Genomic DNA, 56,387 nt, shown 5'->3' with positions numbered 1-56,387 from the left:
ACGCGATGCACTCCGCGCTGCGGGTCGTGCGGCCGGACGGTTCGACGGTCGCCGAGCTGGACGACACCGAGGGCGGCACGAAGGAGCTCGGCCTGTCGGTGCTGGGCTTCGCCCCCGTGGCGGGTGACACCCGGCTGCTCGTCGGTCATCAGCGCCGCGGCCGCTGGGAGCCGATGATCTGGGATCCGGTGGCCGGGACGGAGACGGATCTCCCGGTCGATCTGCCCGGCGACGTGGGTGCCGAGTGGTATCCGGACGGATCCGCGCTGCTGATCGAGCACGGCTTCGAGGCGCGCAGCGAGCTGTGGAGGTACGAGCCGGGCGCGAAGGGCCCGGTCCGCGTCGAGACCCCCGCCGGCACGGTGTCGGGCGCCACGGCCCGCCCCGACGGCACGGTGGAGTATCTGTGGTCGTCGGCCGCGCAGCCGCCCGCCGTACGGGCCACGACGGGCGCGGTCGTCCTCGATCCGCCCGGCGCTAAGGCTCCGGCTTCCGTGCCCGTGCAGGACGCCTGGGTGGACGGGCCCGGAGGCCGCATCCATGCCCTGGTGCAGACGCCCGCCACCGGTGACGGACCGTTCCCCACCATCTTCGAGATACACGGCGGGCCCACCTGGCACGACAGCGACGCGTTCGCGTCCGGTCCGGCCGCCTGGGTGGACCACGGTTTCGCCGTCGTGCGGGTCAACTACCGCGGGTCGACCGGTTACGGGCGCGCCTGGACGGACGCGCTCAAACACCGGGTCGGACTGATCGAGCTGGAGGACATCGCGGCGGTCCGGGACTGGGCGGTGAAGTCTGGGCTCGCGGACCCGGCGCGGCTGGTCCTCGCCGGCGGCTCGTGGGGCGGCTATCTGACCCTGCTCGGGCTCGGCACGCAGCCGGACTCCTGGGCGCTGGGGCTGGCGGCGGTCCCGGTCGCCGACTACGTCACCGCGTACCACGACGAGATGGAGGCCCTGAAGGCGATGGACCGCACGCTGCTGGGCGGGACACCGGAGGAAGTACCGGAGCGTTTCGAGGCGTCGTCCCCGCTGACGTACGTGGATGCCGTGCGTGCGCCGGTCTACATCTCGGCGGGGGTCAACGACCCGCGCTGCCCGATCCGCCAGGTGGAGAACTACGTGGACCGCCTCGCCGCGCGCGGTGCCGTCCACGAGGTGTACCGGTACGACGCGGGGCACGGCTCGCTCGTCGTGGAGGAGCGGATCAAGCAGGTCCGGCTGGAGCTCGATTTCGCGCTGAGGCATCTGGGGCAGGCAGCCGGGACGGACAGCTGAAGCGAACGGGAGAGACGGGTATCGCAGACAGGCAACGCAGACGGGCAACGCGGACAGCCAACGCGGACAGTCCCCGCGGACAGTCAACCCGGCCGGTCAACCCGGACGGGCAGCTGAGACGGGCAGCCGGGTGGACGCCCGGGACGGGCAACTGGCCGGTCCGGCAGGGGTAAGGAGCGAATAAATGGGGCACCCCGCTCCGGGCGCCCGGAGCGGGGAACCGTACCGTGGAGGGGTGTACCGGTTCCTGCTGACCCCGCGATGGTGGGGGATCAACCTCTTCGTCGTGCTGGCCATCCCGTTCTGCGTGTTCATGGGCACCTGGCAGCTCGGCCGCTTCGAGGACCGCGTGCAGTCGCACGAGGAGGCCGAGAAGCAGCCCGATCCGGGCACCCGGACCGCGAAGCCGCTCGCCGAGCTGCTGCCCGTGGACCAGAAGACCTCCGGCCGGCCCGCCGTCACGACCGGGACGTACGCCGACCAGTTCCTGGTCCCCGGGCGCAAGCTCGACGACCGCGACGGCTTCTACGTGCTGAATCTGCTGCGTACCGACAGCGGCAAGGCCCTCCCGGTCGTACGGGGCTGGCTGCCCGGCACCGCGGGTCGCGCGGACGTGCCCGCGGCTCCGGCCGGTGAGGTCACCGTGACCGGCGATCTGCAGGCTTCCGAGAACACGGGCAGCGACGGCGTCAGCACCAGGGGCGGGCTCCCCGAGGGACAGCTCGGCATGATCAGCGCCGCGTCCCTGGTGAACCTCGTCCCGTACGACGTGTACGACGCCTGGGTGACCCTGACGGAGCCCGAGGCGGGTGGCTCGGGCGGTTCGATGAAGCCCGTGCCCGCCGCGGCTGCACAGGGCAGCGGGCTCGACCTGAAGGCCTTCCAGAACCTCGGCTACACCGGCGAGTGGTTCGTCTTCGGCGGCTTCGTCCTGTTCATGTGGTTCAGGCTGCTGCGCCGCGAGGCGGAGGCCGCACGCGACGTGGAGCTGGGACTCGCGGCCGACGCCGACTGAGGCGTACGGGCACAGGAGGTACGCGAGAGGCCGAAGCACGCGAGAGGCCCGCCGGATCCTGTCCGGCGGGCCTCTCGACGTACGTACCGTCGTTCCGTCGTGCGGGCCAGCTACGAGGCGTTCAGTACGCCCGTGCGGTAGATCGTGCCCGCGCAGGCGTGGGAGATCGTGGTCTCCGCCGTCGGCGCTCCCACCTCCGGGGTGTGCGTCACCGCGACACTGCCGTCCGCCGGGCCCTCGTCCGCACTGCCGAACTGCGGTGCCATGTCCGCCGTCGTCGTCCCCGCTCCGGCGGCACCACCGCCCCCGTCGCCCTCGGTGGGCGTCGGGCTGGGCGAACCGCCGGTGGTCGGGCAGGCCTCCGTCGGCACCCAGGCGAACTGCACCTCGTACGCCATCGTCGGCTTCAGCAGCACCGTGCCCGGCTCCAGCGACGGATCGGGCAGCCCGGCCGCCGGGTCACCCGCGGCGTGCTGCACGACGGCGATCCTCTGCGGGTCGGCGGCGCCCGCCACCTGGAAGCCGACCGTGCCGTTGCTGGTCACCGAACAGCCCTTGTCGGACGCGTTGGCGATCCTGAAGGTGCCGTACACCGTGCCGTCCGCGCCCGCCTCGCCCGACTGGGCGGAGGCGACGCGGAGCTGGCTGGGGTCGCAGGCCGGCAGGGCCGCCACCTCGGACTGCGGCAGGTCGTCGACGCCCGTCCCGCTGCCCTCGGTGTCCGAGCCCTCGTCCTGCGACGGCGCCGTGGAATTGCCCGCCTCGCCGTCGCTGCCCTCGATCTGCTGATCGGCTGGGTCGGCGTTCTGCCCGCTGTCGGCCTCGGCACCGGAATCATCACCGTTGCCGCCCTGGGTCTGCTCGCCGTGACCGGCGATGGCCGGGTTGGCACTGTTGGAGGCGTCCGAGTTCGCCACGTGGACGAACGCGGGCACCGCCGTACCGATCAGCAGCGCCGCAGCCGCCGCGCCCACCACGGCCTGACGCCGCTTGGCGCGCCGCGCGGGCACCGCACGGTGCAGACGGTCGAGCGTGCCGTCCGGGGGTTCGAGGGTCCGGACCGCGCCGTGGAGCATGCGGCGCAGCGCGGCCTCGTCCATGTCCGTACCGCCGCGGCCGCTCCCGAAGAGTTCGGTCAGCGTGCCGCCTCCGCCGGACGCACCGGCATCGGTCCCGCCGGCCTCTGCCGCAGCCTCGCCGGAGGTGCCGGCCCTGCCGGTGGTATCGGCTCCGTCCGAGGCGTCGGCCCCGTCCGTCGCGCCGGTCCCGCCGGAGGCGGCGACGCCCTCGCCCGCGGCCACGTTCTTGCCCTGCTCCCCCCGGCCGCCGTGCTCCGGCTCGGTGTTCGGGGTCTTCTCCGGCCCGTGGTTCACAATTCCGTTTCCAGTCCGGTCATCGTCGTGCCTGTGCTCGGGTCCGCTCATGCCTGCGCCTCCATCACGACGCGCAGTGCCGCAATTCCCCGGGAGCCGTACGCCTTCACCGAACCGAGCGATATACCCAGCGTCTCCGCGACCTGGGCCTCCGTCATGTCCGAGAAGTAGCGCAGCACCAGCACCTCGCGCTGGCGGCGCTGCAGCCCCTTCATCGCCTTGATCAGCGCATCGCGCTCCAGCTGGTCGTAAGCACCCTCCTCGGCGCTCGCCATGTCCGGCATCGGCTTGGACAGCAGCTTCAGCCCGAGGATGCGGCGGCGCAGCGCGGACCGGGAGAGGTTGACCACCGTCTGCCGGAGGTACGCGAGCGTCTTCTCCGGATCGCGCACACGGTTGCGCGCCGAGTGCACGCGGATGAACGCCTCCTGCACCACGTCCTCGCAGGACGCGGTGTCGTCCAGGAGGAGGGCCGCGAGGCCCAGCAGCGAACGGTAGTGGGCGCGATAGGTCTCGGTGAGATGGTCGACCGTGGTTCCTGCCGCCACCGTCTCGTCAGCGCCCTCGCGCTGCGACGGCAGCGCGGTGGGTCGCGCAGCGGGCATGGGCGCAATCACCGGCATACCGCCGGCTGCGCGGGGCCGCCGGAGCGGACGCACCGAAGCGCCGCGCAACGGGCCCACCACTGTGATGTCGAGAACCTCTGCCACGCCAGTTGGACACGCTTCCCCCCGTCAGGGTTGTACGCCAACGGCACCGCGTTCGATGCTGTGCGACATGCCCTCATTCGTACCTGCTCTTCCCCAAATGCCCCGAAAACGCATCCAGCCTCGCAAGAAGTGACGGCATAGACGCGCCGCATCCGGCTAGCGGTTGCAGGAGGCCAGGAGATCATCGTCGGATATGGCAACGCCCCAGCTCAAGAGGTTCAGACCAGCAAGTTGCTCACAGGGCGTACACAGATCCTACAAAACGGGTTCGATCAACCTCGAGGGAATTCCTTGGCCACGGCTTCGGCGATCTGAGCCACGTTGAGAGCCGCACCTTTTCGGAGGTTGTCTCCGCAGATGAACATCTCGACGGCCCGCGGATCGTCCATCGACTGCCGTACCCGCCCCACCCAGGTCGGGTCGGTGCCCACTACATCGGACGGCGTGGGGAAGTCGCCGGCCGCCGGACTGTCGAAGAGCACCACTCCGGGCGCCGTCGCCAGGATCTCGTGCGCCCGGTCCACCGCCACCTCGTTCTCGAAGCGTGCGTGGACGGACATGGAGTGCGTCGCGATGACGGGGACGTACACACAGGTCGCCGTGACCTTCAGTTCCGGCAGGCCCAGGACCTTGCGGCACTCCCGGCGGATCGCGAGCTCCTCGGACGACCAGCCGCCCCCGGCGTCGGCGCCCGCCCACGGCACCACGTTCAGCGCGACAGGAGCCGCGAAGGGGCTCTTCTCCCCGTCGCCCAGCGCCCGGCGTACGTCCCCGGGGCGGGTGCCCAGCTCCGTACCGGCCACCAGCGACAGCTGCTCGCGGAGCGCGGCGACGCCGTCGCGGCCCGCGCCGCTCACCGCCTGGTACGACGAGACGATCAGCTCCCGCAGCCCGAACTCGGCATGCAGGGCGCCGACCGCGACGATCAGCGACAGCGTCGTGCAGTTCGGGGACGCGACGATGCCGCGCGGCCTCAGCCGCGCGGCATGCGGGTTGATCTCGGGGACGACCATGGGCACGTCGTCGTCCAGACGGAAAGCCGCCGAGTCGTCGATGACCACAGCACCCTTCGACGCGGCGACCGGGCCCCACTGCGCGGCCACCTCGTCCGGCACCAGGAACAGGGCCACGTCCACGCCGTCGAACACGTCCTCGCCGAGCGCGAGGACCTCGGTCTCCTCACCGCGTACGACCAGCTTGCGGCCGGCCGAACGCGGAGAGGCGACCAGCTTCACCTCGCCCCAGACATCCGCGTGCTCGGAGAGGATCTGGAGCATGACGCCACCGATCGCCCCGGTCGCGCCTACGACCGCGAGCGAAGGGCGGCGCTGCGTCATCGGCCGGTGCCCCCGTACACGACAGCCTCGTCGGAGTCGCTGTCGAGACCGAAGGCGGTGTGCACGGCGCGCACGGCCTCGTTGACGTCGTCGACCCGGGTGACGACCGAGATACGGATCTCGGACGTCGAGATCAGCTCGATGTTCACGCCGACGTCGGACAGCGCCTCGAAGAAGAGCGCCGTGACACCCGGGTTGGTCTTCATACCGGCGCCGACCAGGGAGATCTTGGCGATCTGGTCGTCGTAGCGCAGCGACTCGAAGCCGATGCCCGCCCGGGCGCGCTCCAGGGCGTCGATGGCCTTGCGGCCCTCCGCCTTGGGCAGCGTGAAGGTGATGTCGGTCAGACCGGTCGACGCGGCGGAGACGTTCTGGACGACCATGTCCATGTTGATCTCGGCGTCCGCGATCGCGCGGAAGATCGCCGCGGCCTCACCGGGCTTGTCCGGCACGCCGACGACCGTGACCTTGGCCTCGGAGACGTCGTGGGCGACTCCGGAGATGATGGCGTGCTCCACCTGCTGGTCCCCTTGCGGCTCGTTGCTGACCCAGGTGCCGCGCAGTCCGGAGAAGGACGAGCGCACGTGGATCGGGATGTTGTAACGGCGTGCGTACTCGACGCAGCGGTGCAGCAGCACCTTGGAGCCGGACGCGGCCAGCTCCAGCATGTCCTCGAAGGAGATCCAGTCGATCTTCTGGGCCTTCTTCACGACCCGGGGGTCGGCGGTGAAGACACCGTCCACATCGGTGTAGATCTCACAGACCTCGGCGTCCAGCGCTGCGGCCAGCGCGACAGCGGTGGTGTCGGACCCGCCGCGGCCGAGGGTGGTGATGTTCTTGCCCTCCTGGCTCACACCCTGGAACCCGGCGACGATGGCGATGTTGCCCTCGTCGATCGAGGTCCTGATGCGGCCCGGCGTGACATCGATGATGCGCGCTTTGTTGTGGACCGAGTCGGTGATGACACCGGCCTGGCTGCCCGTGAACGACTGGGCCTCGTGGCCCAGGTTTTTGATCGCCATCGCCAGCAGGGCCATGGAGATCCGTTCTCCGGCGGTCAGCAGCATGTCGAACTCACGCCCGGCAGGCATCGGGGATACCTGCTCGGCGAGATCGATCAACTCGTCCGTCGTGTCGCCCATCGCGGACACCACGACAACCACCTGGTTGCCGTTCTTCTTGGCATCGACGACTCGCTTGGCGACGCGCTTGATGCCTTCGGCATCGGCTACGGAGGAGCCTCCGTACTTCTGCACGACAAGGCCCACGTGCGCTCCTCGCTCAATAATGTTCCGGTCGGCTCAGTTTAACGAGCAGTCCGGAATCGACCCGCCCTTACCAGATGGTGAGATGTCCCGCCCACCAGATGGTCCGGCGTGTCGACCCGAACTGCTCGTATCCGTCTGCTGCCCACTGCCTTGCCCCGCACGCCTGTTTGTGTCCCAGGCCACAGGAGTGGCCGGGTGTCACTTGACCGGCCGCAGCCCCAGTGGTCCCGCGATCTCCTCCGCCATCACACGGCCCGCCTCCTCGGCGAGGTCGTCCTCGCCCGGGTCCTGGTCCGTGTCCAGGCCGTCGAGCTCCTGGAGGGGCTGGTTCAGCCGGATGTGGGCGATCAGGGACTGGAGGGCGCGCAGGGTCGCCGACGCGGTGGAGCCCCAGTTGGAGAAGTACGAGAACTGCCACCACCACATGGCCTCGGCGGTACGGTCCGCCTCGTAGTGGGCCAGTCCGTGGCCGAGGTCCGTGACCAGGTCGGCCAGGTCGTCGGAGATGCGGTGCGGAACGGGCGATTTGCGGGGCTCGTACGGGTCGAAGACCTCGGAGTAGACGTCGATCGGCTCCAGGAGGGCCGCGAAGCGCTCACGCAGGCCGTCGGCGTCCGGTTCGGGGCCCAGATCCGGCTCGTAGCGCTCATCCGGGAGGATGTCCTCGTACGCGCCGAGCCTGCCCCCCGCCAGCAGGAGCTGGGAGACCTGGAGGAGCAGGACGGGTACGGCCTCCTCCGGCTCCTCGGCCTTGGACACCTCGGTGACCGCGACGATGAACGTCTTGATCTGGTCCGCGATCTGGACGGCGAAGTCGTCCGGGTCCTGCGTGACGGAGTTCAGCGTGGCGTCAGACATCGAGGAGACCTCCCGTGGGCACGGTCGCGAACGGTGGGTAGAACATAGCGTCGCCGTACGTAAAACCGCCGTCAGACATCGAGCAGCCGCCTCCCCTCGAACGCGCGGCCGAGGGTGACCTCGTCCGCGTACTCCAGGTCGCCGCCCACCGGCAGGCCGCTGGCCAGCCGCGTCACCCGCAGGCCCATCGGCTTGACCATCCGCGCCAGGTACGTCGCGGTGGCCTCGCCCTCCAGGTTGGGGTCCGTCGCGAGGATCAGCTCCGTGATGGAGCCGTCCGCGAGCCGGGCCAGCAGCTCACGGATGCGCAGATCGTCGGGGCCGACGCCCTCGATCGGGCTGATCGCGCCGCCGAGGACGTGGTAGCGGCCCCGGAACTCACGGGTCCGCTCGATCGCGACGACGTCCTTCGGCTCCTCGACCACGCAGATGACCGTGCGGTCGCGGCGCGCGTCCCGGCAGATCCCGCACTGCTCCTGCTGGGCGACGTTGCCGCAGATCTCGCAGAAGCGGACCTTGTCCTTGACCTCGAGGAGGGCATGGGCGAGACGGCGTACGTCGGTGGGCTCCGCCTGCAGGATGTGGAAGGCGATCCGCTGCGCGCTCTTGGGACCGACGCCGGGCAGCCTGCCCAGTTCGTCGATGAGCTCCTGAACCACGCCTTCGTACAACGGAAACGCCTTTCCCTATTCGTGCTCGTACCGTAGCCCGTACGCCCGGGTAGCCACAGGTCCCTGCGTGAAGGTCAGAAGGGGAGACCGGGCATGCCGCCCAGGCCCTGCGCCAGCGGGCCCAGCTTCTGCTGCTGGAGCTGCTGGGCGTTCTCGTTCGCCGCCTGCACCGCGGCCACCACCAGGTCGGCGAGCGTCTCCGTGTCCTCCGGGTCCACCGCCTTGGGGTCGATCACCAGGGCGCGGAGCTCACCGGACCCGGTCACGGTGGCCTTCACCAGACCGCCGCCGGCCTGACCCTCGACCTCGGTCCTCGCCAGCTCCTCCTGGGCCTCGGCAAGATCCTGCTGCATCTTCTGGGCCTGCTGGAGCAGCTGCTGCATATTGGGCTGGCCACCACCGGGAATCACTGTCACTCCTGGCATTTCGACGACGAATTGTTTCGGTACGCCGAGCCTACGTGCTCCCCGGACACAGCGCCCCACCCGCCGGGGACCAACTCTTTCGAGTGAGTTCCGGAAATGGCCTGCTGCACTCCTATACCTGACCAGAGGCCGTGTGCACGCGGGAATCCCGCGATTTCGACCCCATGCCCCACCATTCGGCGGTAGGAAGGGCATGCGTATCCGTACGCACACGCACACCACGGGTAACGCAGAGTTACATGGGCGAGGCCCCCGTCATATGCCGGAGACCGCCCCCGACCGTGTCCAGAACCGTGCCGATCCGCGTAGTCATGCGCCGATACGCGCCGAACGCAGAGTGCAGAGGAGTGCCCCGGTGAGTCAGCCGGAGATGCAGCCCGAGGGGCCGCACCGCAAGGAGTCCGGCGGATCCGGTGCAGATACCGGAATCGAGCCGTCCGGTTCGCGCTACGGTGCGGGTTCCCGGGACCTGACCGGCCGCGCCTTCCCCCTCGGCGACTGGGGCGAACCCGCGGAACGGCTCGACGAGCTCTACCGCTGGGTCGAGGCGGGCGCCCTGGACACCGCCGACTGGTATCTGCGCGACCGGATCCGCAAGCGGCGCACGGCCAGGCTCCTGCGCTTCGGCACGGCGGCAGGCGTGGTCGCGGGCGCCGCCCTCCCGCTGCTCGATCTGACCGGGGAGCTGACCGGGTCGGCCGGCTGGGGCTATCTGTCGCTGCTGCTGGGGGCCGCGTGCATGGCGTGCGACCGGTACTTCGGACTGACCTCGGGCTGGATAAGGAACCTCGCGACGGCACAGGCCGTGCAGCGGCGTCTGCAGGTGCTCCAGTTCGACTGGGCCTCGGAGTGCGTACGGGAGATGCTCGGGCCGACCGAGGGAACGGCCAGCGAGGCCGCGGAGCGCTGCCTGGGCGTCCTGCGACGGTTCTCGGAGGACGTCACCGAGCTGGTGCGCATGGAGACCGCGGACTGGATGGTGGAGTTCCGGGCGGGGCCCGCGCCCATGGGGATGCAGTCGCTGGTCTCGGGCGGGGCCGGCCCGCGACCGGATCAGGGGGCACCGCCGGGACGCCTCACCATGCCCTCGGTGACCCGGCCGAACATGCCGCGCCAGCGTCCGCCGGAGCCGCCCCGCTGAACCCGGCCTGCCCGGCGGCCGAGCCTCGCCCGCCGGGCGTCCGGAGCCGCTCCGCCGGACGCCCGGAGCGGCTCACGGTCGGCCGGTTCAGCCGGTTCAGCCGGTTCAGCCGGTTCAGCCGGTTCAGCCGGTTCAGCCGGTTCAGCCGGTTCAGCTGAAGATGATCATCGAGCCCTGCGCGAGGCTGCGGGTCGCCGCCGCGTGCAGGCCCAGCCAGACGTGCCGCTCGCGCGCGAACGGACTCTCGTCGTACGGAATCGGGCCGGCCGGCTCCTCCAGCGAGGTCGGGCCGGCGGGCGGAAGCGGTGCGGCCGGCGGATTCGCCGGGTCGATGCCGATGGACGGGCCGACAAACTCCAGTTCCCGCAGCAGCCCGTGCGAGGAGCCCAGCGGGCCACCGCCCTCCAGCAGCTGGTCGTCGGAGAGCGGAGCGGGGAAGTCGACCGGGACGTACGCCCCGGCGTGGTCGTAGTGCCAGACCAGGTGCGACTGCTGTGCGCTCTGCTCGAACATCTCCAGCAACTGCTCGTAGTCCCCGCCCAGTTCATCGACGGGAGTGACGGCGAGGCCGCTCAGCTGGAGGAGGTACGCGCGCCGCAGGAAGTGCAGTGCGTCGTAGTCGAAGCCCGCGACCGGGGCGACGTCCCCCGTGAGGCCGGGCATGTAGGCGTAGACGGGAACGGGGGGAAGCCCCGCCTCGCTCAGCGCCTTGTCGTAGATGGCGATCTCTTCGGCGAACGGATTGTCGGGGCTGTGGCACAGCACATCGACGAGGGGAACCAGCCACAGGTCACAGGCCACGAAGTCTCGCTCTCCAACGGGTTCTTGCGATGGTCGGAACAGCGTAATGCGGCCGGAACCCGACGCACAGTGCCCGGGTCAGCCCCGGCCGGGGTGCGGGGGGTTGTCCGCGGCCAGCCGGTCCGCCCACTTCAGCCCGTGCGCGTAGTAGCCGTCGAGGATCGCGCGTACCTCGTCGCCGTCCGCGGCGATGATCGCCTCCACCAGCACCTGGTGGCCGTTCCACAGCCAGTCCCGCACATCGGTGTCGCCCCGCAGGTACGGGACGGCGAAGACCCACGCCTGCACGCGCAGCCGGTGCAGGAAGTCGGTGATGTACGTGTTCCCGACGACCGCGCCCAGCTCCCGCCAGAACCGCAGGTCGTATCCGATGAGGATGTCGAGGTCACCGCAGCGCGCCGCCCGTGCGGCCTCCTCGGCCCGGCGGCGTACGGAGACCAGGGCGTCGCGGTGGGCGCCCAGGACCTCCGGCGCCGAGCCCGTACCGTCGAAGATCTTCCGGAACACCCCGTCTATGACGAGGGCGCGCGCCTCCACCATCGAGCGGTAGTCGGCGACGCTGAACTGGCGCACCCGGAAGCCCCGGTGCTGGTCCGATTCGAGGAGCCCCTGCGCGGAGAGGTCGAAGAGCGCCTCGCGGACGGGCGTCGCGGACACCCCGTACTGCTCGGCGATCTGCTTGACGGTGAACTCCAGCCCCGGCTGGAGACGCCCCGCAAGCACCTCGTCACGCAGCGCGTCGGTGATCTGCTGCCGCAGCGTACTGCGGGTCACACCTCCGCTCGCACACATGACGCCCCCTCCCGGTTCTCGGCTCCGGTCACCTTAAGCCAGGGCCCGTGCCCGGATCCGGGCACGGGGGCGGCATCCCCTTCGGTGTCGCCTACATGTGTGCGGCAGACGTGTGCGCCCGGTCAGACGGTGTGCTCGTCGGCGACCGCGAGGGCCGCGTCCAGGGCGGCGAGGCCTTCCTTCGCCTCGGCCTCGGTGACGTTGCAGGCGGGGACCGCGTGGGTGCGGTTCATGTTGATGAAGGGCCACAGGCCGTTCTTCTTGCAGGCCGCACCGAAGGCGGCCATGGGGGCGTTGGCCTCGCCCGTCGCGTTGTACGGGACCAGCGGTTCGCGTGTCTCCTTGTTGCGGACCAGTTCCAGCGCCCAGAAGGCACCGAGACCGCGGACCTCGCCGACCGACGGGTGGCGTTCGGCGAGCTCGCGCAGACCGGGGCCGAGGATGTGCTCACCCAGGTGTGCGGCGTTCTCGATGACCTTCTCGTCCTCCATGACCTTGATCGTCGCGACGGCTGCCGCACAGGCCAGGGGGTGACCGGAGTAGGTGAGTCCGCCGGGGTAGGGCCGCGTCTCGAAGGTGGCGGCGATCTCCGCGCTGATCGCGACGCCACCGAGCGGTACATAACCGGAGTTGACGCCCTTCGCGAACGTCATCAGGTCCGGCACGACGTCGTAGTGGTCGGCTGCGAACCACGCGCCGGTGCGCCCGAAGCCGGCCATCACCTCGTCGAGGACGAAGACGATCCCGTACCGGTCGCAGATCTCACGGACGCCCGCGAGGTAGCCGGGCGGCGGCGTCATGATGCCCGCCGTGCCGGGGATGGTCTCCAGGATGACCGCGGCGACGGTCGAGGGGCCCTCGAAGGCGAGGGTGTCCTCCAGGTGCTGCAGTGCGCGGGCGCACTCCTCGGCCTCGGTCTGCGCGTAGAAGGGCGAGCGGTAGAGGAACGGCGCCCAGAAGCGGACGACCCCAGCCGAGCCGTTGTCGGACGCCCAGCGGCGCGGGTCGCCGGTGAGGTTGATCGCGGTGGAGGTGGCGCCGTGGTACGAGCGGTAGGCGGAGAGCACCTTCGTACGGCCGGTGTGCAGCCGGGCCATGCGTACGGCGTTCTCGACGGCCTCGGCGCCGCCGTTGGTGAAGAAGATCTTGTCCAGGTCGCCGGGGGTGCGCTCGGCGATGAGGCGTGCGGCCTCGGAGCGCGACTCGACGGCGAACGCGGGGGCGAAGGTGGTGAGCTTGCCCGCCTGTTCCTGGATCGCGGCGACGACGGCGGGGTGCTGGTAGCCGATGTTGGTGAAGACGAGGCCGCTGGTGAAGTCCAGATAGCGGTTTCCGTCGTAGTCCCAGAAGTACGCCCCCTCGGCGCCGGCGACGGCGAGCGGGTCGATCAGGCCCTGGGCGGACCAGGAGTGGAACACGTGCGCGCGGTCGGCGGCCTTCACGGCCGCACCGGCGGCGGAGTCGACGTACGGGGCGCGAGAGGCATGAGGGGTCATACGGCGAGAGTAGGTCGGCTCGGGGCGGTGCTCCATGGCCACTGTGTATGGCGTGGAGCGCCCGGCTCGGCAGGATGTCGGGTCCCGGCCCGGACTCCGGAACCGATCTCCGAGAACGGACTCGCCCCGCGGCAATAATTGACAACATGCTGTCGTCATGACAGTCTTCTGTCATAAGAGTTCCACGAGGGTCCCACATCCCCTTTCGGAGGTCACCATGACCAGCACGAGCGTCCACCTGGCCGTCTACGACACCCTCGCCGACTGGGAGCCGGGCTTCGCCACGGCCCACCTCACCCAGAACGGCCACACCGTGCGCACCGTCGGAGCCACCACCGACCCGGTCACCACCATGGGCGGCATGCGCGTCCGGCCCGACCTCGCACTCGACGACCTGCGCCCCGAGGACAGCACCCTGCTGATCCTCAGCGGCGCCGCCCTCTGGGACACCGGCGACAGCCTCGCCCCCTTCGCGCGCACGGCCCGCGCCTTCCTGGACGCGGGGGTGCCCGTTGCGGCGATCTGCGGGGCGACGGCGGGACTGGCCCGCGAGGGGCTGCTCGACGACCGGGCCCACACGAGCGCCGTCTCCTTCTATCTGGCGGCGACCGGGTACGCGGGCGGCCCGCACTACATCGACGCCGACGCGGTGACGGATGCCGGCGGCGCCTCGCGCGGCGCGCTCGTCACGGCCGGGCCGACCGAGCCCGTGGCCTTCGCCCGCGAGATCTTCGGACTGCTCGGTGTGTACGAGCCGAAGAAGCTGGACGCCTGGTACCGGCTGTTCCACGACTCCGACGCGAGCGCGTACGAGGTGCTCCAGGGATGAGCAGCGAGAACCAGGACCGGTTCAGCCGGACAGCCATCGGGGTGTTCAGGCTCAACGGGCAGTTCCTGTCCGTGGCGGAGGAGCTGGCCAAGCCGTCCGGACTCACCGCGGCGTGGTGGCAGGTCCTCGGTGCCGTCCTCGGCGAGCCGCTCCCGGTGTCGGGGATCGCCCGGTCGATGGGGATCACCCGGCAGAGCGTGCAGCGGATCGCGGATCTGCTGGTGGCCAGGGGCCTCGCGGAGTACGTGCCGAACCCGGCCCACCGGCGGGCCAAACTCGTCCGGCCAACCGAGGAGGGGCGCGCGGCGGTGAGCCGGATCGGCCCCGCTCACGCGGAGTTCGCCGCGCGGCTGGCCGAGGAGCTGGGCGAGGAGGAGTTCGCGCAGACCGTACGGGTGCTGGAGCGGCTGTCGGAGGCGCTGGCTGCGGTCGACTCCGGGCCGGCCTCGCCCCCTCCGGAGGGCTGAGGCCGGAACGGGTGCTGGGCAAGGGGGTGGGGGGCGCAGCTATCCTCAAGCACGGTCTGCCACGACCGCACGGGGGAGGAAGCGCACCATGGAGAAGCTGGGCTCCGGCGATCCGCAACGCATCGGCGCCTACCGGCTGCTGGGACGCCTCGGCGCCGGCGGCATGGGACAGGTGTACCTGGCACGTTCCGAGCGGGGCCGTACCGTCGCCATCAAGCTGGTCCGGCCCGATCTCGCCGAGGTACAGCAGTTCCGCGACCGCTTCCGGCAGGAGGTGCAGGCAGGCCGCCGGGTCGGCGGCGCCTGGACGGCGCCGGTGCTGGACGCCGACATCGACGCGCCGGTCCCCTGGGTCGCCACCGGTTACGTCGCCGGCCCCTCGCTCCAGCGCACCGTCTCCGGAGTGCCGGGCACCCCGGTGACCGCGTCGGGTGCGTACGGTCCGCTCCCCGCGCGTACCGTCCGCATCCTGGGTGCCGGGCTCGCGAGCGCCCTCCAGGACATCCACCGCGCCGGGCTGATCCACCGCGACCTGAAGCCCTCCAACGTCCTGATCACGATCGACGGTCCGCGGGTCATCGACTTCGGCATAGCCCGGGCGCTGGACACCGTCACCGACGGTGGCCTGACCCGCACGGGCGCGCTGATCGGCTCACCCGGATTCATGGCGCCCGAGCAGGTACGGGGCGAGCGCGTGACCGCGGCGTGCGATGTGTTCTGCCTCGGCTCCGTGCTCGCGTACGCGTCCACCGGCAGGCTTCCGTTCGGCGGGGCGGACAGCGGGGTCCACGCCCTGATGTTCCGGATCGCGCAGGATGCCCCGGACCTCACCGGAGTCCCCGAGGACCTCGTCGAGCTCATCCAGGACTGCCTGGCCAAGGACCCGGCGGCACGGCCCTCCACCGACAGCGTCCTGGACCGGCTGGGCGGTCCCGAGACCGGGGAACCGTGGCTGCCCGGTGCGCTGATCGCCCAACTCGGCCGGCACGCGGTGGAGCTGCTCGATTCCGAGGACCCGGAAGAGGGCCCCGCACCGACCCCGGCCGGACCGGTGCCACCGGCACCCCCGGCCACCTCGCCCCCGTCCCGACTGCCGCCCGGCCAGGCGCCTCAGCAGCCGCCCGGCCAGGTACAGGCGCCCCGGCCGACGCCCGGTCAGCCACCTCAGCTGCCACCCGGCCAGGTACAGCAGCCGACACCCGGCCCCGCACAGGCACCCCACGTGCCGCCCAACCGACCCGTGCACACGCTGCCCACCATGGTCGGCCCGCCCGCACTGCCGCCGCAGACACCCGTGCCCCCGGCCTACGGCTACCCGCAGCAGCCCGCCCCGGGCTACGGCCATCCGCAGCCGCCCGCCCAGGGATACGGACCCACGCCCGCGTACGGCGCGACTCCCCCGTACGGCCCGCCCCACTACCTCGCGCCCCCTCCTGCTCCCGAACCGGAGCGCCGACGGTCCGCGGCTTCGACCGTGCTGCTGGTGGCGGTCGCCCTGCTCGTCGCGGTCGGAGTGGGCTGGTCGGTGTACGCGTTCATGAAGGACGGCGACGGGCACACCACGAGCTCCCCGGACCCCACGCCCACGCCCACCTCGTCCCGGTCCGTCTCCCCGTCGCCCTCGGCCCCGGAACCCGGACCCTCGACGGACGAGAAGAACAGCGAGGGCGCCGTCCCCACCGGCTACCTGGGCACCTGGTCGGGCACCATCGACAGCGCCTCGGGACAGTCCACCCGCCAACTCGTCATCCAGCAGGGCGAGGTGGGCGACACCGTGCTGTCCCTCACCGCCGAGGGGCCGCTCGACACCGGAGGCTCGTACCACTGCGTCTTCCAGGCGCCCCTCCAGGGCGAACCCTCCTCCGGCTCCCCGGTCAGCATCGGTCCGTCCACGGTCACCGTCGGCGAACCGATGACGTCGTGCACCCCGGGCAAGCCCACTGTCCTGACGCTGCTGCCCGACGGCACCCTGCGCCGCGAGATCACGGACACCGGCGAGAGCCTCACGTACACGAGGACGGGCTGATCACGGGCCGGACCCGGCACCGGTCCGGTCCGGCTCACCCACCGTCAGGTCCGCGGCCCTGAACGCCAGCCACAGGTCGTGGCGCGCGCTCGGGGTCTGGAGCAGTGAGCGGCGGAGCACGGCTTCGAGCCGGGTCAGGCGCTTGCGGGCGCCGGGTACGGAGATGCCCAGCTCCGCCGCGGCCGGGCCGAGTTGGGCCTCGCACCGCAGCCAGGTACGCAGGGTCTCCTCGGCCATGGGTCCGGCCGGGTCGAGGAGGCGCAGTTGCTGGGACGCCCAGTCCTGGACGCCGGGGCCGCGCAGGATCTCGTCGAGGTTCCCGGCCGCCCCGGGAGGTCGCTCACCCGGGCGCCCGGGCCGGACGATCGCGGGGGTCGCTCTGATGCTGAGCGCCAGGTCGAGGGCCGCCTGGTCCGCGACCCGGTGCAGGTCCAGGCCGAGCAGCTCGCCGATCAGCCTGAGCCGGGCGGCGAGGGTGTTGCGGTGGATCTTCAGGTGCTGGGTGGCGTGCGAGGAGAACGCCAGCCAGGAAGCGAGGGTCGCCGCCAGTTCCTGGCTCCCTGGGTCCTGCGAGCGGCGCGGCAGATAGGCGAGCAGCGGCGCGAGCAGCGCGTCGGCCCACTGCGCTCCCGCACTGCCCACGACCAGGGCGGGTTCCGGCGAGGAGCCGAACCGGGCGTGCCGGCCGGGGAGTCCGCGGGCCACGGCCAGGGCGTGGAAGGCCTGCCGGTAGCCCGTCGCCGTGTCGGACAGCTGCACCTCCTCGCTGACGCCCACGACGCAGTCGTCCACCAGCTCGGCGACGGTCCGGTCCAGTGCGGCACCGTTCTTCGGCGTCCCGCCGTCCGGTGCCGCCTCCGTTTCCGGGACCGCCGGCATGACGAGGATCAGATGACGCGCGTACACCGGGCACCGGACGATCCACGTCCTGCCGCCGGAGGCGTCGGCGCAGATGCGCGCCACCTCGTCGCGCTGTCCGCCCGAACACTCCACGACGCAGACCCGCACGGGGTCGGGGAGCTTCGGCCGCAGTGCCCCTGCCACCTGGTGGGCGATGGACAGCTGACCGGTCATGAGCAGGTGCAGAACCGCCTCGCGGCCCCGGGACTCCGCGAGGTCGACCCGGCGCCGTCTGCGTTCGAGGGTCTCCGCCGCCCAGGCCAGCGTCAGGGGCATCATCGCGTCGGCGAGCAGCACGGACAGCCCGCCGGGCAGCGGCCGGGGGGCGGCTACGGCGAGAACCGGGGCGCGGTCCTCCGGCTGTCCGTCGAGGGGGAGCACCAGCACGGTGCAGCGGTCGGCGTCGAGCGAATAGGCCCGCGCATCCCGGGACTTCAGTTCCTGGGCGGCCTCGGCGGCGAGGGTGGCGGCCTCCTGGCCGGGTAGTCCGGAGGTCCCGGCGGCGGCCTGGAGCACCGTGCCGTCACCGTCGAGCAGTCCGGCCCAGCCCTCGGCGCGGTGTGCCAGCCAGCGCAGGAGTTCCGGCGATCCGCCCGTCCGGGCGAGCCGGTACATCCGCAGTACGTCGTCGGCCCGTTCCCACCCGCGCACACATCCCCCGCCCGTTCCCGAAAACCGGAGTGCAGAGTACCGGTTCGGCTGTGCGGTCTGATACCCCCGCGAGACCCTCACCGTGCGAAATGAAGCTCCCGGCCAACCGCCCCGCCCGCCTAGAGTCCGAGGGGTGTTCCGGGACGTCCGGGGGACGTCGGGGGACGTCAAGGCGTCCCGGATCCGGGGGACGCCGGCAGGCGTGGCGGCAGCGGCCCACGGGGGTGGTCGCTGTCGTCTCCACCGGTGATTGTCAGTGGCGGCGCCTACCGTGTTTTCTCGACCGTGTCGTACACCGGACGAGAGGCCCCTGCCATGGAGTTCAGCATCGAGCGCGGCGCACTCGCCGATGCCGTGACCTGGGCGGCCCGCGTGCTGCCGACCCGGTCTCCCGTGCCCGTTCTGGGCGGCCTGCTCCTCGAGGTGTCCGACGGCCGGCTGAGTGTCTGCGGGCTGGACTTCGAGGCCTCCGCGCGCATCGAGGTGGAGGCCCGGACCGTACGGACCGGGAAGGTGCTGGTCATGGGCCGGCGGCTGCTCGACATCTGCAAGGTGCTCCCCGACGGACCTGTGGAGTGCGCGGTGGAGGGCTCGCGGTTCACGGTGACGGGGGACGGCGCCCGGTTCGGGCTCTCGTTGCTGCCGCTCGACGACTACCCCGCGCTGCCTCCGCTGCCCGAGGTCCGTGGCGCTGTGGACGCCGCCGCGTTCGCCGCGGCCGTCGCCCAGGTGACGGTGGCCGCGGGGCGGGACGACACCCTGCCGACGCTCACCGGGATCCGGCTCGGGCTCGACGGCTCCACGATGACCCTGGCGGCCACCGACCGGTACCGCTTCGCGGTGCGCACCCTGCCCTGGAAGGCGACGGCGCCCGATGTCGCCGCCGATGTCGTGGTGTCGGCCCGCAGACTGACCGAGATCGCCCGGTCGATGGGCCGGTCGGGTCTGGTCAGCGTCGCCGTGGACGCGGGTTCGGTCGGCTTCGAGCACGCCGGGATGCGTACGACGGTGCGCCTGCTGGACGGCCGTCTGCCGCGCCACGACAAGCTGTTCGCGCTGGCGGACCCCGCGCTCGCGGTGACGGACCGCGTCCGGCTGGTGGAGGCGGTGAAGCGCGTCTCCGTCGTGGCGGACGGCGGCAGCCCGCTGCAGATGACCTTCTCGGCACCGGACGGTTCGGTGCTGCTGCAGGCGGGTTACGAGGACGATGTGGCCTCGCAGCGGCTGCCGGCCACGCTGGAGGGCGCCGAGGAGATGACGGTCGCGTTCAACCCCGCGTACCTCCTGGACGCCCTGTCCTCCTTGGAGGAGCCGACGGTCCGGATGCGCCTGATGGGGCCCGGCCAGCGCGCGATGATCACGGGCGGCGAGGACACGCGGCAGCACCAGCACCTGCTGATGTCCGTGAAACCGGCGCTGCTCTGACTCCGCCCGCCCCCTACGCGGGCAGCGTCGCGGTGTCGCCGACGGCGGCGAGCAGCCAGATGGGGAATTCGGGATCGGCCTGACCCACGGTCAGGCCCAGCCACCGCCCGCCCTGCCGCTCACCGTCCCGCTCCCCCGGCGGAAGGCGCCAGACCTGCATGCTGCCCGCCAGATTGCAGAGCTGTCCCATCGGTTCCGGGGCCGGTCCGCCCATGTCCAGGTAGGGCCACAGGTCGACGGTGTCCGGCTCGCCCCACCGCTCCGTCAACGCGGTGGCGACAGCGCTGAATTCGGCTTCGATCTCCTGCTCGGCCGGTTCGACGAGATCGGGGGAACGGTCGTCCCAGAAGTCCTGGCTCGCCCGCAGGATCAGGAGGTGGTGGCCGGGGCCGCTGCTGCGTACGCCGCTGTCCTCGCTCTCCTCCCCCGCGGGGAAGGGCAGGGCGAGGACGCTGTCGATCAGGGCGAGCCGGGCCCCGGTGCTCGCGGGCGGTGTCGTGCTGTCCGGTGTCATGGTGCGTGATCCTGCCAACCGCCTGCCCCGGAAACCGAATCGGGGGGCGCACCCGGCCGTGGCCGGGCACGCCCCCCGTCCGGGTGGGGGCAACGGACGTCAGCAGCTCAGGTTGCCGCCGGGGGTCGTGCCGAGGATCTGGACGAACGCCTGGTACTTGTTGATGCGGCTCTGCACCTGGGCGGGGTTGCCGCCGTTGCACTCGATGCTGCCGTTGATCGAGCGGATCGTCTCGCCGAATCCGGCGCCGTTGACGATGGCGTTGTGGGGCGTCATCGTGCCGGGGCCGCTCTGGGTGTTCCAGTACCAGAGACCGGTCTTCCAGGCGATGGAGGCGTTCTGCTCCACCTGCCACGGGTTGCCGAGCAGGTCGATGCCGAGCGCGTCACCGGCGGCCTTGTAGTTGAAGTTCCAGCTGAGCTGGATCGGGCCGCGGCCGTAGTAGGCGGCCTGGCCTGCGGGGCAGCCGTAGGACTGGCTGGTGTCGCAGTAGTGGGGGTAGTTGGCCGTGTTCTGCTCCACGATGTGGACCAGTCCGCCGGTCTCGTGGCTGACGTTGGCGAGGAACGCCGCCGCCTCCTGCTTCTTGACGGTGTCGCTGCCCGTGTTGGCGAAGCCCGGGTAGGCGCTCAGTGCCGCCGTCAGGCCGCTGTAGGTGTAGAACGAGTTCCGGCCCGGGAACATCTGGTTGAACTGGGCCTCGCTGACGACGAATCCGGAGGGGTTCGGCTCACCCGGGTCCGTACCGCCGCCGCAGCTGCCCTGGTCGGCCCAGACGTCGACGGTGCCGGGCCGCTCGTTCTGGGTCCACCACTTCGCGAGCCAGTTGTGCCCGTTGTACGAGGCCGTTCCGCCGCCCCAGTACACGGACGAGGAGTTCCAGGCCGGGGCGCACGCCGCAGCCGAGGCAGTGGCGGCGGGGAGAAAGACGAGGGCCGCGACGACCGCACACAAGGCGGTCAGCAGGCTCATGACACGTTTGACCACGTGATCACTCCTTCGGCGCGGCGCCGGCGATGAGCATGCGCCGCCATGGGGGTGACCGACACTCAACCGTCGATGGTCTGGACCTGTCAAGGTCTAGACCAGGATTCCCGGCCCGGAACCACCCGCGCCAACTGGCCCCGAACCCGGTCAGGTTGAACGCGAGACGAACTTCAACGAAAGGAATCCGGCCACCCGCCCACCGGCCTGCCCCGGACCGTACGGTGACGCGAACCGGCACACCGCACCCACGAGGGAGCGCAGGCAACCATGGCGTGGTTCGACCCCGAGAACGTCATCGCCGTCCTCACCGCCGCAGTGGGCGTGGCGACCTCCGCGGGCGTGCTCTGGTACGAACGCCGTGTTCCGCGCCGCAAACGCATCGGCTACCGCGTCCAGATGGACACCCCGATAGGCAGCGGTGTCAGCCAGGGCCGGGCCAACGTACGGCTCGGACTCTTCAGCGAGACCCCGGACATGGCCGACGCCACCCTCGTACTGCTCCGCGTCGAGAACGACGGCTCGCAGTCGATCGCCAACGACGACTACACCGGGCGGGGCGAGCAGCTCCACGGCCTCACGGCCGAGTTCACCGGCCGTACCGTCCGCGGCGTCGCCGTGACCCACTCCCCGGGCGCCGACCACCTGATGGACCACTTCACACCGGCGGCCGGGCTGCGGCACACCGGGTCCCTCATCCGGCTGCCGCGCGTCCCGCTCAACCGCAACGAGCACTTCAAGCTCCTGGTCCTGCTCACCGGCTCCCACGTGGGCAGCCCGATCAGGGTCACCGGCGGCATCCGGGACGGCGAGGTGACCCCGAACCAGGCACTCCGGCCGGACGAGAAGCCCCCCGTGTTCAGCCGCTCGGCACGCATCATCACGGTGGCCCTGACGGTCTGCGTCGTCACACTCGCCGCGATCATCCTCGTACGGAACGCCCCGCCGCCGCCGATCGAGTGCGCCCCGGGCAGCCTGACGGTCACCGGCTCCACGGCGTTCGGTCCGGTTCTGGACGCGGTGGCGGAGCAGCTCGAGAAGAAGTGCGACGGCGTCCGTATCGAGGTGAAGGCACGCGGCAGCGCCGAGGGCCTGCGCCGGCTCGCCGGCGAGGCGAAGTCCCGGCCCGACAACGCGGTCGTCGCGTTCTCCGACGGCGTGAAGCCGTCGGCGTACACGGAGCTGAGCGAGACCCCCGTCGGCGTCTCGCTCTTCCACCTCGTCGTCAACGACCACGTCCGGGTGCGGAACCTGAGCCTCGACACCGTCCGGAGGATCTACCGCGGCGAGATCACCAACTGGAACGAGGCGGGCGGCCCCGATCTGACGATCAAGCTGATCAGCAGGGACGCCGACTCAGGCACGCGCGAGGTGTTCGGGCGCCGGGTGCTGGGGGGCGGCGAACCCACCTTCTCCTCCCGCGACTGCACCACCAAGGACGACCCGTCGGTCCCCTACATCCGCTGCGAGCTCAACGGCACCCAGGAGGTCCTTGACCAGGTCGCCTCGATCGAGGGCGCGATCGGCTACAGCGAACTGCGCAAGGGCGAGGACCTGAAGGGGCTGCACCAGCTGGCCATCGACGGCACCACCCCGTCCATCGACGACATCGACACCTCCACGTACCCGTTCCGCGAGATCGAGTACGCCTACACCTACGGCCGCCCGCCCGCCGGATCGCCCGCCGCCGGCTTCCTCGACTATCTGAGCCGCGGCGGCGGCCAGGGGATCATGCTCAACCACGGCCACCTGCCGTGCGCCATGCCCCAGGGGATGCGGGTGTGCGCCGAAGGCTGAACCCTCCGTGCCCCGGGCGGGAACGCGTGACGGCGGCCGCCCCTGCCGAGGCAGGGGCGGCCGCCGTCACGGCGACTCCCGGAGGACTCCTACAGGAAGGAGTTGATCTCGATCGTCTCGGTGCGGCCGGGGCCGACACCGATCGCGGAGATCGGAGCGCCGGACATCTCCTCCAGCGCCTTCACGTAGTCCCGCGCGTTCTTCGGCAGGTCGTCGAAGGTCTTGGCCTTGGTGATGTCCTCGGACCAGCCCGGCAGCATCTCGTAGATCGGCTTCGCGTGGTGGAAGTCGCTCTGGTTGTACGGGAGCTCCTCGACGCGCTTGCCGTCGATCTCGTACGCCACACACACCGGGATCTGCTCCCAGCCGGTCAGCACGTCCAGCTTGGTGAGGAAGAAGTCCGTGAGGCCGTTGACCCGGGTCGCGTACCGCGCGATCGGGGCGTCGAACCAGCCGCAGCGGCGGTCACGGCCGGTGGTGACACCGCGTTCGCCGCCGATACGGCGCAGCGCCTCGCCGTCCTCGTCGAGAAGTTCGGTCGGGAAGGGTCCGGCACCGACGCGCGTGGTGTACGCCTTGAGGATGCCGATGACCCGGCTGATCTTCGTCGGGCCCACGCCGGAACCGGTGCAGGCGCCGCCCGCGGTCGGGTTCGACGAGGTGACGAAGGGATACGTGCCGTGGTCGACGTCCAGCAGAGTGCCCTGGCCGCCCTCGAAGAGGACGACCTTGCCCTCGTCGATGGCGTTGTTCAGGATCAGCGTCGTGTCGGCGACGTACGGCTTGATCTGCTCCGCGTAGGTGAGCAGCTCCTCCACGATCTTGCCGGCTTCGATCGCACGCCGGTTGTAGAGCTTGGCGAGGATCTGGTTCTTGAAGTCGAGAGCGGCTTCGACCTTCTGGACGAGGATCGACTCGTCGTAGAGGTCCTGGACCCGGATACCGACGCGGTTGATCTTGTCCGCGTACGTGGGTCCGATTCCGCGACCGGTGGTACCGATCTTGCGGGAGCCGAGGAAGCGTTCCGTGACCTTGTCGACCGTGGTGTGGTACGAGGTGATCAAATGAGCATTGCCGCTGATCAGAAGCTTGGACGTGTCGACGCCTCGCTCGTTCAGACCGCTCAGCTCGGAGAGCAGGACCGCCGGGTCGATCACGACACCGTTACCGATCACCGGCGTACAGCTCGGCGACAGGATTCCGGAGGGGAGGAGATGCAGTGCGTACTTCTGGTCGCCAACGACGACCGTGTGGCCGGCATTGTTGCCGCCTTGGTAGCGCACCACATAGTCCACGGATCCACCGAGGAGGTCGGTGGCCTTCCCCTTGCCCTCGTCACCCCACTGAGCACCGAGCAGCACAAGTGCGGGCACAGGCGTACACCCCTTCCGGGCGGGGCATGTCCAAGGTCAGGGGGCGTACGTAAAGGTCGTACCTGCCGCACGACGATGTGCGGCAAAGCCTGAGCCGTCGAACCGGGTGCCCCGGAATAGACGAAGCCCCTGGCGCAATAGCGCAAGGGGCTCTTGCACCAAGATGCTACCCGAGGAAGGACCGAGGTGTCGGCTGCAGAGCCCCCCGGCGACGGCGACCACCAGCTACTGGTACTCATCGACCCCCTGGCCCGCCGGTTCGACGGCGAGTCCGTGCGTATCGCGAAGGACGTGCTGAGCGCGGGTTCGCACGCCAAGATCTGCCTTCCGGACAGTCCGGACGAGTTCGCCCGGGCCTTGTCCCGGCGGGGCGGACGGCGGCCCGTGGTCGTCGGCGACGACCACACGCTGCTGCGCGCCGTGGCCCAGCTCCACCGGGAACGGGAGCTGGCCGACAGCGCGCTCTCCCTGATCCCGGTCGGCGCGCCGCACGCGCTGGAACTGGCCCATGCCCTCGGCGTGCCCCGGGGCGCCGTGGCAGCCGCCCGCGCGGCGCTGGAGGGCGCCGCCCGTCGGCTGGACCTCCTGGTCGACGACAGCGACGGCGTCGTGCTGGGCGATCTGCGCATCCCCGCGCTGAGCCCGGCGCCGGGCCCCGAGGCACCCCACACGGGCGTCACGGCGGTCTGGGACACCTGCCGGAGCCTGATGGCGGCCCTGGTCCGCCCGTCCCCGCCCTCGTCCCCACCGCGCGCACACCGGCTGCGGGTCGAGGCGGACGGGGTCCTGCTGAACGACCTGGACCGGCCGGTCGAGGGCGTCTCGGTGACCACACAGGGCGACGGGGGCCTCGCGGACGTGGTGATCCACACGACGTCCGGCGAAACGGTCACGGTGGAGGCCAAGGCGGTCACGGTCTCCGGCCCGGACTTCCGCTACCGCGCGGACATACAGGTCGCGGGCCCTGTCCGGACCCGGACGTGGACGGTGCGGGCGGGGGCGTGGGGGCTGATACTTCCGCCGTGACGGGCCGGGAAGCCGGCCGTTCCCCGGGCGGTCAGGTCACGCCCGGGGACCCTTCCCGGGCGGTCAGTTCCCGCCCGCCGCCCCGCGGCTCTCGCGCCACCGGTCCATCACGCCGACCAGCTCCGTCTGCAGGAACTCGAAGAACTCCGCGGTCTCGGCGATCCGCGCGCCGGCCGGTGTGTCCTCGCCCAGGGAGCGCGCACCGTCCCTGAGGGTGCGCTCCCAGCGCGTCAGCACCTGGTCACGGCTCGCGAAGGTGGCGTACCAGATCTCGTTGTGCAGCCGGTAGCGGTCGCGGCGCGATCCCGGGTCGCGCTCCCGGCCGACCATGCTGACCTGGGTGAGGTAGTTGATCGCCCCCGAGACCGCGGCTGGACTGATCTGCAGCTGCGCGCCGAGCTCGGCCGAGGTCATGGAGGCGTCGTCGTCCGCGAGGAGCGCCGCGAAGACCCGTGAGGCCATCCGCTGCATACCCGCCTCCGTCATCTCGGCCGCGAAGCGCTCGACGAACCGCGACACCGCCTCCTCGTCACGCTCGGCGCCTTCCCCTGCCCGGCTGGTCATCGCTCTGTCGCCTCCCCTGCCCCGATCGTTGACCCAACTTTATACGCTTCCTTAACTTCACAACTTTGTGAAACTAGCGTACGTTCAAAACCATGACGAAGGCAATCACCGTCGCCGGACTGCACAAGTCGTTCGGCCGGACACACGCACTGGACGGCCTCGACCTGGACGTCGAAACGGGCGAGGTCCATGGCTTCCTCGGGCCCAACGGCGCCGGAAAGTCCACCACCATCCGGGTCCTGCTGGGGCTCCTGCGCGCCGACTCGGGCGCGGCACAGCTGCTCGGCAAGGACCCGTGGAACGACGCCGTCGAACTGCACCGGCGCCTGGCCTACGTGCCCGGCGACGTCGAACTGTGGCCCAACCTCACCGGTGGCGAGGCCATCGACCTGCTCTCGCGGCTGCGCGGCGCGAGCAACCCGAAGCGCCGTGACGAGCTCGTCGAGCGCTTCGACCTCGACCCGACGAAGAAGGGCCGGGCCTACTCCAAGGGCAACCGGCAGAAGGTCGCGATCGTCGCCGCGCTCGCATCCGACGCGGAGCTGCTGCTGCTCGACGAACCGACCGCCGGACTCGACCCCCTGATGGAGGTCGTCTTCCAGGACGTGATCCTGCAGGCGAGGACCGCGGGAAAGACGGTGCTGCTCTCCAGCCACATCCTGGCCCAGGTCGAGAAGCTGGCCGACCGCGTCAGCATCATCCGGCTCGGCCGGATCGTGCAGTCCGGGTCGCTGAGCGAGATGCGTCATCTGACGCGTACGACGATCGAGGCCGAGACGTCCCGCCCGGCCACCGGGCTCGACGGACTGCCCGGCGTGCACGGGGTGCAGGTCCTCACCGAAGGCACCGAGGGCGCCGGACGGGTGCGGTTCGACGTCGACGGCGGCCACCTCGACGAGGTGGTCCGGCGGCTCGCCGAGTTCGGCGTCCGCAGCCTGACCAGCCACCCGCCGACCCTGGAGGAGCTCATGCTGCGCCACTACGGCGACGAGCTCTCGGTGGGCGGCCACCCGCACGGAGACGGCCGATGACCGCCACGACCACGACCCGGGCGCCCGCGGCCGACCGGTCCCTCGCGGGCGGCGGCGGCACCCTCGCCGGAACCCGCACCCTGATCAGGTTCAACCTGCGCAGGGACCGCGTCCGGCTCCCCGTGTGGATCCTCGCCCTGTTCGTCGGGACAGCCGCCACGGCGGACAAGTACGAGACGCTGTACGCCGATCCGGCCGACCGCGCCTCCGTCGTCACCACCATGGAGAGCCCCGCCGGGCTCGCCATGACCGGGCCCGCGCACTACCTCGACGACTACACCTTCGGCTCGATGATGGGCCACCAGATGCTCGGCTTCATGGCCGTCCTGGTCGGCCTCATGAGCATCCTGATCGTCACCCGGCACACCCGCAGCGAGGAGGAGACGAACCGGGCCGAGCTGGTCCGCTCCACCGTCGTCGGCCGGCACGCCCACCTGGCCGCCGCCCTGTCCGTCGCGGTGCTCGCCAACCTCGCACTCGCCACCCTGCTGGCCCTCGGCCTCGGCTCCATGGGCATCGACTCCATCGACGGTGGCGGCTCGCTCCTCTACGGGTTCGCCCACGCGGCCGTGGGCATCGTCTTCGCCTCCGTCGCGGCGGTCACCGCACAGATCACCGCGCACACCCGGGGCGCCTCCGGCATGGCCATGGCCGCCATCGGCCTCGCCTACGTCCTGCGGGCCGCCGGCGACCCGGGCGGCAGCGACGCACTGTCCTGGCTGTCCCCGATCGGCTGGGTGCAGCGCACCTACGTCTACGTGGACGACCGCTGGTGGCCGCTGCTGCTCTGCCTCGCACTGGCCGTGCTGTCGGCGGGCGCGGGATTCGTCCTGTCCACCCGGCGGGACGTGGGAGCCGGACTGCGTGCCGCACGGCTCGGCAGCCCGGTCGCGTCCCCGTCCCTGACCCGGCCGCTGGGCTTCGCGCTGCGGCTGCACCGTTCCGTGCTGGCCGGCTTCGGCGCCGGCCTGTTCCTGATGGGCGCCATGTACGGGTCGATCCTCGGCAGCGCGGACGACATGCTGAAGAACATCGACCAGCTCCACGAGGCGCTGGAGGACATCGGCGGCACGACCATGGCCGAGTCGTTCGCGTCGATGGTCATGGTGGTCCTCGCCGTCGTCGCCGCCGTGTACGTGGTGATGGCCGCCCTGCGTCCGAGGGCCGAGGAGAACGCGGGCCGGGTGGAGCCCCTCCTCGCGACCGGCCTGTCCCGCACCCGCTGGGCGGGCAGCCACCTCGTCGTCGCACTGGCCGGCGGCACGCTCCTGCTGCTCCTGGCCGGGCTCGGCATCGGTGTCGCGGGGGCGGCTTCGGCCGGGGACGCCGGGCTGTTCCCGAAGCTGGTGGGAGCCTCGCTGGCGTACGCACCGGCGCTCTGGGTCACCGTCGGCGTCGCCGCCGTCCTCTTCGGCTGGCTGCCCCGGGCGGCCTCGGCGGCCTGGGCCGTACCGGTGTACGCGTTCGTCGTCGGCTACCTGGGCAAGCTGCTGCGGTTCCCGCACTGGATGAACAACCTGTCGCCCTTCGGGCACGTACCCCAGCTGCCGGCCGCGGAGATGAGCTGGACACCGATGGCGGTACTCACCCTGATCGCGGCCGCCCTGCTGTGGCTGGGCCTCGAGGGCTTCCGCCGACGGGACCTGGAGACCAAGTAGCGGGACGGGGGCCCGGCTCTCCGGGCCCCCCTCCTCAGATCTCCACCCGTAGCTCCCGCAGCCCCCGGATCACGTACCCCGGCTTCCACTCCGGTTCCGCCGACAGCCGCATACCGGGCGCCCTGCGCAGCAACTCACCGAATGAAGCCGCCAGTTCGAGGCGGGCCAGCGGTGCGCCCAGGCAGTAGTGGATGCCCGCCCCGAACGCGATGTGCGGGTTGTCCTCACGGGACAGGTCCAGCGTCCCGGCCTCGGCGAAGCGCTCCGGATCCCTGTTCGCCGAGCCGAAGAGCAGCGCGACCTGTGAGCCGCGCGGGATGACGGTGCCGTCGATCTCGATGTCGTCCAGGACCCAGCGGGCGAACATGGGCACCGGGGTGTCGTACCGCAGGAGTTCCTCCACCGCGGTCGGCAGCAGACTGTGGTCGCCGCGCAGGGAGGCCAGCTTCTCGGGGTGCTGGAAGAGCGTCCACCAGCCGTTCGCGGTGGCGTTGACCGTCGCCTCGTGGCCCGCGTTGAGCAGCAGCACACAGGTGGAGATGATCTCCTGTTCGGTCAGCCGCTCCTCCTCGTCGTGGGCGGTGATGAGCGCGGTGATCAGATCCGTGCCGGGGTCCCCGCGCCGCTCCTCGATCAGCCCCCGCAGATACGCGGAGAACTCGACCGACGCCTGCACGGCGGCCCGGGCCCTCTCCTCCGGCGGGTTCAGCTCGAACATCCCGCAGATCGCCGCCGACCAGGGGCGCAGCAGCCCCCGGTCGGACTCCGGAATGCCGAGCATCTCGGCGATGACCGCCACGGGCAGCGGCTCGGCGACCGCGGTGAGCAGATCGCCGCCGCCCGCCGCGGTGAAGTCCTCGACGAGCCCGGCGGCCAGCCGCTCCACGGCCGGGGCGAGCATCTCGACCGTGCGGGGCGTGAAGGCCTTGCCGACCAGCCGTCTGATCCGGGTGTGGTCGGGGGCCTCCAGATCGAGGATCCCCTGCCCGTTGAGCGTGTGGAAGGGCTCGTGGGCGGCGGGCGGGGCTTCGAGGCCGAACTCGTCGTGGGTGAAGCGGTGCAGATACGTCCGGCCCAGCCGGCGGTCGCGCAGCAGCCCCGACACATCGGAGTAGTGCGGGATCAGCCACTGCCGGGTCGGCTCGAAGTAGTGCGCCCGGCCGGTGGCGCGCAGCGCGGCGTAGGCGGGGTACGGATCGGCGACGAACGCCGGCGACCAGGGGTCGAAGGACACATGCATGAGCCCGACGCTATCCGGGTGTGACCAGCCTCGCCTCGTACGCGAACACGGCCGCCTGGGTCCTGTCCCTGAGCCCCAGCTTCACCAGGATGCGGCTCACATGCGTCTTGATCGTGGACTCGGCGACCACCAGGTGCGAGGCGATCTCCAGATTCGACAGCCCCTGGGCGATCAGCACGAGCACCTCCGTCTCCCGCTCGGTGAGGTCACCGATCCTGGCCATGGCGGGCGGCCGGGGCGCTTCGGCGAGCTTCGAGAACTCCTTGATCAGCCGCCTGGTCACGGTCGGCGCGAGCAGTGCCTCACCCGACGCCACCACCCGTACTCCGTCGGCGAGCTGGCGGGCGGAGGCGTCCTTGAGCAGGAATCCCGAGGCTCCCGCGCGCAGGGCCTGGTACACGTACTCGTCCAGGTCGAACGTGGTCAGGACGAGCACCTTGGCGTCCGCGTCGGCGGCGACGATCTCGCGGGTGGCCTCGATGCCGTTGAGCTCCGGCATCCGGATGTCCATCAGCACCACGTCGGGGCGCAGGGCCGCGACCTGCGACACGGCCTGCCGGCCGTCGACGGCCTCGCCGACGACCTCGATGCCGGGCATCGCGTTGAGCAGCACGGAGAAGCCCTCGCGGACCATCATCTGGTCGTCGACGATCAACACCCGGATGGTGGAGTCGTTCACGCGTCCCCACCCTCCCCGGCAGTTGTCCGCTCGGCCGCCACGGGCAGGAACACGGCGACCTCGTAGCCGCCGTCCCCCGTGGCCTCGGCCGTCATCTCGCCGTTCAGCATCGCGACCCGCTCCCGCATCCCCGTGATTCCGTGCCCAGCCCCGGGCGAGGGCTTGACCAGCCCCGTCGCGGGCCCGTTGACGATCCGCAGCCCGAGCCCGCCGAGCACGTACCCGATCTCCACCTTGGCCGTGGCGCCGGGAGCGTGGCGGAGGGTGTTGCTCAGGGCCTCCTGGATGATCCGGTACGCCGACAGTTCGACGCCCGGCGGAAGCTCGCGCACCGCGCCGGTGACCGTCTTCTCCGTCTCCAGGCCCGCTTCCCGCACATTGGCCAGCAGCCGGTCGGTCTCGGCCAGGGTGGGCTGGGGGGCGTCCGGCGCCTCGTAGTCGTCTGCCCGTACGACACCGAGGACGCGGCGCAGCTCGGTGAGCGCGGCGACCGCGTTCTCCCGGATCGTGACGAAGGCCTGCTCCAGCTCGGGCGGCGGGTTCTCCACACGGTAGGGGGCGGCCTCGGCCTGGATCGCGACGACGGACATGTGGTGGGCGACGACGTCGTGCAGTTCACGGGCGATGGTGGTGCGCTCCTCCAGGAGCGTGCGCCGGTCGCGCTCCACGGCGGTGACGGTGCGCTGTACGGTCACCTCGCGCTCGGCGTCACGGCGTACCTGCACCACGGTGACGAGGAGCAGGGCGAAGGCGGAGGTGACTGCCATGGGCCCGGTGGTGGGGGAGTAACCGCTTCCGAAGTTCTCCAGGAACGACCCGGCGACCAGGGTGATCAGCCACATCCACGCCGCCGTACGCGGCCGGGTCCTCGCCGCGACGACGATCAGCACACCCAGGTGGCAGGCGAAGGCGTTCGGCCCCCACGGCCAGTCCCCGTGACCGACGACGGCCACCAGCGGGGTGGTCGCGAGCGACACCCAGAACGCGAGAACGGGGCGGACCAGCGTCATCATCAGGGCGGCGGACGGCACCACACCGGCGATGAGCGTCGCTATCCCGAACACCGAGTAGGTGTTCGCCTCGAACACTCCGGCCAGCATCGAGATCAGCGCGACCACGCCGACCACCGCGTGCGGCGTCCAGACCGCCCGTTTCCGGATCGCCCCGGGCAGCCTCCTGATCACCGGACCGCCGGTGCCCAGCGGGCCCAGCGGACGGTAGTCGAAAACGTCGTGGAAGAGGTCCTGCCGCAGGCCGTCTATCGCCCCTGCGGCCAGCCGGAGCTCGGGGCTTCTGGTCTTCGTCTCGGTCACGCTCCCCAAGGTAGGCGCCACCGCGGCCGGGGTCGTCAGCAGTGATGCGGATCCTGGGCCGTCCATCGCAAGTACTACCAGGCCAGCTGGGCGATCTCCTCCGCCACCACCGCGCACGCGTCGGCCGACGGGTCGATCAGCGGAAAGTGCCCGACCGCGTCCAGCAGCGTCAGCCCGACCATCTCCCCCGCCTTCGCCGCGGCGTCCACGAACGCCTCCGTGACCGCCTGCGGCACGGTGAGGTCGTCGACGCCCTGGACGACGGCCGTCGCGATCCCGGTCGGGAGCAGCTCGGCCGGATCGGCGTGCAACCTGCGTTCCTCGAAGTCCGCTTCCTTGCCGAGGAGTTGCTGCACGGCACCGGAGCAGACGTCAAGCTCGACGGCGCTCGTGAAGTCACCGATCGGCGCCAGCGCGACGACTCCGCGCAGCGGCGGCGGCGCGGGCAGACGCCACGGCGAACCGAGCGGAAGTACGTGCCGGGCTGCGGCCCACAGGGCCAGCTGTCCGCCCGCCGAGTGCCCGGTGACCACGGTCCGCCGTATGTCGGCCTGCGGCAGCTCCCGGGCGGCGAGCACCGGCAGGGCGTCCATAGCGGCGGCCACGTCGTCGAACGTCTCGGGCCAGCGCCCCGCGACCGGACCCGCCCCGCCCTGCTGCGGGATCTCGCTGCCGCGCCGGTACTCGACACTGGCGACGGCGAACCCGCGCCGCGCCAGGAAGTCCGCGAACGGCGACACATGGTGCCGGTCGTACGGGGCGCGCCAGGCCCCTCCGTGCAGGACGACCACGAGCGGAGCCCCGGTCCGGCCGTCGCGCGGAGCGAAGAAGTCGATCACCTGGTCGGGATGGCTGCCATAGGCCACGGACCGATCGGGGGCGACCACCGGATGCGCGAACGCCGACTCGGTCTCGGCGGCGTCACGATCACGCGCGGCAGAATCCGACATGCTGCTCCAACCGTCCTACGCATATGCCCAACTGGACTGACCTGCGGGGACGGTATCAGTACGGCGGGCCGCCTTCGGACCGGCGGCAGGCCCGTACGGGCCCGGTCCTCGAGGACCGGGCCCGTACGGAACACAAGGCCCTAGGCGGCCAGTACCTCCGCCAGGATCCGCGCGGCACGCTCGGCGTCCGCGAAGCCGACGTACAGCGGGGTGAAACCGAACCGCAGCACGTCCGGGCGGCGCAGGTCGCCGACCACACCGCGCTCGATGAGCGCGCGCATCACCGGCTCGGTGTCGTCCGCGTTCTCGCACCGCAGCGAGACCTGACTCCCGCGCCCGGCGTGGGAGACCGGGGTGACCGGGACGACCCGGCCCTCGGGGACGTACGCGGCGACGCACTCCAGGAAGAAGTCCGTCAGGGCGAGGGACTTGGCCCGTACGGCCTCGACCGTGACGCCCTCCCACACATCCAGCGCCGCTTCGAGCGCCAGCATCGAGAGGATGTCCGGGGTACCGACCCGGCCCCGCACGGAACCGTCCGCCGGGGTGTACTCGGGGGTCATCCCGAAGGGGTCGGCGTGCGAGGTCCAGCCGGGCAGGGGCGAGTCGAAGGCCGCCTGGTGGCGTTCGGCGACGTACAGGTAGGCGGGCGAACCGGGGCCGCCGTTCAGGTACTTGTACGTGCAGCCGACAGCCAGGTCCACCCCGTGTGCGTCGAGGCCGACCGGCAGGGCGCCCGCACTGTGGCACAGGTCCCAGACCGCGAGGGCACCCGCCGCGTGGACGGCGGCGGTGAGACCCGGCAGGTCGTGGAGCCTGCCCGTGCGGTAGTCGACGTGGTTGAGCAGGACGACCGCCGTACGGGGGCCGAGTGCGGCCGGCACGTCGGCCGGGACGACCGGGACGAGGCGGTGGCCCGTCATCCGGGCCGCGGACTCGGCGATGTACCCGTCCGTGGGGAACGTCGTGGCGTCGACCAGGATCTCGTCGCGGCCGTCGGCGGCCAGACGGCTCGCGGCGACCACCGCCTTGAAGACGTTCACACTGGTGGAGTCGCCGACCACGATCTGCCCGGCTGCGGCCCCGACCAGCGGGGCGATCCGGTCGCCGATCCGCTCGGGTGCCGTCCACCAGCCGCTCTCGTCCCAGGAGCGGATGCGCAGGGCGCCCCACTCCCGGGTGATGACGTCCTGCATGCGTGCGGCGACGTGGCTGGGCAGCGCGCCCAGCGAGTTCCCGTCGAGGTAGACGGTGTCGTCGAGGCTGAACAGCTCGCGTCGGCCGGCGAGCTCGTCGGCGGCGTCGAGCGCCTGTGCGCGCTCGTAGAGATCAGACATGGCTGCGCGCCGTCCACAGCTCGGGGAACACGTTCTTGGTGGCCCGCTTCTCCAGCCAGGCGACGCCGGCCGACCCTCCGGTGCCGGTCTTCGAACCCATCGCACGCCGGGTGGCGACCAGGTGGTCGTTGCGCCAGCGCCACACCAGCTCGCCGACGTCGGTCAGCACCTCGCCGAGCCGCACGAGCTCGTCGTTCTGGTCGGGACTGGCGTAGATCTCCGCCCAGATCGCCTCGACCACGGGGGACGGCTCGTACTTCTGCGCCAGGTCCCGGTCGAGCACCGACTGCGGCACCGCGTGACCGCGCCGGGCGAGCAGGGCGAGCGTCTCGTCGTACAGGCCCGGCTCGTGGAGCGCCTTCTCCAGCTCGGCGTGGACACGGGGAGCGCCCCGGTGCGGCACGAGCATGGACGCGGACTTGTCGCCCAGCAGGAACTCCATCCGCCGGTACATCGCCGACTGGAAACCGGAGCCCTCGCCGAGGGAGCCCCGGTAGGAGTTGAACTGGGCGGGAGTGAGGCCGGCCAGCGGCTTCCAGGAGGCGTTCAGTGCCTCGAGCTCCCGGAGCGAGCGCTTCAGGGCGTCGCGTGCGACGGGTATGCGGTCCTCGCGCAGGGCACGGGTCGCGGTCTCCCACTCATGGACGATGACCGTGAACCACAGCTCCATGACCTGGGTGGTGACCAGGAAGACCATCTCGCCGGGATCGTCCGAGCGGAGGTGCTGGAGATGGGTCAGGACATCCGCCTGGACATAGTCCTCGTACGGAGTCGTTCCCGCGAAGTCCAGGTGCGGGGTGTCCGCACCGGTGGCTTCGGGGTCGGGGTTGATCGTCGACATTTCTGTCTCCTCGACACGAGCTTCCGGGTAGCGGTCCGCCCCTTCCTCTGAGGTGGTGGAGCTCCGGTCCCCTGCTCGCATCCTAAACCGGAGCCGCGCGGGACGCGTGGGGCCCCGCAGGCGAGGGTGCTGCCTGCGGGGCCCTACGGGTGCGGAGAGGGCTCAGCCCAGGGTGTCGGCTGCGGTCTGCGAGGAGTCGCGGAGGAAGGACGAGCAGCGCTCGTACTCCTCCTGCTCGCCGATCGACTGCGCGGCGCGCGCGAGGGCGTGCAGGGCGCGCAGGAAGCCGCGGTTCGGCTCGTGCTCGAACGGGACGGGGCCGTGGCCCTTCCAGCCCGCCCGGCGCAGCGCGTCGAGACCACGGTGGTAGCCGGTACGGGCGTACGCGTACGACTCGATGACCCGGCCGCCCTCGTACGCCTCGTCGGCGAGCTGGGCCCAGGCCAGCGAGGACGTGGGGTACTTCGCCGCGACATCGGCGGGCGCGGCGCCGCCGGCGAGGAGCTCGCGCGGCTCCGGGTCGTCGGGCAGGTGGGTCGGGGCGGGGCCCCCGAGCAGGTTCTCGTGGATGGACATGGTTCAAGTGTGCCTGGCTCCGCCCGCATCGTGGACACCCGGGCGACTACGTTCCGCCCGCCCGTTCCGCGGTCTGCCGCTCCGGCTCCAGGGGCGGGGCCGTGACCCCGCAGTGCGTCGTGCATTCGGGCCTGCACCGGCGTGCCGCCTCCGGGGTCGTCCGTACCGTCCACCAGGCGATCACCGAGCCCGCCACCAGGAGCCCGGCGCACATCGGCATCGCCCGGCGGAACGTCGCGGCGAACTCCCCGGCATCGCGGTACGCCTCCGGGCCCATCCCGGCGAGGAGCGGCAGCGCGGCAACGGCGAGCAGTCCGGCCGCCCGCGCCGCCGCGTTGTTGATCCCGCTGGCGAGCCCGGCCCGCCCCGTGTCGACGGCGGCCAGGACGGTCGCGGTGAGCGGCGCCACCAGGATGACCATGCCGGTGCCCAGCACCAGGACGGCCGGCAGGACGTCCTGGACGTACGAGGAGAGCGAGGCACCCGGGCCGACCCGCAGCATCAGCAGCATCCCGGCCGCCGCCAGCAGGGGGCCGACCGTGAGCGGGATCCGTGGCCCGATGCGCCGGCCGAGGTCACCGGCGGACGCGGAGAAGAGCAGCATGAGCACGGTGGTCGGCAGGAGCGCCGTGCCCGCGCCGAGCGCCGAGTAGCCGGCGACGACCTGGAGCTGGATCGCGGAGAGGAAGAAGAATCCGCCGAGAGCCGCGTACACGCAGAACGTCACGATGTTGACGGCGGTGAACTGCCGGGACGCGAAGATCGACGGCGGCACCATGGGGTCGGCCCGGCTGCGTTCCACCTGGACGAACGCCACCCCGAGCAGTACGCCACCGATCGCCGCCCCGATCACCGTTACGGACGCGCCCTGCACCGGTACCTCGATCAGCGCGTAGGTGACCAGAGCGAGCGCCAGGGCCGCGAGCGCGGCTCCGAGCACGTCGAAACGGCCGTGGGCCTCCGGGTCCCGGGACTCCGGTACGTGGCGCAGGGCGACCGGCAGGCAGACGGCGGCGAGCGGGAGGTTGAGCAGGAACACCCAGCGCCAGCCGGGCCCGTCCACCAGCCAGCCCCCGACGAACGGCCCGACGGCGGCACCGACCCCGCCGAGCCCCGACCACAGCCCCACGGCGCGGGCCCGGTCGTCGGGATGGAAACTCGCCTGGATGAGCGCCAGCGAACCGGGGGTGAGCAGGGCGCCTCCGACGCCCTGGAGGGCGCGCGCCGCGATCAGGACGGCCGCGTTGGGCGCCAGACCGCAGAGCAGCGAGGCCACCGCGAACCAGACGACGCCGATCACGAAGACCCGCCGCCTGCCGAACCTGTCCCCGAGCGCACCGCCGAGCAGGATCAGCCCGGCCAGCGTGAGCATGTAGGCGTTGACGGTCCACTGGAGGGCGGCGAGGTCGGTGTCGAGGTCCTCGCCGATCCGGGGGAGGGCGACGTTGATGACCGTGGAGTCGAGCAGGGCCATGCTCGACCCGAGAACGGTCGTCAGGACGATCCATCGCCCGGCGGGCGAGGCAACCCGGATTGCGCCGTCGGCCGCGTCTGTCATACGAGCAGCATCGCCCGCCGGACGCTCGGGAGCACCTTCAAGCCCCTCCGGCGATTGAGGAGCCCGCCCAGCGGCTCCGCCCTCACCCACCCCCTACCGAACCGCCCCCACCGCCCGCACGAGCGCCGCCACCCCGGCCTCCACCTTGCTCCGCGGGCACCCCGCGTTCAGCCGGAGGAACCCCGGTGCCCCGTACACCGCACCCGGCATGATCGCGACCTTCTCCCGCTCGATCAGCACCCGCTGCAGCGCCTCGTCGTCCACACCCAGTGGGCGCAGATCGATCCAGGCCAGGTAGCCCGCCTGGGGCGGCTGCCACCCGAGCTCGGGGAACGCCTCGTTCAGCCGCTCCGCGATCAGCGCGAGATTCCCGGCGACGTACTCCCGTACCTCGTCCAGCCACGCCCCGCCCTCCCGGTACGCGGCGATGTGCGCCGTCAGCGACAGCACGGCCGGTGAGGCGAGCCCCTCCGCCGTCTCCATGCGCCGCAGGTACTCCGTCCGGTCCGCCGGATCGCCGATGATCCCGTACGAACCGGTCAGTGCCGGGAAGTTGAACGCCTTCGACGCGGAGCTGATCACCGCCCAGCGCCCGTCACCGGCCACCCGTGTCCACGGCACGTGCCGGTACCCGTCGTGCACGAAGTCCGCGTGGATCTCGTCGCTGATCACAGCGACCCCGTGGCGCCGGGCGAGCGCCGCCATCTCCCGCAGCTCGGCCTCCGTCCACACCCGCCCCGTCGGGTTGTGCGGGGAGCACAGCACGAGCACCTTCGCGTCGGCCCGCTCCAGCTCCCGCTCGAGCGCCTCGGTGTCCCCCACCGGCACCCCCCGCAGCTCCCGTCCGAGCCCGGTGATCGCCTTCCGGAAGCCGTCGTACGTGGGGGTGTGGACGACCACGCCGTCCCCCTCGCCCGTCCACATCTGCAGCAGCTGCGAGAGCTGGCTGAGCACGGACGGCCCGTAGACGAGCCGGCCGGTGTCGAGCTCCGTGCCGTACCTGGTGGCGTACCAGTGCGCGATCGCCGACCGGAAGTCGTCCTGCTGCCAGGTCGTGTAGCCGAGGACCCCGTGGTCGAGCCGGGCGCGCAGCGCGCCCAGCACCTCGGGCGCGGTCTCGAAGTCCATGTCGGAGATCGTGAACGGCAGCAGCCCGTCCACCCCGAACCGGTCGGCGACCCCGTCCCACTGGACGCACCAGGTGCCCCGGCGGTCGATGACGGTGTCGAAGTCGTAGCGCGCAGGCGTACTCACAGCGGATTCCTCATGGTTCGGTCTTTGACGCCGGACACGGAACGGGCCCGGCACCCCAGGAAAGGGGGACCGGGCCCGGTGCGTCCGTGACGTACTTACTTCAGCTTGGTGCCCGTGGAGCGCAGGTCGGCACAGGCCTGCGTGACACGCACGGCCATGCCCGCCTCGGCGGACTTGCCCCAGCTGCGCGGGTCGTAGACCTTCTTGTTGCCGACCTCGCCGTCGACCTTCAGCACACCGTCGTAGTTGCGGAACATGTGGTCCACGATCGGGCGGGTGAAGGCGTACTGGGTGTCGGTGTCGAGGTTCATCTTCACGACGCCGTTCTCCAGCGCGGTGGCGATCTCCTCGGCCGTGGAGCCGGAGCCGCCGTGGAAGACGAAGTCGAACGGCTGGCTGCCCGCGGCCTTGCCGTACTTGGCGCCGACGCCCTCCTGGAGGTCCTTGAGGAGCTCGGGACGCAGGACGACGTTGCCCGGCTTGTAGACGCCGTGGACGTTGCCGAAGGACGCTGCCAGCAGGTAGCGGCCCTTCTCGCCCAGACCGAGCGCCTCGGCGGTACGCAGCGCGTCGTCGACGGTCGTGTACAGCTCGTCGTTGATCTCGTGCGTGACGCCGTCCTCCTCGCCACCGGTCGGGGTGATCTCGACCTCGAGGATGATCTTGGCGGCGGCGGCCTTGGCGAGCAGCTCCTGGCCGATGGCCAGGTTGTCGGCGAGGGTCTCGGCCGAACCGTCCCACATGTGGGACTGGAACAGCGGGTTCAGGCCCTTGGCGACGCGCTCCGCGGAGACCTCGATCAGCGGACGGACGTACGTGTCCAGCTTGTCCTTGGGGCAGTGGTCGGTGTGCAGGGCGACCGTGATGTCGTACTTGGCGGCGACGATGTGCGCGAACTCGGCCAGGGCTACGGCGCCCGTCACCATGTCCTTGTTGTGCTGGCCGCCCAGGAATTCAGCCCCACCGGTGGAGATCTGGACGATGCCGTCGCTCTCCGCCTCCGCGAAGCCGCGCAGCGCAGCGTGCAGGGTCTGGGTCGACGTCACATTGATGGCCGGGTAGGCGAACTTGCCTGCCTTCGCCCGGTCGAGCATCTCGGCGTAGACCTCGGGGGTTGCGATGGGCATCTGTCCGCTCCTTGGGATGTGCGGGTGTGCAGTGCTGGTCCCTGACCTGGGGGCGACGTCATCGTCGCCCCCATCTTTCCAGACTCTCGCCCCGGCTCCACCCTGCCCGTGGCCTGAGCATCTTTACGGGCGTACGCGAAGGGCGGCCGGTTTCACGTGAAACCGGCCGCCCTTCAGGAAACGTGCAGGTCAGGCCAGGTCGAGGTCCGCGACCCCGTAGGCGTTGACGTAGGGCAGACCGGCCTCGGCGATCGCCGGAGCGGCACCCCGCTCCACGATCACGGCAACGGCGACGACCTCACCGCCGGCCTCGCGCACCGCCTCGACCGCGGTCAGCGGGGAACCACCGGTGGTCGAGGTGTCCTCGACGACGAGGCAGCGGCGGCCCTTGACGTCCGTGCCCTCGATCCGGCGCTGCATCCCGTGCGCCTTCTGCGCCTTGCGGACGACGAACGCGTCGAGGCTCTTCCCGCGCGCCGCGGAGGCGTGCAGCATCGAGGTGGCGACCGGGTCGGCGCCCAGCGTCAGACCGCCGACGCAGTCGTAGTCCAGCTCGGCGGTGGCGTCGAGCATCACCTGGCCGACCAGCGGCGCGGCCTTGCCGTCCAGCGTGATCCGGCGCAGGTCGATGTACCAGTCGGCTTCCAGACCCGAGGAGAGGGTCACTTTGCCGTGCACCACGGCCTTGTCCTTGATCTGCTGGAGCAGCTCAGCGCGTACGTCAGTCATGCTCACGAGGGTAAGCGCTGCCGCGGCCACGCCGTGGCCACGTCTCAGAGCCGCACCCAGCTCCAGGTCGTCACGATCTCGAGCGGGTCGATCGGGGTGACCAGCCGGGGCGCGGTGTTCAGCCCGTTCGGCGGACCCGACTGCGGCTCCACGCACACGGCCTCGGGCTGCTCGTCGTAGATGACCACCCACTCGTCCCGGCTCTTCACCGTCAGCTCCAGCTGCTCGGGCCAGGTGAGCTTCACATCGACGCCCTCGGGCATCCCGAAGCAGTCGTCCCAGGGGCCGGGGCGGGGGTCGATCCGGCGGCCGGTCGGCAGGTGGTTGTCGCCGCGCTCCTCCTGCCAGGCGGCGTCGAAGTCGATCCGCACATCCTGGCCGCCGGTGTTGCGGAGGAACCAGGGGTGCCAGCCCGCCTGTGCCGGGAAGGAATTCCCGTACGTCTCGACACCCATGCGGAGCGTCAGCGCGTCCTCGGTCAGTTCGAAGGACTGCGTCACCCGGCCCTCGTACGGCCACGGGTCGGTCAGGTCGTAGAAGAAGGCAGCCTCCGCCTCGTCCTGCCGGGCGGGCTGCCAGGCTGTGTCGCGGCCGGTGCCGTGGATCGCGTGCGGCGGGGAGTCCACCGGCAACCGGTGCAGCTCGCTGCCGTTACGGAACAGGCCGTTCTCGGTGCGGCCGCACCACGGCACCATCGGGAAGCAGCCGTACCGCTCGCCCTGGCGCAGCAGTTCGGTGCCACCGATCCGCAGGCTGCGGATCCGGCATCCATGGACGGGGTCAACGGTCAACTCGGCGTCGCCGGCGGTCAGCCGGACGTCCTTCGCAGCTCTGCTCACCCCAGAACACTACTGGCGCGGCCAGGGGCTGTCCCGCTGTCCCCGGACGGGGCAGCGGTTACCTCCGACGCCGCAGAGCCCGGCCCACGACCACGGCCGAGGCGATCGCGAGGGCGGCCGCGGGAGCGATCCAGCGCAGGGTGACTCCGGCGGTCATGTCGTCCTGCGAGGGCACGGGGGCGTACCGGCCGCGCGGCGGAGCGTGGTCGACCTCCTCCGTACTCCGGCCGATCATGGTGCGCCGGGCGTGTGCGGCCTCGGCAGGCGGTCCGTCCGGCACGGTGAACTCCAGCTCCGCGGCGGGGTCGAGCGAGGGCGGCGGCACGGGGGCGTCGAACACGGAGCCCTTGTCGCGCACCTCGCCGGAGGCGGAAGCCTCGGACGGCTCGGAGGCAGACGACTCGGAGGCAGACGGCTCGGAGCCGGACACATCGGAGTCGGACGAATCAGAGGCGGGCGGCCCGGGCTTCGACGCGTCGTCCGGAGTGGAGTCCGCGGCACCGGGCTCTTCCGAGGCGGAGCCGGAGCGCGCACTGCCCTCCGGCGCCTGGTCGTCCCCGGACGACTGGTCACCCCCCGGCGCGGTTTCGGGAGCGGTCTCCTGCGCATCCCGGGCAGCCAGGGACTCCGTCACCAACTGCTGCGTGAAGCGGTCCAGCAGCCGTTGCGCCGCGGCGAGCGCCGCCGCCTCCTCCAGCTCCACGATGCGGCCCTCTCCGCTCGCCGACCCGCTGAAGGCGACCGTCGTGCCGCCGTCGGTCTCCGTGAGCCCGACGGTCAGGGACAGCTTCGCCGACCCCGCGCCCCGGGCCTCCACGCCCTCGCCGGACACGAGGAAGGCGTCGTCGCCCCGGCCGGTGAGCGTCAGCGTTCCCCGGTACGTGATCGTGTGGCCGTCGATCCGGATCTTCAGCCGGCCCGTCAGGGGACCCGCCGTCGCATCGGCGTCCTGCTGGAGGCCGGGGACACAGCGCGCCACACGGGCGGGGTCACCCAGCGTCCGACGAAGGGACGCGACCGGAACCGGAACGAACACCTCATGCTCCATACCGACCGAGCCTACTCAGCCGGGGCCGTCCCGTCAGCGCTTCCACACCCCGTACACCGTGAGGTCCACACCGCCCCGTCCCGCTCACGGTTCCTCCCAGTAACGCGGATGCACCAGCGTCGAAGGCATCACACCCCTCAGCCGTACCCGCTCCGCCGAACGCCCGGCCGCCAGCAGCTCCCGCTCCCCCAGGGAGCGCAGCCCCGGCACCCGCCCGTCGAGGCCGAGCGGGCCCACCGCGTGCGGAGCGGCGAGCACGAAACCCCAGTCGTGCGGCGCCTGCGACCCGCCCGTGGCCCGGTCCGGGCCCGCGGCGAACCCGGTGAGCCTGCCCTGGACGCGGTACGGGCGGGTCGCCAGGCCGCCCGCCCTCATCGACGCCTCCACCGTCCAGAACGTCTCCGGCCTGCTGCCCAGCGGCCCCGCGTGCACCACCAGCCGGCCGCCCGGCTCCAGGGCCTCCTCGACCAGGCCGTAGAACTCCGCCGAGTAGAGCTTCGTACTGGCCGTGATCCCCGGGTCGGGAAGATCCGAGATCACCACGTCGTAGCGCTCCCCCGTGGCCCGCAGCCAGTTGAACGCGTCCCCGTCGGCCGCTGTCAGCCTCGGATCCCGGTACGCGTGCCCGTTCAGCCCGGAAAGCGCAGGGTCCGTACGGGCCAACCGGGTGACGGCCGGGTCGAGCTCGACCACCACGACGGACTCGACGTCGGGATAGCGCAGCACCTCGCGGGCGGCCAGCCCGTCGCCCCCGCCGAGGATCAGCACCCGCTCGTGCCGGCCCCTCATCGCCGGGTGCACCAGTGCCTCGTGGTAGCGGTACTCGTCGCGCGAGCTGACCCTCAGCCGGCCGTCCAGATAGAGGTCGAGCGAGCCCCGCCCCGCTCCGGTGAGGACGACCTCCTGCACCTCGGTCTGCACGGCGACCCGCACCTCGTCCCCGTACACCGCGCGCCGCGCCGCCCTCTCGAAGTCGTCGACCAGGACCGTGGCCGTGGCCAGCACCGTGATCACCACGGCGTTCGCGGCGATCAGCAGCCAGCGCTCGCGGGTGCCGAGGTCCCGCCGGAACACCCAGAGCACCAGCGCACCGCCCGCCGCCGCGTTGACGGAGCCGGTGAACAGCGCCCCGGTGAGCTGTCCCATCATCGGCAGCAGCAGGAACGGGAACGCGAGCCCGCCGACCAGGGCGCCCACGTAGTCGGCGGCGAAGAGATCGGCGACGGCCCCGCCCGCGTCCTGCCGGTCGACCCGCTGGATCAGCGTCATCAGCAGCGGGATCTCCGCGCCGATCAGGATCCCGATCGCCATCGAGAACCCCACCAGCGCATAGCGCGACTCCCCGAGCCAGGCGAACGACGCGTACAGCACGAGGGCCGACGATCCGCCGACCAGCGCGAGGGCGGCTTCGATCAGCCCGAACCCGACGGCGGCGCGGCTGCGTAAACGTTTCGCGAGAAGCGAGCCGATGCCCATCGCGAACACCATCACGGACAGCACGACGGAGGCCTGGGTGACCGAGTCACCGATCAAGTAGGAGGCCAGTGCGACCAGTTCGAGCTCGTACACCAGACCGCAGGCCGCGCAGATGAAGACCACGGCCAGCACGAGGAATCGGCCGGTCCTGGGCCGTACGGGAAGCCGCGCCGCGCCCCCTCGCAGCGACACCTGCTGGTCGATCATGACGCGAACGCTACGTTACGGCGCGGTCGCCGCTTGTCACCCACAAGGGTGTAAGTGAGGCACTCCGGAGGCACATCGCATGCGCCCCGCACCTACGCAGAACGGCCCCACGCCCGGCCACGGACCTGCGCAGACCTGCCCCGCGCCCGCTCACAGCGCCGGCGCGTGCATCCGCACCCCCACCCGGGTCCGGGTCACCACCAACTGCCCCTCCTGCGGGTACGCGTGCCAGGTGCGCCACCTCACCTGGCCCTCCGAGTGCTGCGCCAGCATGGCCGTGAAGGCGTACGGGCTGCCGGGAAAGGTCCCCGCAAGGCCGTGCGGATGGTCGGTCACCAGCGCGAGCAGCTCCTGTGCGCGCCCCGCGAACGAGCCCTCCGAGAGAGTCTCCACGCGCGCCGCGAACTCGTACTCCCACTCGCCCATCCGCTTGGCGACGCCGAGCGGCAGGGGCGTGCTGCTGCCCGGAATGCAGGCAACGGTCTCGGAACAGGTACCGCGCTCCTCCTCCAGAAGGACCTGGTGGGAGGCACCGAGCAGCCTCATCTGCAGCTTGGCGCACGGCAGTTCGAGGTCGAGGACGGCGAGGGCCGGCAGCGGCTCGCGCCCCAGCGCCCAGGCCAGATCGGCGGCACGGGTATCGGAATAGGCGGTCTGGAGGGTCGTGAGCATGGGTCGGCTCCGCAAAACACACATGGACACACGGACAGGAGGTGCCCCCGGTGCTTCGCACCTAGGGGAAGGGGAACGCCTGAACCGGCCCGATCAGGGTCCGATGGCTGAATGTTCCCTACAGCGAGGGAATCATGAAGTACGCCACACTCACAGCGTTTTTACCCAACTTGACGTGGTTTCCATCCCCTCGGGGGCAGCACGGTTCATCTGTTCCAGAAAAGCCCAACGAAAAGGTGCCCGGCGGGAGTTCACCCACCGGGCACCTCACGGACACGGCGTCCGCCGTCCCGGTCGGGCCGACCGGTTCAGCTTCCCCCGCCGCCGCATCCGCCCCCGCCGCCGCACGACGAGCTGCTGCCCCCGCACGACGAGCTGCTGCTGCCGCACGAGTGGCCGCCGCCGCTGTCGCCGGCCCACCAGCCCCCCGCCCCGCCCCCACCGGCGCTGCCCGCGCCCCGGCGCCGACGGCGCCCCGCAGGCGCCTTCCTCCTGTTGGTCGCCCTCGACAGGAACGCGACCGCACCCCCGATGATCACCAGGACGACCACGATGAAGATGAAGTGCTCCACCGACCTCACATCCTTCTGTTCCCCCGAAGCGAGGTCCCCGCTTCTCACGTGACAGGGGGATTCCCGTGCCCCGCCGCGGCCAAAGCAGACTTGAGCAACTCCAGAGCTTCGGCACAGGATGGCGCCCATGACACAGGGACGACAGGGACGACCGCTGCTCAACCGCCGCCTCGCCGAGTTCGGCACGACGATCTTCGCCGAGATGTCGGCGCTGGCCGTACGGACCGGATCGATCAATCTCGGCCAGGGCTTCCCCGACACCGACGGCCCGGAGGAGATCCGTGAGGCCGCGGTCCGGGCACTGCGCGCCGGCGACGGCAACCAGTACCCACCGGGTCCCGGCGTCCCCGAGCTGCGCTCCGCGATCACGGAGCACCAGCAACGGCGATACGGACTGGCGTACGACCCCGACACCGAGGTCCTCGTCACGACGGGCGCCACCGAGGCCATCGCCGCCACCCTGCTGGCACTCCTGGAGCCCGGCGACGAGGTCATCGCCCTGGAGCCGTACTACGACTCGTACGCCGCCTGCATCGCCATGGCGGGCGGTACCCGCGTCCCCGTCACGCTCCACCCCGACGAGGGCGCCTACCGGCTCGACCTCGACGAACTCCGCGCCGCCGTCACCCCCCGCACCCGGCTGATCCTGCTCAACACCCCGCACAACCCCACCGGCACCGTCCTGACGCGCGAGGAGCTGGCCGCCGTCGCCGGGCTCGCGTGCGAGCGCGACCTCCTCGTCGTCACGGACGAGGTCTACGAGCACCTGGTCTTCGAGGGCGAGCACATCCCGCTCGCCTCCTTCCCCGGCATGCGCGAGCGCACGGTCACCATCAGCAGTGCGGGAAAGACGTTCTCGTTCACCGGCTGGAAGGTCGGCTGGATCACCGCGAGCCCCGCGCTGGTCACCGCGGTCCGGTCCGCCAAGCAGTTCCTGACGTACGTGTCGGGCGGGCCGTTCCAGTACGCGGTCGCCGAGGCACTGCGCCTGCCCGACAGCTACTTCGACGGACTGCGCGCGGACCTGCGCGCCAAGCGCGACCTGCTGAGCAGCGGCCTCGCCGAGGCCGGCTTCGAGGTCTACAAGCCCGCCGGAACGTACTTCGTCACCACTGACATCCGGCCGCTCGGCGGTGAGCAGGACGGCTTCGCGTTCTGCCGTGCGCTGCCCGAGCGGTGCGGGGTCGTCGCCATCCCCAACGCGGTGTTCTACGACCACCGCGAGCAGGGCGCGCCCTTCGTGCGCTTCGCCTTCTGCAAGCGCACGGACGTACTGGCCGAAGCGGTGACCCGCCTGAAGAGCCTCGCCGCGGGCTGATCACCGGGGCACGAGAAAGCCCGGCCCGGCGGCGCGGTCGCGATGACCACCGCCTCCGGCCGGGCTGTTCGCACCGGAGCCGGATCAGGCCTCCGGGGACTCCTCGTCCGCGGGCTTCGCGTCGGCGGGCTCCAGGCCCAGGCGCTCCACGAGCCACTTGTCGAACTCGATGGAGGCCCGCACCCAGCTGACCGTCGAGGAGACGAAGTGCTCCAGGCTGACGCCGGTGCCGATGAGCATCTGCGCCTCACCGATCAGCCGCACGGACGCGGCAGCGCCCTCCTCGCCCTCGTGGGCGTGCGTGTAGACCTTGGGCCACAGGGTGCGGCGGTTCCAGTCGTCGATCGCGTCGAGGAGCACGGGACGCTGGTCGACGGGGTGGGGGCGGTCGTAGAACGTACGGACGGAGAAGACCTGCTGCTCCTCCTCGCCGCGGAACATGAAGTACGTGCGGAACTCTTCCCACGGCGCTGCGAGGTCGCCCTCGTCATCGACGACGTACTTCAGCTCCATCTGCTCGAGAAGCTGCTTGACGAGGTCCTGGTCAGGGACAACGGGTCCCTCGGGTCCTGCCGCCTGCGGCTCGGGCTGGCCCCCGAAGTTAGGAATCGAGGACGGGTCGATAGACATCGCTGGGTACTCCTGTGGATCGCTCGTGGTTTCCTGCCATCGACCCTAGCCGCGATCGGCGGCCAGTAGTCCTACGCCCTCAGGGGAATCGTCCCTGCGCCGGTCCCCCGGGCCCGCGACCAGGCGAAGGCGACCAGGATCGCGCACAGTGTTCCGAGAAGTCCGGCCCCTCCGATCGTGTCCGAGGACGATCCGGACAGCTCCGCCGCCAGACCTCCCGCCGCGACGCCGATCCCCTGCATGGCGGTCAGCCCCGACCTCGCGAGCCCCAGTACCTGGCCGCGCTGGCCGGCCGGGGTGAGCAGGACGAAGGTCGCGCCGGCGGTGATCTGGTAGGCCGAGCACACACCCGATGCCATCAGCAGCAGGACAGCGACCGCGACACCGGGACCCGTCCAGTACAGGAGCAGCGGCAGATTCGCGCCGACCGCCAGCGGCCCGAGCAGCCGGCGGCGCCACTCGTCCCCGACGCTCGCGCGCCCGAGCAGGGCGGCGCCCAGCACCATTCCCGCCGGGTGCGCGGCGAGCAGGAGCCCCACGGAGGCGCCGCCCCCGCCGGCCTCGGCCGCGAACGGGGCGGCCAGTCCCTCCGGCAGCACGATGAACCCCGCCAGCCAGCCCAGGGCGACCAGCGCCCGCAGCCTGGGGTCCGCCCAGATCAGCGCCGCCCCACTCCTGACCTGCATGTGCAGCCTCGTCTGCCGCACGTCGTCGCTCGCGATCGGCCGTGCCTTCACACCGAACCTGATCAGGGACGCGGAGAGCAGGAACGAGGCCGCGTTCAGCCCCAGGGAGAGGTGGCTGCCCAGCCACACGACGAGCACACCGCCACCGGCGAAGCCGACCAGCTGCCCCGCCTGGTGGGTGATCAGCATGACGCGCTGGCCACGCTCGTACCTCCGCTCGCCGAGCACCGTCGGCAGCAGAGCGCCCTGCGCGGCGCCGAAGGGCGCCTCGGCCAGCTGCGCCAGCACGAGCAGTCCCGCCAGCAGCGGCAGCGGCGTTCCCGGCAGGGCCATCAGCCCGACCAGGGCGGCGCGCACCAGGTCGCATCCGACCATGACGGTCCGCCGGGGGAAGCGGTCCGCGAGCCCGGAGAGCAGCACCCCGGACAGCAGGGCGGGCAGGGTGGTCAGGGCGTACGTCGCCGCGGTCCAGCCGGCCGACTCGGTTCGTTCGAAGACCAGCAGCGACAACGCCACCCGCGCCAGCTGGTCACCGAGGACCGACTGAGCATAAGCCGCCCAAAGAGTGCGAAATTCGCTGAGGCGAATTAGATTGTCACTTTTGCAATCCTTCGACTCCGGGCTTATCTCATCAGGTATGCGCTCCGTCATGCGCGTACCTTACCGGCTGCAGAATTCCGCATATACCCCCTTCAGCAGATCATGAAAGGTGGTCCGGAGTGTCCTGTTATTGAGCGGAAACCGGTCTGTTGCCTGGCCGTTGACCGGAGTGCGATCTGGATACGGATATGCACCGGCCTCGCCCTGAGAACACCCTGGGGCGGCACACCGCGCCCGTCATCCGGCCACGGAATGGAAATTTTCGGCTCGATTTAGTGGGCAACCGCCGGTACGCCCGACTTACTTCTCGGGCGCACCACCAGGGCGCTTCATCAATCAAGGGTGTCGGATGCACGCATCAATGCAAACGATGCCGCGCACACACGTGCCCCCGGCCCGGACGCAGGGTCCGGGGGCCGGGGGCACGACGAGTGGTCTACCTGGCCTCCTCCGAGGGGACGGCCCCGACGAGCAGACCGTCCCCGGCCCGGTCCACCCGCACGGTGTCGCCGTCCTTGACCTCGCCCGCGAGGATCTCCTTGGCGAGCCGGTCGCCGATCGCCGTCTGGATCAGCCGGCGCAGCGGCCGGGCGCCGTACGCCGGGTCGTTGCCCTCCTCGGCCAGCCAGGCCAGGGCGTCCGGGGTCACATCGAGGGTGATCCGGCGGTCGGCCAGCCGGCCCGCGAGGCGGCCCACCTGGAGGCCGGCGATATGGGCGAGCTCGTCACCGGACAGGGCGGAGAAGACCACCAGGTCATCGAGCCGGTTGAGGAACTCCGGCTTGAAGGACGCGCGTACGACATCCATGACCTGCTGCTTCTTCACGTCCGGCTTGGTCAGGGGGTCGACCAGGAACTGGCTGCCGAGGTTCGACGTGAGGATCAGGATGGTGTTGCGGAAGTCCACCGTCCTGCCCTGCCCGTCGGTGAGCCGGCCGTCGTCGAGCACCTGCAGCAGGATGTCGAAGACCTCGGGGTGCGCCTTCTCCACCTCGTCGAGCAGGACGACGCTGTACGGGCGGCGGCGGACGGCCTCCGTGAGCTGGCCGCCCTCCTCGTAGCCGACGTAGCCGGGCGGGGCGCCGACGAGCCGGGCGACGCTGTGCTTCTCGCCGTACTCGCTCATGTCGATGCGGATCATGGCCCGTTCGTCGTCGAACAGGAAGTCGGCGAGTGCCTTGGCCAGCTCCGTCTTGCCGACCCCGGTCGGGCCGAGGAAGAGGAACGATCCGGTGGGCCGGTCGGGGTCGGCGATCCCGGCGCGGGTGCGGCGTACCGCGTCCGACACGGAGCGCACGGCCTCGGTCTGGCCAATGAGCCGGCGGCCCAGCTCGTCCTCCATGCGCAGGAGCTTCTGGGTCTCGCCCTCCAGGAGGCGTCCGGCCGGGATTCCCGTCCACGCCCCGACGACGTCGGCGATGTCGTCCGGCCCGACCTCCTCCTTGACCATGGTGTCCTGGGAGGCCTCCTGCTCGGCCTCGGCCGCTTCGGCCAGTTCGCGCTCCAGGCCGGGGATCTCCCCGTACAGCAGCTTGGACGCGGTGTCGAAGTCGCCGTCGCGCTGGGCGCGTTCGGCCTGGCCGCGCAGTTCGTCCAGGCGCTCCTTGAGCTCACCGACGCGGTTGAGCCCCTGCTTCTCCTTCTCCCAGCGGGCGGTCAGGCCCCGCAGCTCCTCCTCCTTGTCGGCGAGGTCGCGGCGGAGCTTCTCCAGGCGCTGCTTGGAGCCCGCGTCGGTCTCGTTCTTGAGGGCGAGCTCCTCCATGTGCAGACGGTCGACGGCCCGCTGGAGCTCGTCGATCTCCAGGGGCGAGGAGTCGATCTCCATACGGAGCCGGGAGGCCGCCTCGTCGACGAGGTCGATGGCCTTGTCGGGGAGGAAGCGTGAGGTGATGTAGCGGTCGGAGAGGGTCGCGGCGGCGACCAGCGAGGAGTCCGCGATCTGGACCTTGTGGTGCGCCTCGTACCTGCCCTTGAGACCGCGCAGGATCGCGATCGTGTCCTCGACGGACGGTTCGGCGACCAGGACCTGCTGGAAGCGGCGCTCCAGGGCGGGGTCCTTCTCGATGCGCTCGCGGTACTCGTCCAGCGTGGTGGCGCCGACCATGCGGAGCTCACCCCGGGCGAGCATCGGCTTGAGCATGTTGCCCGCGTCCATCGAGGAGTCGCCGCCGGCACCCGCGCCGACGACGGTGTGCAGCTCGTCGATGAAGGTGATGATCTGGCCGTCGCTCTCCTTGATCTCGGACAGGACGGTCTTGAGGCGTTCCTCGAACTCACCGCGGTACTTGGCGCCCGCGACCATCGCGCCGAGGTCGAGGGAGACGAGCCGCTTGTTCTTCAGCGACTCGGGGACGTCCCCCTTGATGATGCGCTGGGCGAGCCCTTCGACGACGGCGGTCTTGCCGACGCCGGGCTCCCCGATGAGCACGGGGTTGTTCTTCGTGCGGCGGGACAGCACCTGGACGACGCGGCGGATCTCCTGGTCGCGTCCGATGACGGGGTCGAGCCTGCCCTCGCGCGCGGCGGCCGTGAAGTCGGTGCCGAACTTCTCCAGGGCCTTGTACTGGCCCTCCGGGTCGGGTGTGGTCACGCGGCGCCCTCCCCTGCTCTTCTCGAATGCGTCCAGCAGCTTCTTCGCACTGGCTCCCTGCTGAGTGAGGATCTCACCGGCGCGGCCGCCCTTGGCCGCGACACCGATCAGCAGGTGCTCGGTGGAGAGGTAGTCGTCGCCGAGTTCCTTCGCCCGCTGTGCGGCGTCGGAGATGACGGCGAGCAGCTCACGGTTGGGCTGCGGCGGGGCGACGGTGGATCCGGTGACGCTGGGCAGCGCGCCGAGGAGCCGCTCCGTCTCGGCACGCACGGCCACCTGGTCGGCGTCGACCGCGGCCAGCAGGTCGATGATGTTCGCGTTGTCCTCGCCCGCGAGCAGGGCAAGCAGCAGATGCCCGGGGGTGAGGTCGGGGTGCCCGTCCTTGACGGCCCTGCTGGTGGCCGCGTTGAGGGCGTCCCGGCTCCTGTTGGTCAGCTCGGCGTCCACGGGCGCTGTCTCCTCCTTGTGCTGGTGCTTCTCGGCTTCACTGAAGTATGACTCGAACAACGGGTACAAAGTTGAGTCTATTCCACTCAAGCCTGACCGGGTGCGGGTGTCGCGACCGTTCTCTCTAGGCTGACCCCATGCCTGACGTTCGCAACCCCGGCCCCGAATACCTCGCCTTCTGGCGGGAGCGCCATGTGTGCACCCTGACGACGCTCCGCCCGAACGGCACCCCGCATGTGGTGCCGGTCGGCGTGACGTACGACCCGCAGACGCGGCTGGCACGTGTCATCACCAGCGGGAAGAGCCGGAAGGTCGCCCACGTGCTGGCAGCCGGCCCCCAGGGCGCACGGGTCGCGGTCTGCCAGATGCAGGGACGCCGCTGGGCGACCCTGGAGGGCCTCGCGACGGTCCGCACGGAGCCCGGGCAGGTGGAGGACGCGGTACGCCGTTACGCGGAGCGCTACGAGCGCACTCCGGCACACAACCCCGACAGGGTCGTCATCGAGATCGCCGTGGACCGGGCGCTCGGCAGAGGCTGAGAAAATCCACCCGGGCAGCACAACGGCGCCATCGTGTTCAGGTCACGATGGCGCCGTTGTGTGGGGGAAGCGCCTGAACGATATGGAACGACGGGGGAATCGTTCAGGCACTGCGGGGGGTGGCGGAGATGGCTTCTTGTTCGAACAGCTCGTGGTCCCGCTGATCGAGATTGACGAAAATCATGCCGTACCTCACGGCACAGCGAACCGGTTGCGGCGCCCCGCGGGGCCGGCGAAGACAGCGATAGGCGCGGACGTCGTCGTCCGTTTCCATCACCACGACGATCGGCTCTCCGAACAGGGTGACCATCAACGAATCGCCACGGCCGGTGAGCGCCGTGAGCAGATCGATGAAGTGCCACCCTGACCGATAGGCCGTGGCCATCTCCCGCCGGAAGGTGCGGTCGTCCGGAGGGGTGGTCATGCGCCGATAAGGGCCGGAGCGGACCAGGCGATGTCACCCGGTGCGGAAGCGGCCGGAACGCCCCAGGCGATGTCACCCGGTGCCGGCGCGGCCGCGGCACCCCAGGCGATGTCACCCGACGTGGAAGCGGCCGGAGCGCCCCAGGCGATGTCACCCGGTGCGGGCGCGGCCGCGGCACCCCAGGCGATGTCACCCGATGCTGCGACAGCCTCCCCGCCCCATGCGATGTCGCCCCCGCCCGCCAGTCCAATGCCCAAGGCTGCAACGAACGAGGCGGCAAGCGCCGAGCGAAGCATTCGCTTATACATAGTCGGCTTCGTCCTCACTTGTGGATTCTTCTCCCCCGCTCTTAAGACGATGTCTCACCCAGGCACTCGAACACCACTGAGTCGATGCATCATGTTCCTGCATGTTCAGGAACCTGGGGGGTGGAGATATGACTACAAGCTACACAAAGCCGACACATCCTCACGGGATCACCGAACTGTGCGAAGAGGGAGGGCGGCTTTACGCCAGCGCCTTGCGCTCCGGGCGCATCGCCCGCGCCGAGGTGGCAGCCGCTCCGTGCCTGATCGACTTCGCCCTACTGCATCCCGATCCCGACGACGCGGACTGGCTCCGGCCCGTGCCCCCGTCCGCCGCGCTGGCCAAACACCTGCACCCGCTCGAACGCGAGATCCTCGAACGCCGCCGGCGCTCCGTCCTGCTCACGGAGTCCTTCGAGCCCTACATGGACATCAGCGCCCAGGACCCGCCGACCACCCACGCCATCACCGTCCTTGAAGGCGCCAACCGGATCAACGCGGCACTGGACCTCGCCACGGCCGAGTGCCGGACCGAGGTCCTTACCGTCCAGCCGGGGGGCGGCCGGAGCGAGGACCGCCTCATCGAGGCCCTGGAGCGGGGCCTGTCCGTCGTGGACCGCGGTGTTCGCATCCGCACGCTCTACCAGCACACCGTGCGGCACAGCCCCGCCACCCTGGCGTACGCCGAACGCATAGCGGACGAGAACGTGGAGATCCGCACGCTCGAGGAACTCATCGAGCGCTTGATCATCTTCGACCGCACGGTCGCGTTCATCCCCGCCACCGACGACCGCCAAGTCGCCCTGGAACTCAGGCATACGGGACTGGTCGAGTACCTGGCCAAGGTCTTCGAACAGCTCTGGACCCGGGCGGCTCCCCTGCTGGAGGAAGTCAAGTACAACCCGACGACGCTCGGCATCAGTGGAGTTCAGCATGCAATAGCCCAACTCCTCGTCGAGGGACACGTCGACGACTCGATTGCGCGTCGTCTCGGCATGAATGTCCGCACCTGCCGCGCACATGTGGCCAAACTGAACGCCGCGCTCGGCAGCAACAGCCGCGCCCAACTCGGCTATCTGATCGCACAGTCAGGGATCCTGGATCAGGAGTGATCCGCTCCCGGCGCACCACCATTCCCCCGGAGCCGGACTTCCGCCACCGTCATCTTGTTGCAGTGCAGAAAAATGAGGGCCCCAAATCGACGTGGAAAAGGCAAAACCGACCCATTCGCATGGGAACCGAGAGCTGTGCGACCCGGCGATACGCCTGTACAAGGAAGCGCTGCGCGCGGGACGCCTCCCCCGCGCCGACCTGGACTCCGCTCCGTGCCTGCTGGAGATGGTCCTCGTCCAGCCCGATCCGGCCGACGACGCGTGGCTTCGTCCGGTCCCGCCGTCCGCCGCCCTGGCCCACCTGCTGCAGCCGATCACCAGGGAGATAGACGAGCGGATCCGGCTGACCTCCGCACTGTCCGGGGCGCTGGCGCCGCTGATGGCCGTCGCCGACGAGGACCCCAACCACGCGATCACCGTGCTCGAAGGCCGGTCGCTGATCATCTCCGTGCTCCGGGAGGCATCCACCCATGCCAAGGAGGAGGTCCTGACGGCGCAGCCGGGGGGCAACAGGCTCACGCACAACATGCGGCAGGGGCTGGAGAACGCCCGCTCCGCGATCGCCTCGGGAGCCCGTCTGAAGCACATCTACCAGCACCCCGCACGCTACAGCCCAGGGCTCAAGGACTATGTGGCGGAGATACCGCCCGACCGCCTCCAGGTGCGCACCGTCGAGCAGACCGTCGAACGCCTCATCATCTTCGACCGCGCCGTGGCCTACATCCCTGCCACTCCCACACGGGAGACAGCACTGGAAATCCGCCATCCCGCCCTCGTCACCTATCTCACCCAGGTCTACGAGGTCCTCTGGGCGCAGGCCACCCCCCTCACCCAGCAGCTCCCCGCAACCGTCCCCGGCGCCCCCGTCACCGCCGTCCAGCAGAGCGTCGCCCGACTGCTGGCCGAGGGCCACGTCGACGACGTGGTGGCCCGCAAACTGGGCATCAGCGTCCGCACCTGCCGCTCCCACATCTCCAAGCTCATGCAGACGCTCGACGCCCGCAGCCGGACCCACCTGGGAGCGCTCATCGTCCGGTCCGGCATCGCCGAGGCCGGCACCGGGACAGCACAGAGGCCCGCCCCTGGGGCCATGAACGGGTCATGACGCCCTGGGGCGGGCCTCTTCAGCCGGTCTTCAGTCCTTCGGCCTCTTGGGCCGCCAGACGACCAGCGCGCTGGTCTGCTGCACGTCCTGGTACGGCACCAGGTCGCGCCGGTACGAGGCGTGCACCTGGGCCTCGCGCTGCTGCATCGCCACGGCCGCGCCGTCCACCGCCGCGGAGAGCTCGGCGACGCGCTGCTGGAGCGCGGCGACCTGGTTCTCCAGCTCGATGATGCGCTTGATGCCCGCCAGGTTGATGCCCTCGTCCTGCGACAGCTGCTGCACCGTGCGCAGCAGCTCGATGTCGCGGGCCGAGTAGCGCCTTCCGCGTCCGGCCGTACGGTCCGGCGAGACCAGGCCGAGGCGGTCGTACTGGCGCAGCGTCTGCGGATGCAGGCCCGAGAGCTGGGCCGCGATCGAGATCACGTACACCGGTGATTCATCGGTCAGCTGGTACGGATTGCGTCGACGGCCGTCCATCTCAAGCTCCCTTCGCAGCCTGGAACAGCTCCGCCCGCGGGTCCTCCCCCGCGGTCGCCTTCCGGTAGGCCTCCAGCGCTTCCTGCGCCTCTGCGCCGAGGTCTGTGGGCACGGACACCTCGACGGTGACCAGGAGGTCGCCACGGGTGCCGTCCTTGCGCACGGCACCCTTGCCGCGGGCCCGCATCGTACGCCCGTTGGGGGTTCCTGCCGGGAGTTTCAGGGTGACCGGAGGCCCGCCGAGCGTGGGGACCTTCACCTCCCCGCCGAGTGCCGCCTCCACGAAGGTGACGGGCACGGTGACGGTGAGGTTGTCGCCCTTGCGGCCGAAGACCGGGTGGGCGTCGACATGGACGACGACGTAGAGGTCGCCGGCCGGGCCGCCGCGCTCGCCCGGGCTGCCCTTGCCGCGCAGCCGGATCCGCTGGCCGTCCAGCACGCCCGCCGGGATCCGCACCTGCATGGTGCGGGCCGACTTCGCCCGGCCACTGCCCTTGCAGACCTCGCAGGGGTCCTGGGCGATGAGGCCCCGGCCCTTGCAGTCCACACAGGGATCGGTGAGCGAGAATCCGCCGCCGCTGCCGCGTGACACCTGGCCGGTGCCGACGCAGGTCGGGCAGACCCTCGGGGTGCCGTTCCTGTCGCCCGTACCCGAACACGCCTTGCAGGGCGCCTGGCTGGACATCCGCAGCGGGACCGTGGCCCCGTCGACGGCCTCGGTGAAGCTGAGCGTCACCTCGGACTCGATGTCCTGGCCGCGGCGCGGCTGGACACGGGTGCCCGCACCGCCCCGGTTGAACAGTCCGCCGAAGACGTCGCCCAGGCCGCCGCCACCGCCGAACCCGCCGGCACCGCCGCCCTGGCCCGCGCCCGGGGCGCCCCCGAAGAGGTCGCCCAGGTCGAAGTTGAAGTTGCCCCCCGCGCCGCCGGGACCCGCCCGGAAGCCTCCGTTGCCGAAGAGGGCGCGCGCCTCGTCGTACTCCTTGCGCTTCTTGGGGTCACCGAGGATGTCGTTCGCCTCGGAGATCTCCTTGAAGCGCTCCTCCGCCTTGGCGTCGCCCTTGTTGGCGTCCGGGTGGAACTCGCGGGCGAGCTTCCGGTACGCCTTCTTGACCTCGGCGTCGGTGGCGTCCTTGGGGACGCCGAGGACCTTGTAGTAGTCCTTCTCGACGAAGTCCTTCGTGCTCATCGACGTCCCTCCTTCCGGACGATCGGCCGTGGGGGGGGGCCCCCGGCCGGCCCCCCCCCCCCCCCGGGGGGCCCCCCGCCGGGGGGCGGGGGGGGGGCACGCCGGGGGGGCGCCCCGCGCCCCCACGGCTGGGCG

General features: G+C 71.0%; 53 protein-coding genes (1 of these 53 running past the window's edge). 15 read left to right on the top strand and 38 right to left on the bottom strand.

What is annotated here, in order from left to right; translation table 11 throughout:
- Positions 1-1,280, top strand: the 3' portion of a protein-coding gene (locus ACFQ6X_RS30395) for a S9 family peptidase (protein WP_383186125.1). It extends 535 nt beyond the left edge of the window; only the last 1,280 of its 1,815 coding nucleotides appear in the window; the start codon falls outside the window, past its left edge; the stop codon is at positions 1,278-1,280.
- 235 nt (positions 1,281-1,515) lie between these two features.
- Complete coding sequence (locus ACFQ6X_RS30390; protein ID WP_383186123.1) at positions 1,516-2,295, top strand: SURF1 family protein; 780 nt, start codon at positions 1,516-1,518, stop codon at positions 2,293-2,295.
- Between the two features lie 110 nt (positions 2,296-2,405).
- Here ACFQ6X_RS30390 and ACFQ6X_RS30385 read toward each other — a convergent pair whose 3' ends face one another.
- The 7 genes from ACFQ6X_RS30385 to ACFQ6X_RS30355 all read right to left on the bottom strand — a co-directional run bounded on the left by ACFQ6X_RS30385 (position 2,406) and on the right by ACFQ6X_RS30355 (position 8,922).
- Positions 2,406-3,719 carry a hypothetical protein gene (locus ACFQ6X_RS30385; RefSeq protein ID WP_383186121.1) on the bottom strand — a complete coding sequence of 438 codons (1,314 nt, stop codon included), beginning with the start codon at positions 3,717-3,719 and terminating at the stop codon, positions 2,406-2,408.
- Positions 3,716-4,291 carry a SigE family RNA polymerase sigma factor gene (locus tag ACFQ6X_RS30380; RefSeq protein WP_329215230.1) on the bottom strand — a complete coding sequence of 192 codons (576 nt, stop codon included), beginning with the start codon at positions 4,289-4,291 and terminating at the stop codon, positions 3,716-3,718. Before ACFQ6X_RS30380 ends, ACFQ6X_RS30385 begins: the two co-directional genes overlap by 4 nt.
- 359 nt (positions 4,292-4,650) lie before the next feature.
- Positions 4,651-5,715 (bottom strand): aspartate-semialdehyde dehydrogenase, encoded by a 1,065-nt coding sequence (locus ACFQ6X_RS30375; protein ID WP_383186119.1) that lies wholly within the window; start codon positions 5,713-5,715, stop codon positions 4,651-4,653.
- On the bottom strand, positions 5,712-6,983 hold the full coding sequence (locus ACFQ6X_RS30370; protein WP_383186117.1) for an aspartate kinase: 1,272 nt from the start codon (positions 6,981-6,983) through the stop codon (positions 5,712-5,714). The genes ACFQ6X_RS30375 and ACFQ6X_RS30370 overlap by 4 nt, the downstream gene beginning before the upstream one ends.
- Positions 6,984-7,181: 198 nt before the next feature.
- Positions 7,182-7,841, bottom strand: a complete 660-nt coding sequence (locus ACFQ6X_RS30365) for a DUF5063 domain-containing protein (RefSeq protein ID WP_329209574.1) — start codon at positions 7,839-7,841, stop codon at positions 7,182-7,184.
- Positions 7,842-7,912: 71 nt separating this feature from the next.
- Positions 7,913-8,512 (bottom strand): recombination mediator RecR, encoded by a 600-nt coding sequence (gene recR, locus ACFQ6X_RS30360; RefSeq protein WP_031090791.1) that lies wholly within the window; start codon positions 8,510-8,512, stop codon positions 7,913-7,915.
- A gap of 74 nt (positions 8,513-8,586) precedes the next feature.
- Complete coding sequence (locus ACFQ6X_RS30355) at positions 8,587-8,922, bottom strand: YbaB/EbfC family nucleoid-associated protein (protein WP_277329769.1); 336 nt, start codon at positions 8,920-8,922, stop codon at positions 8,587-8,589.
- Positions 8,923-9,292: 370 nt separating this feature from the next.
- Between ACFQ6X_RS30355 and ACFQ6X_RS30350 the strand changes: the two genes are divergently transcribed.
- A complete protein-coding gene (locus tag ACFQ6X_RS30350) occupies positions 9,293-10,078 on the top strand; it encodes an SLATT domain-containing protein (protein WP_383186115.1) in 786 nt (261 codons plus the stop codon).
- Between the two features lie 150 nt (positions 10,079-10,228).
- Here the strand turns inward: ACFQ6X_RS30350 and ACFQ6X_RS30345 are convergent, their stop codons facing one another.
- From ACFQ6X_RS30345 to ACFQ6X_RS30335, 3 genes are all read right to left on the bottom strand, one after another.
- Positions 10,229-10,879 (bottom strand): hypothetical protein, encoded by a 651-nt coding sequence (locus ACFQ6X_RS30345; protein ID WP_383186113.1) that lies wholly within the window; start codon positions 10,877-10,879, stop codon positions 10,229-10,231.
- A 78-nt stretch (positions 10,880-10,957) separates the two neighbouring features.
- Complete coding sequence (locus ACFQ6X_RS30340) at positions 10,958-11,671, bottom strand: GntR family transcriptional regulator (protein ID WP_383186111.1); 714 nt, start codon at positions 11,669-11,671, stop codon at positions 10,958-10,960.
- 122 nt (positions 11,672-11,793) lie between these two features.
- Positions 11,794-13,167: an aspartate aminotransferase family protein gene (locus ACFQ6X_RS30335; RefSeq protein WP_383186109.1), complete on the bottom strand. Its 1,374-nt coding sequence runs from the start codon at positions 13,165-13,167 to the stop codon at positions 11,794-11,796.
- 217 nt (positions 13,168-13,384) lie between these two features.
- On the opposite strand from ACFQ6X_RS30335, the gene ACFQ6X_RS30330 reads away from it, so the two are divergent.
- From ACFQ6X_RS30330 to ACFQ6X_RS30320, 3 genes are all read left to right on the top strand, one after another.
- Positions 13,385-13,996: a DJ-1/PfpI family protein gene (locus ACFQ6X_RS30330; RefSeq protein WP_383186107.1), complete on the top strand. Its 612-nt coding sequence runs from the start codon at positions 13,385-13,387 to the stop codon at positions 13,994-13,996.
- Positions 13,993-14,463: a MarR family winged helix-turn-helix transcriptional regulator gene (locus tag ACFQ6X_RS30325; RefSeq protein WP_383186105.1), complete on the top strand. Its 471-nt coding sequence runs from the start codon at positions 13,993-13,995 to the stop codon at positions 14,461-14,463. The genes ACFQ6X_RS30330 and ACFQ6X_RS30325 overlap by 4 nt, the downstream gene beginning before the upstream one ends.
- Before the next feature lie 88 nt (positions 14,464-14,551).
- Positions 14,552-16,489: a protein kinase gene (locus tag ACFQ6X_RS30320; RefSeq protein WP_383186103.1), complete on the top strand. Its 1,938-nt coding sequence runs from the start codon at positions 14,552-14,554 to the stop codon at positions 16,487-16,489.
- On the opposite strand, the gene ACFQ6X_RS30315 is transcribed toward ACFQ6X_RS30320, so the two are convergent.
- Entirely contained in the window at positions 16,490-18,004 is a 1,515-nt protein-coding gene (locus ACFQ6X_RS30315) for a helix-turn-helix domain-containing protein (RefSeq protein WP_383186173.1), read from the bottom strand. It abuts the gene before it with no gap.
- Between the two features lie 351 nt (positions 18,005-18,355).
- On the opposite strand from ACFQ6X_RS30315, the gene dnaN reads away from it, so the two are divergent.
- Entirely contained in the window at positions 18,356-19,465 is a 1,110-nt protein-coding gene (gene dnaN, locus ACFQ6X_RS30310; RefSeq protein WP_383186101.1) for a DNA polymerase III subunit beta, read from the top strand.
- 13 nt (positions 19,466-19,478) lie between these two features.
- On the opposite strand, the gene ACFQ6X_RS30305 is transcribed toward dnaN, so the two are convergent.
- Positions 19,479-19,979 carry a hypothetical protein gene (locus ACFQ6X_RS30305; protein WP_383186099.1) on the bottom strand — a complete coding sequence of 167 codons (501 nt, stop codon included), beginning with the start codon at positions 19,977-19,979 and terminating at the stop codon, positions 19,479-19,481.
- A 99-nt stretch (positions 19,980-20,078) separates the two neighbouring features.
- Positions 20,079-20,966: a glycoside hydrolase family 19 protein gene (locus tag ACFQ6X_RS30300; RefSeq protein ID WP_383186097.1), complete on the bottom strand. Its 888-nt coding sequence runs from the start codon at positions 20,964-20,966 to the stop codon at positions 20,079-20,081.
- A gap of 267 nt (positions 20,967-21,233) precedes the next feature.
- Here ACFQ6X_RS30300 and ACFQ6X_RS30295 point away from each other — a divergent pair, with 267 nt between their 5' ends.
- Positions 21,234-22,760 (top strand): PstS family phosphate ABC transporter substrate-binding protein, encoded by a 1,527-nt coding sequence (locus tag ACFQ6X_RS30295; protein WP_383186095.1) that lies wholly within the window; start codon positions 21,234-21,236, stop codon positions 22,758-22,760.
- 89 nt (positions 22,761-22,849) lie between these two features.
- Here the strand turns inward: ACFQ6X_RS30295 and ACFQ6X_RS30290 are convergent, their stop codons facing one another.
- On the bottom strand, positions 22,850-24,133 hold the full coding sequence (locus ACFQ6X_RS30290) for an adenylosuccinate synthase (protein WP_329209549.1): 1,284 nt from the start codon (positions 24,131-24,133) through the stop codon (positions 22,850-22,852).
- Between the two features lie 186 nt (positions 24,134-24,319).
- Here ACFQ6X_RS30290 and ACFQ6X_RS30285 point away from each other — a divergent pair, with 186 nt between their 5' ends.
- Positions 24,320-25,159 carry a diacylglycerol kinase gene (locus tag ACFQ6X_RS30285; protein ID WP_383186093.1) on the top strand — a complete coding sequence of 280 codons (840 nt, stop codon included), beginning with the start codon at positions 24,320-24,322 and terminating at the stop codon, positions 25,157-25,159.
- Positions 25,160-25,222: 63 nt separating this feature from the next.
- Here ACFQ6X_RS30285 and ACFQ6X_RS30280 read toward each other — a convergent pair whose 3' ends face one another.
- Complete coding sequence (locus ACFQ6X_RS30280; RefSeq protein WP_383186091.1) at positions 25,223-25,723, bottom strand: GbsR/MarR family transcriptional regulator; 501 nt, start codon at positions 25,721-25,723, stop codon at positions 25,223-25,225.
- A gap of 92 nt (positions 25,724-25,815) precedes the next feature.
- On the opposite strand from ACFQ6X_RS30280, the gene ACFQ6X_RS30275 reads away from it, so the two are divergent.
- Both ACFQ6X_RS30275 and ACFQ6X_RS30270 read left to right on the top strand, forming a co-directional pair.
- Positions 25,816-26,754, top strand: a complete 939-nt coding sequence (locus ACFQ6X_RS30275) for an ATP-binding cassette domain-containing protein (RefSeq protein WP_383186089.1) — start codon at positions 25,816-25,818, stop codon at positions 26,752-26,754.
- Positions 26,751-28,412: an ABC transporter permease gene (locus tag ACFQ6X_RS30270; protein WP_383186087.1), complete on the top strand. Its 1,662-nt coding sequence runs from the start codon at positions 26,751-26,753 to the stop codon at positions 28,410-28,412. The genes ACFQ6X_RS30275 and ACFQ6X_RS30270 overlap by 4 nt, the downstream gene beginning before the upstream one ends.
- Before the next feature lie 34 nt (positions 28,413-28,446).
- Here the strand turns inward: ACFQ6X_RS30270 and ACFQ6X_RS30265 are convergent, their stop codons facing one another.
- The 16 genes from ACFQ6X_RS30265 to ACFQ6X_RS30190 form a co-directional block, all read right to left on the bottom strand.
- Positions 28,447-29,652, bottom strand: coding sequence for a cytochrome P450 (locus ACFQ6X_RS30265; protein ID WP_383186085.1), 1,206 nt, complete (start codon positions 29,650-29,652; stop codon positions 28,447-28,449).
- Positions 29,653-29,662: 10 nt separating this feature from the next.
- Positions 29,663-30,331: a response regulator transcription factor gene (locus ACFQ6X_RS30260; RefSeq protein ID WP_329209540.1), complete on the bottom strand. Its 669-nt coding sequence runs from the start codon at positions 30,329-30,331 to the stop codon at positions 29,663-29,665.
- The gene (locus ACFQ6X_RS30255; RefSeq protein ID WP_383186082.1) at positions 30,328-31,644 is read right to left on the bottom strand and encodes a sensor histidine kinase; all 1,317 of its coding nucleotides are present in this window, start codon (positions 31,642-31,644) and stop codon (positions 30,328-30,330) included. Before ACFQ6X_RS30255 ends, ACFQ6X_RS30260 begins: the two co-directional genes overlap by 4 nt.
- 74 nt (positions 31,645-31,718) lie before the next feature.
- Positions 31,719-32,594 (bottom strand): alpha/beta hydrolase, encoded by an 876-nt coding sequence (locus ACFQ6X_RS30250; RefSeq protein ID WP_383186080.1) that lies wholly within the window; start codon positions 32,592-32,594, stop codon positions 31,719-31,721.
- Between the two features lie 140 nt (positions 32,595-32,734).
- Positions 32,735-33,931, bottom strand: coding sequence for a kynureninase (gene kynU / locus ACFQ6X_RS30245; protein WP_383186078.1), 1,197 nt, complete (start codon positions 33,929-33,931; stop codon positions 32,735-32,737).
- Entirely contained in the window at positions 33,924-34,772 is an 849-nt protein-coding gene (locus ACFQ6X_RS30240; protein ID WP_383186076.1) for a tryptophan 2,3-dioxygenase family protein, read from the bottom strand. Before ACFQ6X_RS30240 ends, kynU begins: the two co-directional genes overlap by 8 nt.
- Positions 34,773-34,934: 162 nt before the next feature.
- Complete coding sequence (locus ACFQ6X_RS30235) at positions 34,935-35,348, bottom strand: DUF3151 domain-containing protein (RefSeq protein WP_329209531.1); 414 nt, start codon at positions 35,346-35,348, stop codon at positions 34,935-34,937.
- A 46-nt stretch (positions 35,349-35,394) separates the two neighbouring features.
- The gene (locus ACFQ6X_RS30230; RefSeq protein WP_383186074.1) at positions 35,395-36,906 is read right to left on the bottom strand and encodes an MFS transporter; all 1,512 of its coding nucleotides are present in this window, start codon (positions 36,904-36,906) and stop codon (positions 35,395-35,397) included.
- Positions 36,907-36,999: 93 nt separating this feature from the next.
- Positions 37,000-38,160, bottom strand: coding sequence for a MalY/PatB family protein (locus ACFQ6X_RS30225; protein WP_383186072.1), 1,161 nt, complete (start codon positions 38,158-38,160; stop codon positions 37,000-37,002).
- Positions 38,161-38,255: 95 nt separating this feature from the next.
- A complete protein-coding gene (gene fbaA, locus ACFQ6X_RS30220; protein WP_351181550.1) occupies positions 38,256-39,287 on the bottom strand; it encodes a class II fructose-bisphosphate aldolase in 1,032 nt (343 codons plus the stop codon).
- A 189-nt stretch (positions 39,288-39,476) separates the two neighbouring features.
- A complete protein-coding gene (gene pyrE / locus ACFQ6X_RS30215; RefSeq protein ID WP_329209525.1) occupies positions 39,477-40,016 on the bottom strand; it encodes an orotate phosphoribosyltransferase in 540 nt (179 codons plus the stop codon).
- Between the two features lie 44 nt (positions 40,017-40,060).
- On the bottom strand, positions 40,061-40,855 hold the full coding sequence (locus tag ACFQ6X_RS30210; RefSeq protein ID WP_383186069.1) for an aldose 1-epimerase: 795 nt from the start codon (positions 40,853-40,855) through the stop codon (positions 40,061-40,063).
- 58 nt (positions 40,856-40,913) lie between these two features.
- On the bottom strand, positions 40,914-41,903 hold the full coding sequence (locus tag ACFQ6X_RS30205; RefSeq protein ID WP_383186067.1) for an SRPBCC domain-containing protein: 990 nt from the start codon (positions 41,901-41,903) through the stop codon (positions 40,914-40,916).
- Positions 41,904-41,987: 84 nt separating this feature from the next.
- Positions 41,988-43,586 carry a polyamine aminopropyltransferase gene (locus ACFQ6X_RS30200; protein WP_383186065.1) on the bottom strand — a complete coding sequence of 533 codons (1,599 nt, stop codon included), beginning with the start codon at positions 43,584-43,586 and terminating at the stop codon, positions 41,988-41,990.
- A gap of 150 nt (positions 43,587-43,736) precedes the next feature.
- Complete coding sequence (locus ACFQ6X_RS30195; protein WP_383186063.1) at positions 43,737-44,258, bottom strand: DUF2617 family protein; 522 nt, start codon at positions 44,256-44,258, stop codon at positions 43,737-43,739.
- A gap of 308 nt (positions 44,259-44,566) precedes the next feature.
- Positions 44,567-44,830 carry a hypothetical protein gene (locus ACFQ6X_RS30190; protein WP_383186061.1) on the bottom strand — a complete coding sequence of 88 codons (264 nt, stop codon included), beginning with the start codon at positions 44,828-44,830 and terminating at the stop codon, positions 44,567-44,569.
- 118 nt (positions 44,831-44,948) lie between these two features.
- On the opposite strand from ACFQ6X_RS30190, the gene ACFQ6X_RS30185 reads away from it, so the two are divergent.
- Positions 44,949-46,148, top strand: a complete 1,200-nt coding sequence (locus tag ACFQ6X_RS30185) for a pyridoxal phosphate-dependent aminotransferase (protein WP_383186059.1) — start codon at positions 44,949-44,951, stop codon at positions 46,146-46,148.
- Between the two features lie 84 nt (positions 46,149-46,232).
- Here ACFQ6X_RS30185 and ACFQ6X_RS30180 read toward each other — a convergent pair whose 3' ends face one another.
- From ACFQ6X_RS30180 to clpB, 3 genes are all read right to left on the bottom strand, one after another.
- Positions 46,233-46,778, bottom strand: coding sequence for a YbjN domain-containing protein (locus tag ACFQ6X_RS30180; protein WP_383186057.1), 546 nt, complete (start codon positions 46,776-46,778; stop codon positions 46,233-46,235).
- Between the two features lie 71 nt (positions 46,779-46,849).
- Positions 46,850-48,115: an MFS transporter gene (locus tag ACFQ6X_RS30175; RefSeq protein ID WP_383186055.1), complete on the bottom strand. Its 1,266-nt coding sequence runs from the start codon at positions 48,113-48,115 to the stop codon at positions 46,850-46,852.
- A 385-nt stretch (positions 48,116-48,500) separates the two neighbouring features.
- Positions 48,501-51,101, bottom strand: a complete 2,601-nt coding sequence (gene clpB / locus ACFQ6X_RS30170; RefSeq protein WP_383186171.1) for an ATP-dependent chaperone ClpB — start codon at positions 51,099-51,101, stop codon at positions 48,501-48,503.
- Positions 51,102-51,238: 137 nt separating this feature from the next.
- Between clpB and ACFQ6X_RS30165 the strand changes: the two genes are divergently transcribed.
- Positions 51,239-51,640, top strand: a complete 402-nt coding sequence (locus tag ACFQ6X_RS30165; RefSeq protein ID WP_383186053.1) for a pyridoxamine 5'-phosphate oxidase family protein — start codon at positions 51,239-51,241, stop codon at positions 51,638-51,640.
- A 103-nt stretch (positions 51,641-51,743) separates the two neighbouring features.
- On the opposite strand, the gene ACFQ6X_RS30160 is transcribed toward ACFQ6X_RS30165, so the two are convergent.
- On the bottom strand, positions 51,744-52,064 hold the full coding sequence (locus tag ACFQ6X_RS30160; protein ID WP_329209504.1) for a (2Fe-2S)-binding protein: 321 nt from the start codon (positions 52,062-52,064) through the stop codon (positions 51,744-51,746).
- The gene (locus ACFQ6X_RS30155; protein ID WP_383186051.1) at positions 52,061-52,321 is read right to left on the bottom strand and encodes a 5'-nucleotidase; all 261 of its coding nucleotides are present in this window, start codon (positions 52,319-52,321) and stop codon (positions 52,061-52,063) included. The genes ACFQ6X_RS30160 and ACFQ6X_RS30155 overlap by 4 nt, the downstream gene beginning before the upstream one ends.
- A 152-nt stretch (positions 52,322-52,473) precedes the next feature.
- Between ACFQ6X_RS30155 and ACFQ6X_RS30150 the strand changes: the two genes are divergently transcribed.
- Entirely contained in the window at positions 52,474-53,481 is a 1,008-nt protein-coding gene (locus tag ACFQ6X_RS30150; RefSeq protein ID WP_329209500.1) for a helix-turn-helix transcriptional regulator, read from the top strand.
- An 85-nt stretch (positions 53,482-53,566) separates the two neighbouring features.
- A complete protein-coding gene (locus ACFQ6X_RS30145; protein WP_383186168.1) occupies positions 53,567-54,586 on the top strand; it encodes a LuxR C-terminal-related transcriptional regulator in 1,020 nt (339 codons plus the stop codon).
- Between the two features lie 30 nt (positions 54,587-54,616).
- Here ACFQ6X_RS30145 and ACFQ6X_RS30140 read toward each other — a convergent pair whose 3' ends face one another.
- A complete protein-coding gene (locus tag ACFQ6X_RS30140; protein ID WP_014155378.1) occupies positions 54,617-55,063 on the bottom strand; it encodes a heat shock protein transcriptional repressor HspR in 447 nt (148 codons plus the stop codon).
- Between the two features lies 1 nt (position 55,064).
- A complete protein-coding gene (gene dnaJ / locus ACFQ6X_RS30135; protein WP_383186048.1) occupies positions 55,065-56,252 on the bottom strand; it encodes a molecular chaperone DnaJ in 1,188 nt (395 codons plus the stop codon).
- Positions 56,253-56,387 lie beyond the last annotated feature (135 nt).

Origin of the sequence: Streptomyces sp. NPDC056452 (assembly GCF_042796085.1) — a bacterium.
In the GTDB taxonomy this organism is placed as follows: domain Bacteria; phylum Actinomycetota; class Actinomycetes; order Streptomycetales; family Streptomycetaceae; genus Streptomyces.
The sequence above is the reverse complement of the archived record's forward strand: the minus strand, read 5'-3'. Positions and strand labels throughout refer to the sequence as shown.

What these genes read in the sequence shown, in the direction of transcription:
- ACFQ6X_RS30385 (WP_383186121.1), bottom strand. Translation starts at nt 3,719, where the DNA reads ATGAGCGGACCCGAGCACAGGCACGACGATGACCGGACTGGAAACGGA.
- ACFQ6X_RS30380 (WP_329215230.1), bottom strand. Translation starts at nt 4,291, where the DNA reads ATGCCGGTGATTGCGCCCATGCCCGCTGCGCGACCCACCGCGCTGCCG.
- ACFQ6X_RS30375 (WP_383186119.1), bottom strand. Translation starts at nt 5,715, where the DNA reads ATGACGCAGCGCCGCCCTTCGCTCGCGGTCGTAGGCGCGACCGGGGCG.
- ACFQ6X_RS30365 (WP_329209574.1), bottom strand. Translation starts at nt 7,841, where the DNA reads ATGTCTGACGCCACGCTGAACTCCGTCACGCAGGACCCGGACGACTTC.
- ACFQ6X_RS30340 (WP_383186111.1), bottom strand. Translation starts at nt 11,671, where the DNA reads ATGTGTGCGAGCGGAGGTGTGACCCGCAGTACGCTGCGGCAGCAGATC.
- ACFQ6X_RS30335 (WP_383186109.1), bottom strand. Translation starts at nt 13,167, where the DNA reads ATGACCCCTCATGCCTCTCGCGCCCCGTACGTCGACTCCGCCGCCGGT.
- ACFQ6X_RS30330 (WP_383186107.1), top strand. Translation starts at nt 13,385, where the DNA reads ATGACCAGCACGAGCGTCCACCTGGCCGTCTACGACACCCTCGCCGAC.
- ACFQ6X_RS30325 (WP_383186105.1), top strand. Translation starts at nt 13,993, where the DNA reads ATGAGCAGCGAGAACCAGGACCGGTTCAGCCGGACAGCCATCGGGGTG.
- ACFQ6X_RS30320 (WP_383186103.1), top strand. Translation starts at nt 14,552, where the DNA reads ATGGAGAAGCTGGGCTCCGGCGATCCGCAACGCATCGGCGCCTACCGG.
- ACFQ6X_RS30315 (WP_383186173.1), bottom strand. Translation starts at nt 18,004, where the DNA reads ATGTACCGGCTCGCCCGGACGGGCGGATCGCCGGAACTCCTGCGCTGG.
- dnaN (WP_383186101.1), top strand. Translation starts at nt 18,356, where the DNA reads ATGGAGTTCAGCATCGAGCGCGGCGCACTCGCCGATGCCGTGACCTGG.
- ACFQ6X_RS30305 (WP_383186099.1), bottom strand. Translation starts at nt 19,979, where the DNA reads ATGACACCGGACAGCACGACACCGCCCGCGAGCACCGGGGCCCGGCTC.
- ACFQ6X_RS30295 (WP_383186095.1), top strand. Translation starts at nt 21,234, where the DNA reads ATGGCGTGGTTCGACCCCGAGAACGTCATCGCCGTCCTCACCGCCGCA.
- ACFQ6X_RS30280 (WP_383186091.1), bottom strand. Translation starts at nt 25,723, where the DNA reads ATGACCAGCCGGGCAGGGGAAGGCGCCGAGCGTGACGAGGAGGCGGTG.
- ACFQ6X_RS30275 (WP_383186089.1), top strand. Translation starts at nt 25,816, where the DNA reads ATGACGAAGGCAATCACCGTCGCCGGACTGCACAAGTCGTTCGGCCGG.
- ACFQ6X_RS30270 (WP_383186087.1), top strand. Translation starts at nt 26,751, where the DNA reads ATGACCGCCACGACCACGACCCGGGCGCCCGCGGCCGACCGGTCCCTC.
- ACFQ6X_RS30265 (WP_383186085.1), bottom strand. Translation starts at nt 29,652, where the DNA reads ATGCATGTGTCCTTCGACCCCTGGTCGCCGGCGTTCGTCGCCGATCCG.
- ACFQ6X_RS30250 (WP_383186080.1), bottom strand. Translation starts at nt 32,594, where the DNA reads ATGTCGGATTCTGCCGCGCGTGATCGTGACGCCGCCGAGACCGAGTCG.
- kynU (WP_383186078.1), bottom strand. Translation starts at nt 33,931, where the DNA reads ATGTCTGATCTCTACGAGCGCGCACAGGCGCTCGACGCCGCCGACGAG.
- ACFQ6X_RS30240 (WP_383186076.1), bottom strand. Translation starts at nt 34,772, where the DNA reads ATGTCGACGATCAACCCCGACCCCGAAGCCACCGGTGCGGACACCCCG.
- ACFQ6X_RS30235 (WP_329209531.1), bottom strand. Translation starts at nt 35,348, where the DNA reads ATGTCCATCCACGAGAACCTGCTCGGGGGCCCCGCCCCGACCCACCTG.
- ACFQ6X_RS30230 (WP_383186074.1), bottom strand. Translation starts at nt 36,906, where the DNA reads ATGACAGACGCGGCCGACGGCGCAATCCGGGTTGCCTCGCCCGCCGGG.
- fbaA (WP_351181550.1), bottom strand. Translation starts at nt 39,287, where the DNA reads ATGCCCATCGCAACCCCCGAGGTCTACGCCGAGATGCTCGACCGGGCG.
- pyrE (WP_329209525.1), bottom strand. Translation starts at nt 40,016, where the DNA reads ATGACTGACGTACGCGCTGAGCTGCTCCAGCAGATCAAGGACAAGGCC.
- ACFQ6X_RS30205 (WP_383186067.1), bottom strand. Translation starts at nt 41,903, where the DNA reads ATGGAGCATGAGGTGTTCGTTCCGGTTCCGGTCGCGTCCCTTCGTCGG.
- ACFQ6X_RS30200 (WP_383186065.1), bottom strand. Translation starts at nt 43,586, where the DNA reads ATGATCGACCAGCAGGTGTCGCTGCGAGGGGGCGCGGCGCGGCTTCCC.
- ACFQ6X_RS30195 (WP_383186063.1), bottom strand. Translation starts at nt 44,258, where the DNA reads ATGCTCACGACCCTCCAGACCGCCTATTCCGATACCCGTGCCGCCGAT.
- ACFQ6X_RS30185 (WP_383186059.1), top strand. Translation starts at nt 44,949, where the DNA reads ATGGCGCCCATGACACAGGGACGACAGGGACGACCGCTGCTCAACCGC.
- ACFQ6X_RS30180 (WP_383186057.1), bottom strand. Translation starts at nt 46,778, where the DNA reads ATGTCTATCGACCCGTCCTCGATTCCTAACTTCGGGGGCCAGCCCGAG.
- ACFQ6X_RS30175 (WP_383186055.1), bottom strand. Translation starts at nt 48,115, where the DNA reads ATGACGGAGCGCATACCTGATGAGATAAGCCCGGAGTCGAAGGATTGC.
- ACFQ6X_RS30165 (WP_383186053.1), top strand. Translation starts at nt 51,239, where the DNA reads ATGCCTGACGTTCGCAACCCCGGCCCCGAATACCTCGCCTTCTGGCGG.
- ACFQ6X_RS30160 (WP_329209504.1), bottom strand. Translation starts at nt 52,064, where the DNA reads ATGACCACCCCTCCGGACGACCGCACCTTCCGGCGGGAGATGGCCACG.
- ACFQ6X_RS30150 (WP_329209500.1), top strand. Translation starts at nt 52,474, where the DNA reads ATGTTCAGGAACCTGGGGGGTGGAGATATGACTACAAGCTACACAAAG.
- ACFQ6X_RS30140 (WP_014155378.1), bottom strand. Translation starts at nt 55,063, where the DNA reads ATGGACGGCCGTCGACGCAATCCGTACCAGCTGACCGATGAATCACCG.
- dnaJ (WP_383186048.1), bottom strand. Translation starts at nt 56,252, where the DNA reads ATGAGCACGAAGGACTTCGTCGAGAAGGACTACTACAAGGTCCTCGGC.